This window comes from Microbacterium sp. MMO-56 (assembly GCF_037146215.1).
In the GTDB taxonomy this organism is placed as follows: Bacteria; Actinomycetota; Actinomycetes; order Actinomycetales; family Microbacteriaceae; genus Microbacterium.
The window spans coordinates 1-56,394 of record NZ_JBBCVW010000006.1; the positions used below are offsets into that span (position 1 = coordinate 1).

Consider the following 56,394-nt stretch of genomic DNA (forward strand, 5'->3'; position numbering starts at 1 on the left):
CCTGACCAGCATCGCCCCGACGGGCACGAACCGGAGATCGACGTGGATAAGCCAGAGCCCCGGCTGGCAGAACACGCACGCCCGCCCGCCGAAACAACTCAACGAAAAGCGAAACGCGGCTCAACCGAATCGCGACGGTGGATCAGGGCTCAGCTCGCCGAGCGCGGCGGTGACGTCGCCGCCGGCGAACTGGAACGACCGGCGGTACCCGGCAAGGAACTGGACGTTGCGCAGCAACACTTCATCGGGCTCGGATTGGACGCGGTACTCCCACCCGTGCGGTTCGATCACGCGCCGCGACCAACTCAGCGAGTCACGCACCTTCGGGATGGTGAGCTTCGCGGCGGGCTTCACATCCACCACGCAGACGGTGTGGTCCGCGTGGACGATCAGATAGTCGGGAATGTGGCGACGGCGTGTGCCCTTGTCCTCACCCTCGAGGAGGAACGGCTGAGAGAGAATCCAGTCGACGCGAGGGTCGAAGTCGGCCAGCAACAGGTTCGCGTACTCGAGCCGCGACTCGTGCCCGACATGCGCTTGCATGGTCGCCGACCAGTAGCTGCCCGAGAAGTGCCGCTGCCCCCGGTACCAGCGGAACTCACGCCACGGGACGACGGCGTCGAAGACGCTCAATCGAGCTGACTGCAGCGGAACAACGTCCACCTCGCCACCCGCTTTGCGAACCATCAGCCCGACATCCGCCTGGCGCGCTCCGCCCCGTGTCCCGAGTTGCTCGCGCGCCGTCATGAAGCCAGCGTGAGGGTCGAATCGGTCCGGGAGAATGCACGCTTCCGCCATAGATTCGCGAAATACGATTCAGGATCGCGCTCTTGATTTCACAAGCTAATTCGGTATATGCGAGTCACGAATACCAGTGAATGTGGCATCCACTGTAGTGCACGTCACATAGATAACAGTCACCGTCAGGGATACAAATATAGAGACCACAAAATCAACGCCCGACGGTCCCCACCGAAGCCCTGCGTCGGGCCCGTATGCGACACTCAAGGACATGACCATGTTGGAGCCCATCGCGCCGGAGGAATCCCGGCTCGTCTTCGGCAACAGCTACATGTACAGCGTCATGGTCGAGATCGCCGGTCTTCGCGGCGAGAAGTTCTCATCGAAGACGATCACCGACGCAACGAGGCTCTCCCCTGGCATCGTGCACCCACTGATCCAGAAGCTCCGCCGCGCGAACTTCATCGAGTTCGTCGAGCGCGTGCCCGGAGAGCGGACCATCCTGTACCGCGTCCGCGAGAATCCCTGGTGGAATGCGGCGAGCCAGTACGTCGAAGAGGATCGCGCTACCGAGCGCTCCGCATCCTGACGGCGACGATCGCGCCCGATCTGAGATCGCGACCGTTAGCTGTACTTCCCCGTGACGTTGTGAACGCGGGCTGAGGGGGTCTGGCCGCCGATCCCGGTGTGGGGCCTGCGTTCAACCGGTCGTTGCAACACCGGGTTGTTGAAGCGAGCGTGGCTGCTCCTCGAACACCTCGGCGGGTGTCTTCCAGTCGAGGGCCTTGCGTGGCCGGTTGTTCAGCGCGAGAGCGACCGCTTCGAGGTCTTCCGCGGACCAGCGTGAGAGGTCGGTGCCCTTCGGGAAGTACTGTCGCAGCAACCCGTTGGTGTTCTCGTTCGTCGGCCGTTGCCAGGGCGAGTGGGGATCAGCGAAGAACACCTTCGTGCCCGTCTCGAGCGCGAACTGGACGTGGGCGGAGAGCTCCTTGCCGCGGTCCCACGTGAGCGTCTTCCGGAGCTGTTCGGGGAGCTTGGTCATCGTCGCGATGAGCGCGGCGTTCATCGCGACGGCGCCGTAGCCGCCCAGCGCAGGACCGTTCTTGACCGGTGGGATCTCGCCATAGCCTTCCAGCCGCGGCAGATGCACCAGCAGGGTCGAGCGGCTCTTGCGCTCGACGATCGTGCCGATCGCCGACCGGCCGGTGCCGATGATCAGGTCGCCTTCCCAGTGCCCAGGGACGGCGCGGTCCGCAGCCTCTGCGGGGCGTTCGGAGAACACGACATCGGCGGTGACGTGCCCTTGCGGCCGGTTCTGCGCTCGAGCCCGTGGCCGCCGGAGTGCGCGGCCGGTTCGTAGGCAGGTAACGAGCTCGCGTTTGAGCGCACCACGGCCTTGGATGAACAGCGACTGGTAGATCGCCTCGTGGCTGATGCGCATGGACTCATCATCCGGGAAGTCGATCTCCAACCGATGCGAGATCTGCTCCGGGCTCCACGCGGTCGACCATCGCCGGTCCTGCCGGTGCGGCTTGTTCCGCCCCTTCCATGCCAGCGGCTCCGGGCCAACGACGACGCTGCCATCAGGCCGGCGAACGTTGCCGGCGAGACGGTCCTGGACGTACTCGCGCAGCCTGTCGTTGGTCACCAATCTCGCCGCCTTCGGTCGTTTCGCCGCCTGCTGCGCCTTCCATTGGGCAACCAGCGCCCGATACTCCTGCTTCCCGCTGCGCGTAGCGGCATTGCGGCGCAGCTCGCGGGAGATCGTTCCCGGGTCGCGGCCGATCCGGCGCGCGATCTCACGCACCCCGACATCCTTGGCGCGTAACAGCGCGATCTCCTCGCGCTCTTCGAAGGACAGGTAGCGACCGCTGGGCTCGGCCAATGAGATCGGTGGCATGCCGCCAGCGTGGCGAAACCAACGGGTTCCGACCGGCACGGACACGCCCACCTTCAGCGCCGCCTCGGCCGAGGTGATGCCCGTCGCGATCAGACACCAGAACTGCCGCTGCACCGCCCGCGAGGGCTCAGGTCGTCCAGGCGAACGCATCGGCGGCCGCAACGCTCGATCCGCACGCCACTGCCGACGCGCACCCTCAGGAACCTCGCTCGTCTTCGCGAGCCAATCCTTTGTCGCCACTGCTGAACACCTCCACGATCAAGGTGTTGCGACGACCAGTTGAATTCGCCGGGTCTGTGGTGATTGTAGTGATGCAGCCAGGTCTCGTATGCCGCGGCTCGCTCTGCTTCGCTGGCGTAGGGCTTGGCGTAGGCCCATTCGGCGGCGAGGGTGCGGTTGAAGCGTTCGACCTTCCCGTTGGTCTGCGGCCGATACGGCTTTGTCCACTTGTGCTTCACACCGTCGCCGAGCGCGTCCGCGAACGCGTGTGACCGATAGCACGCGCCGTTGTCTGTCATCACGGCGGTGACCGTGACTCCGAGGCTCGCGAAGAACGCGTTCGCGCGGGTCCAGAACCCTGCCGCGGTCTCCTTACGTTCGTCGTCGAGGATCTCCGAGTACGCGACTCTCGAGTTGTCGTCGACGGCGTGGTGCAGATACCGGTAGCCGCGGGAGCCGGCCGCTCCTGCCCGTGCGGCCTTGTCACGGACGGATCCCGCGGCACGGTCCTGCGCCGATCCGCGGCCGAAGGCGCGCCAGCCGCCGCCATCAGGGATCCGGCCCTGCTTCTTGATGTCGACGTGGATCAGCTGGCCCGGTCTTGCGACCTCGTACCGCTTCGGCGTCGGCTTGCGGACTGGCAGCCCGGTGGCCTGATCGATGTTCACGAGCTTCGGCATCCCATACCTGGCCAGCACCCGGCCGACCGTCGAGCGGGCGAGGCCCAGGTGATACGCGATCCGGTGCGGACCCCACCGGCGGGTGAACCGCAACGACACGATCCTCCGCTCCGTCTTCCGCGGGAGCCGGTTCGGCGAGGTCTGCGGCCTGAAGCTGCGGTCCGTCAACGGCAGCCCAGCCCGATACCGGTCGACCCACCGTTTCGCCGTCGCGGGCGAGCACTGGAACCGTTCCGCTACCCGCCGCAACGACCAGCCCCGATCCACGACGAGGACAGCAAGACGACGACGCCCTTCCGGCGTCAAAGGCGCGTTAGCGTGAGACACGAAGACCTCCGTGGTCAGGATGCGAGTGTGGTAACCCACATCCTGCCCGGAGGTCTTCGCCTACCTCACCCGTTCACAACCTCCCGGGGAAGTACAGTTAGCTCGTCGGAAAGTCGGGTCCGAAGACGACGGCCCATTGGCGCTTAGCCTCCGCGTGGTCCGCACGCTGCTCCGCCGCAATCGCATTCGCCGCGCGTACCCGCGCCGACTCTAGGGCTTGCACGACGTCCTGGTGCGCAGTCCATGACAAGTAGCCGCTCAGGTTGCCGCTCTGCCCTCCCGGATCCGCCACTGCCAACCTCGTCTGTGACCACTCGAAGAAGCGCAGCACCGCGACGCGATGATCAGTCCCGAGCTGCCCGAAGACCGTCGCGGCTACCGTCTCGAGATGGAACGACCGCAGTCGTCGTGAGTGTGCGCGATTCCACGCCTTCAGGAGCCGAATCACGGGCGACAACTGGTAGCCAAGATCACGGTGGCGATCCGCGTACCAGTTGGAAGCGACGAACGGAGCGGTGCTAATCCATGTGCCGTCACCCGCAGGCAGCTTGTAGACCCCGCCGCCGACCTCGAATACGGGAGCGATGTCAACGTGACCACCTCCCTCATAGAACACGCGCACGGCCTGCCCCCGAGTCCCGACCTGTTGAACTGAAAGCCCACTGTAGGCCGCACGGATGCGATAGATGAAGCTCTGCGAGTCCCACTGATACGTGTTCCACGCGTTCTTCACGTTCGAGAACACTGCCAGGACGTCGACATCGTCAAATGGTCGGATGATCGTGCCCTTCGCGGCAGAACCCATCATCTTGCACTCGGAAAACGGAAGATCGGACGAGGATGGGAAGGCTCCACTCAAGCGCTCCTCAACGCCTCGCCTCCTCGCCGGAATCAACGTTCCAGTCTGGTAGGCCGTGGCCGTCAGGCTCTCCTGAAAGCTCGCGAACGCCTGGGCTGTCGTCAGCGTCACACATCCTCCTCGTTTGGCCGCCCCATGGTCAGATCATCAGCGGCGGCATACATCGCCGCTTCGTTCCTCGGCCTCAACAGTCGGTATAGCCAGTTGGGGATCTGCGGCGTGGTCTGGCGGAGCTCGTAGATCCGTTCCTGCCAGACCAGCAGCTCCTGACCATCCACAGGAGCTGCTCCGGTAAGCAGGCGCGACTCGATGGTCGCGGCGAGATCCCGGCGATCTCGGGCAGCCAGGAATGTGCTGCGGATGTACTCAAATGCATCGAGGCACGCTGGCAACACGGGGAGAAGCACTCCCACGAGGAACGTACCCAAGCTGAGTCCCGCCGCCATGCTCACGATCGTCATCAACAACGCCCACCCGAGGCTTGCGCTGGCCCAGACGGCCACGGTGGCACGAAGTAGACGATCGGAGTACGCAGCGTTTGCTCGCTGGGACACGGCGACCGACGTGGCCCCTGACGCGCCGGGACTGATCGGATACCAGTCGAGAAGCTTCTCTCGTCGCGCGATGGCGAGGGTCTGTGCACGATCTCCGGCTATGGCGGCGATGTCCTCGCGGGTTGGCGCTGTCGTTCGGGCAATCGTCACGGGCATGGCGAAGACGTAGCGATCGAAGTCCTCCTGGACCGCAGCTGCCCTCCCCATCTTCAGGGTCTCACCCCACGCGAATGCTGTCCGTCCAAAGAAGAGCCAAGCTCCCGCGACGGCGCCGACGACGACCGCTGCCTGTGGGACGATGATGGCCAGCACGGGCGCTGCGATGCCAATGATCATCACGCCGACCCATCGAGCGGACTGCCATCGCTTCGCGACGCTGTATATGCGACGTTGCGCGATCAGCAAGCGGAGCGCGTCCATGTGATTCTGCCGCTCGCGCATCGTGGCGCTCGTTGGCGGCGTATAGTCGCGGCCCGCGTGCGAAGCCGTCATTGGTTGAATAGAAGTTTGAGATCGTCGATGGACTCGGCGCTCTCGCCGGCGACCCAGTGCGCCTTGGCACGACCCGCGCGCGCTACTGCTGTGTTCAGTTTCGAGAGAGCGTCCGCCGTGTTCGTGTCGGATGAGCACGCGGTGAAACGCGAACCCAGTCCTGTCGGATCGTTCATCGCGGCCAGCCCGACATCCTGGAGATGCTTCAGCGCGCCATGGAGATCCCAGACCGCCGAATACGTGTCCTGCCCATCCATGTACTTCGCGGCCCGCATCTCCAGGTAGCACGAAGAGATTGGAACGTTGCGCTTGTACTTCCAGACCTTCAGCTCGCGCGCCAGCTTCTTGACGGCACCACTGTGCCGACTGTTCACCCCGTTGACGTACGCGTTGTGGTCCTTGGGATGTGTGAGCATCCACCCCCCGGAAGGATGCGCGATCCAGTGGCCGGTCGTTGCCGGGTAGCCCGGCACGACTTCGACGGTTCCATCCGAGAACTTGCATACGACGGCGGGTCGACGCGTACTGATTGTGGTGCTCGGAAATCGCCTCTCCAGACTGCTCTTCACCTTCTCGAGCATGGTCCAGATCGACTCCGGACGGATCCCCTTGAGCGACACCAGGTAGTCCGCATCGCTGTAGATCCAAACGCCGGTCCCATGTCGTAGCGATCCAATCTCAAACATCTCGCGCACGCCAAGGTCGCTGTCGAGCCGCGACTCGATGGACGCGCGATGCCCTCGGGCCGCGTCGAACTGGGTCGAGCTCGGCGTGTACTTCGCGTTGAGGTCAGAGAGCCAACCGATGGGGGTGTCGCCCACCTATCAATCCTTCCGTCCACAGCAAATGGCAGGGATGCCAAGTGCCTGCCAACTACCCGTGGAATATGTCATTTCGGCGTGGAACCTACACCTACCCGAAGTCCCCCGGGGCCATGTCCGTGAACCTCGAGAAGTGCCCCTGGAAGGCAACAGTGACGGTGTCGGTCGGGCCGTTGCGGTGCTTGGCGACGATGAGGTCGGCCTCGCCGGCGCGGGGGCTGTCCTTCTCGTAGGCGGCCTCGCGGTGCAGCAGGATGACCATGTCGGCGTCCTGCTCGATCGAGCCCGACTCGCGCAGGTCGCTGATCGCGGGCTTCTTGTCGGCGCGCTGCTCGGGGCCACGGTTCAGCTGCGAGAGCGCGATGACGGGGACCTGCAGCTCCTTCGCGAGGAGCTTGAGCGCGCGGGAGAACTCCGAGACCTCCTGCTGGCGGCTCTCGACCCGCTTGCCCGAAGTCATCAGCTGCAGGTAGTCGATGACGACCATCTGCAGGCCCACGCGCTGCTTGAGCTTGCGGCACTTGGCTCGGATCTCGACGAGCGTCATGTTGGGCGAATCGTCGATGTAGAGCGGAGCATCGTTGATGCGGCCGCGCGTCGAGGCGATCGTGGTCCAGTCGCGCGAGTCGAGCGAGCCCTTGCGCATCGACTGCAGCGGCACGGCGCCCTCCGCGCTCATGAGGCGCATCGCGATCTCGCTGCGCCCCATCTCGAGCGAGAAGAAGATCGTCGGACGGTTGTGCTTGATCGCGGCGGCCCGGGCGAAGTCGAGCGCGAGCGTCGACTTACCCATGGCCGGTCGCGCGGCGACGACGATCATCTGACCGGGGTGCAGACCGTTCGTGAGCTGGTCGAGGCCCTGGAATCCGGTGGGGATGCCGGTCATCTGCCCGTCGCGGCCACGCGCGGCCTCGATCTCCTCGATCGCGGCGCCGACGGCGACCTCGAGGGCGACGTAGTCCTCGGCCTGTTCGGCACCGGTCACGGAGTAGATCTCCGCCTGCGCGTTGTTCACGAGGTCGAGCGCTTCGCCCTGGCCGTTGTACCCCATCTGCACGATGCGGGTCCCGGCCTCCACGAGGCGACGCAGCAGAGCACGCTCGTGGACGATCGAGGCGTAGTACGCCGAGTTCGCCGCGGTCGGGACGATCGAGGTCAGCGAGTGGAGGTAGTCGGCTCCGCCCGCACGCAGCAGGTCACCGGTCTTGATGAGCTCGTCGGTGACGGCGACCACATCGGTCGGCTCGCCGTGGGAGTAGAGGGTGAGGATCGCCTCGAAGATCAGCTCGTGCTTGGGGACGTAGAAGTCGGTGCCGCGCAGCGACTCGACGACATCGGCCACGGCATCCGCCGAGAGCAGCATGCCGCCCAGCGTGCTCTGCTCGGCGAGGAGGTCGTGCGGCGGAGTGCGCTCGTTGCTGCGGTCCCGGGATCCACCGAGTCGCTCCTCCGAAATGTCCGCAATCGACATGGATGGCCTTCCTCACGCATCGTCCCCGAGCCCGCGCCGCCGAGCCTCAGGCCACGCTAGGCACGGCCTCCGACACCCGCAAACCAGCCTGTGGATAACTGTGTGGAGAATGTGGGCGAAACGCCGACGTGCCTGTGTATAGGAACTGTGGAAAAAGCGCGGACACGCCGCGCGAGCGGATCAAGAAAACGCACTTGATCAGGAACTTCTTCATTCACAACCTGTGGATGGACAATGTGATTGAAGTGTTGGTTGAAGGTTGGGCGAGCGGTGGGCGCCTGGGGAGAAAGCGTGGGATAACACGCGCAGAGCCGGGCGTTTGTCAAGTCCGGAGTCGTCGCGCGCGTGTCGTCGCCCGAGTCGGTATAAGCACGGCCCGACCGGTCGCGCGTTGCCCCGGTCCAGACATCCCCCAGACCCCGGAAACGCCGGATGCCGTGCCCTCCCGCGGGGGGAGAGGCACGGCATCCGGGTGCGACGGGCTTACTTCGCAGCGACCACCTGGAGGGTGATCACGGCGGTCAGGTCGTCACGCAGACGAACGGTCGCCTCGTGCTCACCGATCGCCTTGATCGGCGCGGTGATGTGGATCTTGCGCTTGTCGAGCTGGCCGAGACCGGCAGCGGCGACCGCGTCGGCCACGTCGGCGGTCTTGACGGCGCCGAACAGGCGGCCTTCCTTGCCGGCCTTGACCGACAGCTTGACCTTGGCGGCCTCGAGGGCGTCCTTGAGCGCCACGGCCTCCTCGTGGTCGTGAATCGCGCGGGCGTCACGAGCGGCGCGGATCGACGCCACCTGCTTCTCGCCACCGCGGGTCCACGCCACGGCGAAGCCCTGGGGGATGAGGTAGTTGCGGGCGTACCCGTTCTTGACCTCGATGACGTCGCCGGCGCTTCCGAGCCCGGCAACCTCGTTCGTGAGAATCAGCTTTGCCATGATGGGTGCTCCTTAACGGCCAGCGCCGGCGTAAGGCAGGAGCGCCATTTCGCGCGCATTCTTGATCGCCTTGGCGATCAGACGCTGCTCCTGCACCGAAACACCGGTGATACGACGGGCGCGGATCTTGCCGCGCTCCGAGATGAACTTGCGAAGCGTCGCGACGTCCTTGTAGTCGATGACGCCGACGCGGATCGCCTTCGCGGGAGCGGCGTTCTTCGCGCCCTTCCGCGGCTTACGGCGATCGCCGGTAGCCTTTCCAGCCATTGTTTTCCCTTACGTGTGAACGGATGCCGGAGCATCCGGAATCTCTGTGGTTCCTGAACCCGAGGGGATCAGAACGGCGTGTCGTCGCCGTAGGAGCCCGGAGCGCTCCACGCGTCCGGAGCGGCGGAACCGGGGGTCGCCCACGGCTCCTCCTGCTGCACCTGCGGGCGGGCCTGCTGCCCGCCGCCGAAGCTGCCGCCACCGCCGGAACCCGACGCGGCGCGGGTGACCTGCGCCGTCGCGTACCGGAGCGAGGGGCCGATCTCGTCGACCTCCAGCTCGATCGCGGTGCGGTTGTTGCCCTCGCGGTCCTGGTAGGAGCGCTGCTTGAGGCGGCCGGTCGCGATGACCCGCATGCCCTTGGTCAGCGACCCCGCGACGTGCTCGGCGAACTCGCGCCACACCGACGCGCGGAGGAACAGCGCTTCGCCGTCCTTCCACTCGTTGGCCTGACGGTCGAAGTTGCGCGGCGTCGACGCGATCGTGAAGTTCGCGACGGGCAGGCCGTTCTGCGTGTAGCGCAGCTCGGGGTCTGCCGTGAGGTTTCCCACGACGGTGATGATCGTCTCGCCGGCCATCGTCCGTTACGCCTTCGCTGCCTTGCGGGCGGCCTTGGCCTCGGCGCGCTCCTTCTCGGCGGCGACCTGGGCGATCGCCTCCTCGGCACGGAGGACCTTGGTGCGCATGATCTGCTCGTTCAGCTTCAGCTGACGGTCGAGCTCCTGCGTGGCGGCGCTGGTGGCGGTGAAGTTGACGACGGCGTAGATGCCCTCGTTCTTCTTCTGGATCTCGTATGCCAGGCGGCGCTTGCCCCAGACGTCGACGTTCTCGATAGAGCCACCATCGTTGGTGATGACCTTGAGGAACCCGTCGAGCTTGGGGGCGACCTGACGCTCGTCGATCTCGGGGTCGAGGATGACCATGAGCTCGTACTGGTGTGAGTGCGTCACTAACCCACCTCCTTCGGACTAGAACGGATGCCGGGCATTTCCCGGCATCAGGAGGGTTGATGCACGTGTCCCCGCCCGCACCGCAATCGGCTCGGGCAGAGGGACAACCACAACAGTCTAGCGGAGACGTGGGCCCGCGGCGACCGGGCCTCCACCGCCCGCGCACCCCGCGGGTAGCGTGGTCGCATGACCTCGGCGCCGGCATCCCTCCCCTTCGATGCACGTCCGCTCACGGAGCCCGTCGACCGCGCGGCGGCGCGCGCCTACGTCCGCGAGCTGCGCCGTTCCGGTCGCGCTCCCGCACCGAACGTCGTGGGGATCGTGATCGGCGTCGTGTTCGGCGCCATCGCGCTGTTCATGTTCGTCTCCGTCTTCGTCGGGATCGCCGGAGCGATCGCCGTCGTCGGGCGCGGTCAGGCCGGCCTCTTCGCCGTCGCACCGCTCGTCCTGCTCACCGTGCTGCTCGCGATCGTGGTGTCGATCATCGTGCGGATCGTCCGAGCGGGCAACGCCGCGCGATGGTATCGGCTCGACCGCTTCGCGCAGGCGAACGGCATGCGCTGGTATCCCGAGGTCACCGCGCCGCCGCTGCCCGGCATGATCTTCGGCGTGGGGCACGGTCGCCGCGCCACCGACGTCGTCCGCGGCGAGCAGCCTCGCCTCGTCGAGTTCGGCAACTACACGTACAAGACCGGGTCGGGCAAGAACGAGTCGACGCACCGCTGGGGGTACGTCGCCGTCAAGCTCTCGACCCCGCTCCCCCACATCGTGCTGGATGCCCTCGGCAACAACGGGCTCTTCGGCTCCAATCTGCCCGCCGTCTTCGACCGCGACCAGCGGCTCAGCCTGGAGGGCGACTTCGACCGCTACTTCACGCTGTCGTGCCCCACCGGCTACGAACGAGACGCGCTCTATCTGTTCACGCCCGACATCATGGCGCGCTTCGTCGACAACGCGGCCGCGCTCGACGTCGAGATCATCGACGACTGGCTGTTCCTGTACACCGGGCGCGAGACCTCGACGCTCGACCCCGCCACCTGGGCCTGGCTGTTCGCCGTCGTCCGCGCCCTCCTCGAGAAGCTCGACCAGTGGGAGCGCTGGCGCGACGACCGGCTGGCGACGGCGTCGGGTCCGGCCGTCGGTGCACCCGCGTCGGGGGCGCCGTCCGCATCCGGCGCGCCCTCGGCGGGGCTTCCCTTCGCCGCGCCGACCGCGGTGCTGCAGCCGCCCCCGGGGGTCGCGCCCGCGGGACGGCGTCTGCGCCGCGGCGTGCCGTGGGGGTTCATCGCGATCGCCGGGACGGCGTTCCTGCTCTTCGTGCTCACGCAGACGGGTGTTCTGGCCGGGATCGTCGGCACCCTCCTGCGCTGAGGCGTCTGCGCCGAGGCACAGGGCCCGCGCGAGGAGGGGTGCTCAGTCCTCCATCGGCGGGAGCAGCCGTCCGACGAGCGCCTGCATGGGGCCCATCAGGACCATGATGAACAGCGCGTTGTAGTTGACCGCCGGCACCGCGATCGACACCACGAGCGCCACCGAGAACAGGACGCACATCGAGATGTCGGCGGACAGCCCGCCGTGGAGGGTCTCGCGGGGCACATCGCCGAAGTCGTGGCGACGACGGAGCACGTAGAGGCGCTGGATCATGGCGACCAGCGCGACCAGGATCATGCTCCCGATGTAGATGGCCTTGGCGACGGCATCCTCGTTCGACATCCGCCCCGACAGCGCGGTCGCCACCGGAAGCCACACGATCGTCAGCACCCACGCCATCGAGATCCACAGGAGGGTCGTGTTGACCCGCTCCACCCCCGCGAACAGGCGCTGGTGGTTGAGCCAGAACATGGCGATGAGCGCGAAGCTCAGCAGGAAGCTGGTGATCTGCCACTGGTGGTCCCAGAACCAGTCGATCGCGGTGCCCTCCGCGTCGGCGACGTCGGACACGCTCTCCATCAGGGGGAGGATGAGCAGCGTCATGGCGATCGCGACGACGGCATCGAGGAAGGCCTTGGGCCGCTCTGCGGTGTACAGCACCGGGGGATGCTTCTCCTCGCGACCGCGCGGCATCGTCATGCTCAGATGATAGGGGGCGGCGGAACGGGGGCGGACGTCGGCGCCGTGCGGGACAATGGCGCGATGTACGTGGAGCGGCCGTTGCCGCACGGCTCGGCCGCCTGGCGCTCGCTCGGCGCGGCGGCGACGACCCTCCCCGCCGACGGGTGCCTCGACCTCATCGTGCGCGAGGGCTCGGTGCTCGTCGCGGGTCCGTCGACACGACCGATCCAGACCCTGCCCGACGGTGTCACCGGCTCGTTCGGCCTCCGGATCTCCCCCGGACTCGCCGCGGGCATCGTGCGGGTGGGGCTCGGCGAGCTCTCCGATCTCCTCCTGCCGCTCGACGCCGTGTCGGACCGCTCCCTCGTGAACCGGCTGACCGGGATCCTGCTCCCCTTCGGTGACGGCCCTCGCCCGATGGCCGAGCTCGCGCGGCTCGTCGCCGAGAGCCCCGACCGGGCGTGGGCCGGGCGCATCGTCACGCACGCCCGCGCGCGCCGCTCGCTGGGGGAGGTCGTCGCCGCGGAGGGCACGCCGGAGCGCACGCTGCGGCGTCGCGTCCGCGCCTCCTTCGGCTACGGTTACGGCACGCTGGTCCGGCTCGAACGGGCGCGCAGCGCGCAACGCCTGATCCGCGCGGGCGCCTCCGTCGCGGAGGCGGCCGCCCGCGCGGGATACGCCGACCAGCCGCACCTCACGCGGGAGTTCCGGCGCATCGTCGGCGCCACCCCGGCTCAGTTCGCGGCGAGCGGCGCGTAGAGGTCGATCGAGTTCCCGTCGGGGTCGAGCACGGTCGCGTACCGCTGCCCCCAGAACGCGTCCCAGGGGGCGACGTGGCCGGGGTATCCCGCCGCGACCAGGGTGGCGTACGCGGCGTCCACCTCCGCCGGGTGCTCGTGCGCGAAGGCGAGCGCGATCCGGTGCCCGCCCTCCGCGGGCTCGTATCCGGGGTCGAACGTGCGGATGGTGTCGACGGTGTCCCAGGCGAGGGCGGTGCCGTCGTCCAGGACCGCGTCGACGTGCGGTGCGTCGTCCTGACCATCGTCGATGCGGACACCGAGCGTGCGGTAGAACGCGAGCGAGGCCGCCATGTCGCGGGTGACGATTCCGATGAAGCCGAGAGCGAGTGCCATGCCTCCACGCTAGGAGCGACGGCCGCCGCGCGCGAGAACGGAACGGCCACGTCCGTGCCGTCGATCAGCGGCGTGCCGCCTCCCACGCTTCGCGGCGGAGCCGCTGCTCCTCGGGATCGGGCACCGGCAGCGACGCGATGAGCGTGCGCGTGTACGGATCCTGCGGCTCGCCGAGCACGCGGGCCGTCGGTCCCTCCTCGGCGATGAGGCCCTTGTGGAGCACGACGACGCGGTGCGCGAGCATGTCGACGACGGCGAGGTCGTGCGTGATGAACAGCGTCGCGAAGCCGAACCGCTCCTGCAGCTCGCCGAACAGGTCGAGCACCCGCGCCTGCACGGACACGTCCAGCGCGCTCGTCGGCTCGTCGGCAATCAGCAGCTTGGGATCGAGCGCGAGGGCGCGCGCCAGCGACGCGCGCTGCCGCTGGCCGCCCGACAGCTCATGCGGGAACCGGTCGCCGAACGCCTTGGGCAGCTGCACCGCCTCGAGCAGCTCGTCGACCTTGTCGCGCGCGGATGCCGCGCTGCGCGCCCCGCCGTGGACGATCAGCGGCTCGGCGACGCACTGCGCGATGGTGAGCAGCGGGTTGAAGCTTGTCGCGGGATCCTGGAAGACGAACCCCAGCTCGCGCCGCCGGGCGCGGAAGGCCCGCTCGCGCACCCCGTTCATCTCGGTGCCGAGCACCCGCAGCGACCCGCCGGCGACCGGAGTGAGCCCCGCGATCGCGCGCCCGATCGTCGTCTTGCCCGAGCCCGACTCGCCCACGAGTCCGAGCACCTCGCCGGGGCGGATCGTGAAGTCGATCGCGTGGACGGCGCGGAAGGTCGGACTGCCCAGGCGGCCCGGGTACTCGATCACCAGGCCCCGCGCCTCGACGACGGGTGCGACGGCGGGATCGGCCTGCGGAGGCCGAGGGCGATCGGTGAGCCGGACCCGCGGCACGGCGGCGAGCAGGCGCCGGGTGTACTCGTGCTGCGGGTGGGCGAACATCTCGGCGACCGGCGCCGTCTCGACGATCTCGCCGTCGAGCATGACCGCGACGCGGTCCGCGAGGTCGGCGACGACACCCATGTTGTGCGTGATGAGCACGATCGCCGTGCCCGTCTCGTCGCGCAGTCGCCGCAGCAGGTCGAGGATCTCGGCCTGGACCGTCACGTCGAGCGCCGTCGTCGGCTCGTCGGCGAGGATCACTCCGGGGCCGAGGGCGAGGGCCATCGCGATGACGATGCGCTGCTTCTGGCCCCCGGAGAACTGGTGCGGGTAGTCGTTCACCCGTCGCTCCGGCTCGGGGATGCCGACGCGCCCCAGCATCTCGACGGCGGTCGCCTTGGCCTCGGCGGCGGTGTATCGGCCATGGGCACGCAGCCCCTCGGCCAGCTGCCAGCCGACCGTGAACACGGGGTTGAGCGCCGTCGAGGGCTCCTGGAAGATCATCGCCGCCTTCGGGCCGCGCACCGCGCGCAGCGCGTCGCCGGTGAGCCCGACGACGTCGACGCCGTCGAGCAGCACGGCACCGCGGGTGGTCGCCGTGTCGGGCAGCAGCCCCAGGATCGAGCGGGCGGTGACCGTCTTGCCGCTGCCCGACTCGCCGACGATCGCGAGCACCTCGCCCGGGCGCACGTCGAGCGACACGTCGCGCACGGCGTGCACGTCGCCGCCATCCGTCGAGAACGTGATGTCGAGGTCGCGGATCTCCACCGCGCGGGCGTCGGATGCCATCACTGCACCTCTCCCAGGAACTCCTGCGCCGTGGTCTGCTGCGACGCGACGGCGTCGGCCGGCGTCTGCGCCGCCTTCGACCGGCGCCGGGCGCGCAGACGCGGGTCGGCCAGGTCGTTGAGGCTCTCGCCGATGAGCGTGATGCCGAGGATCGTGAGCACGATCGCGACACCCGGCGGGATCGCGGTCCACCAGATGCCCGCCGCCACGTCGCTGATCGACTTGTTGAGGTCGTAGCCCCATTCCGCGGCGGCGGTGGGCTGGATCCCGAACCCGAGGAAGCCGAGGGCGGCGAGCGTCGCGATCGCCTCGGACGCGTTCAGCGTCACGATGAGGGGCAGCGTCCGGGTCGAGTTCCGCAGCACGTGCCGGAACATGATCCGCGGCGTCGAGGCGCCGATGACCTTCGCCGACTCGACGAACGCCTCGGACTTGACACGCACCACCTCGGCGCGCACGACGCGGAAGTACTGCGGGATGAACACGACCGTGATGGATGCCGCCGCGGCCAGCACGCCGTACCACAGGCCCGACTGGCCGCCCGAGATCGCGATGGCGACGACGATGGCCAACAGCAGCGTCGGGAACGCGTAGATCGCGTCGGCGACGACGACGAGCACGCGGTCGACCCAGCCGCCGAGGTACCCGGAGAGCAGCCCCAGCAGGATGCCGACGAACACCGACAGCACGATGGCGACGATGACGACGTACAGCGCGGTCTGGGCACCCCAGATGACGCGCGACAGCACGTCGAACCCGCCGACGGTGGTGCCGAGGAGGTGCTGCGGGCTCGGCGGCTGCTGCGCGCCGAAGTTGACGCCGTCCGCGCTCGTGAGCTGCGCGTAGCCGTAGGGCGCGAGCCACGGAGCGAAGATCGCCGTCAGCACGAACAGGCCCGTCAGCACGAGGCCGGCGACGAGCATCCCGCGCTGGAGCCCCACGCTCTGGCGCAGCTGGTGGACCACCGGCAGACGGTCGAGGAGGCGGATCTTCGCCATGTCAGAACCTCACTCGGGGGTCGATGAACGCCGCGATGATGTCCACGACGAAGTTCGTGACGGCGACGATGATCGCGATCATCGCGACGATGCCCTGCACGGCGACGAAGTCGCGCGAGGACAGGTACGCCGCGAGCTGGAAGCCCAGCCCCTTCCACTCGAAGGTGGTCTCGGTGAGCACGGCCCCGCCGAGCATGAGCGCGATCTGCAGGCCGATGACGGTGATGATCGGGATGAGCGCGGGCTTGTAGGCGTGCGTGCGCACGAGCCGGCTCTCCCGGACGCCGCGCGAGCGGGCGGCGTCGATGTAGGGCATGTTGTACGTGCCGATGACGTTGGTGCGCACGAGCCGCAGGAAGATGCCCGCCGTGAGCAGCCCCAGGGTGAGCGCCGGGAGGACCGCGTGGGCGAGCACGTCGCCGATGTAGGCGGGGTTCCCGCTCGCGATCGCGTCGATGAGGTAGATCCCGGTTCCGCCGTCGCGCTGCAGTGCGATCTCGGTGCGGACGTTGGCGCGCCCCGAGACCGGCAGCCACCCGAGCCAGACCGAGAAGACGAGCTTCGCGACCAGGCCCGCGAAGAAGACGGGGGTCGCGTAGAAGAGGATCGCGCTGACGCGCAGCACCGCGTCGGGCCAGCGGTCGCGCAGCGCGGCGGCGACCATGCCGAGCGGGAGCCCCACGATGAAGGCGACGATGAGCGCGTAGACGACGAGCTCGAACGTCGCCAGACCGTAGGTGGCGAGCACCTGGACCACGGGCTGCTTGTCGGTGATCGTGGTCCCGAAGTCGAACCGGAGGATCTGGCCGAGGTACTCGAGGTACTGGACGAAGATGTTCCGGTCGTACCCGGCCTCGTGGATCCGCTCGGCGAGCTGGTCGGCCGGCAGACGCCCGCCGAGGGCGGCGGTGATGGGGTCGCCGGTCATCCGGATGAGGAAGAAGACCAGGGTGACCAGGATCAGCACGGTCGGGAAGATCAGCAGGAAGCGGATCAGGATGTACCGCCCGAGGGTGCCTCCGCCACCGCGGCGGCGCGGGACCTCGAGGGCGGGGGGCGGCTCGGCGACCGTGGCGGCGTCGGTGGTCATGGGTGCCTACTCTACGGAGGGAACCCGCGGCCGCCGGGTGATCCGGCGGCCGCGGGTTCGGCGAGGTGTCGTTACTTGGTGATCGGCGCGAAGCGCAGCTTGAACGACGCGTCGAGCGTCACCCCGGTGACGTCCGCACCGGTGACCGAGACCTGCGCGCCCTGCAGCAGCGGCACCGTCGACAGGTCCTTCGCGACGAGCTCCTGGATCTGCTCGATCTCGGAGGTGCGCTTCGCGGCATCCGTCTCCACCGCCTGCTGGAGGATCAGGTCGTTGACCTGCGGGTTGACGTAGTGGTTGCCGAGGAAGTTCTTCTCCAGGAAGAAGGGCGTCAGGTAGTTGTCGGCGTCGGAGTAGTCCGGGAACCAGCCGAGCTGGTAGGCCGGGTACACGTCGGCGGTGCGGTCCTTGGAGTACTGCACCCACTCCGTCGACTGCAGGTCGACCGAGAACAGACCGTCCTTCTCGAGCTGCGACTTCACCAGGGCGTACTCGTCGCCCGACGAGGGACCGTAGTGGTCGGGGCTGTACTGCAGGCTGAGCGCGACCGGGGTGGTGACACCGGCGGCCTCGAGGGTCGCCTTCGCCTTCGCCGCGTCCGGGCCGCCGTCGCCGTCGCCGTAGAGGCCCTTCAGCGCATCGGTCGCGCCGGTGAAGCCCTCGGGCACGTACGAGTAGAGCGGCGTGTAGGTGCCCTTGTAGACCTGGGTCGAGATCGCGTCGCGGTCGACCAGGTCGGCCACCGCCTGACGGACGGCGAGCGCCTTGGCCGGGTCGGCGTCGGCGGTCGTGGCGCCGTACGGCTGCGTGTTGAAGTTGAAGACGATGTAGCGGATCTCACCGCCGGGGCCGTCGACGACCTTGACCTTGTCGTTGCCCTTGAGGTCGTCGACGTCGGTGGCCGACAGGCTCCGGTACGCGACGTCGACATCGCCCTGCTGGACGGCGAGCTTCAGGTTCGAGGACTCGGCGAAGTAGCTGAGGATGACCCCGCTGTTGACCGGCGCCGGCAGCAGCCCCTTGTAGTTCTCGTTGGGCGAGAACTCGACGGACTTGTTGAAGTCCCACGCCGTGATCTTGTACGGACCGCCGAACGCGTCGCCCGAGACGATGTCGTCGTCGGGCGTGACCGCGTCGGCCGAGAAGACCTCCTCGTCGACGATCGCACCGGGGAAGCTCGTCAAGATGTACGGGAAGACCTGGTCGTTCGGCGTCTTCAGCGTGAACACGACGGTGGTGTCGTCGGGGGTCGCGACGCTGTCGAGGTTGTACAGGAGGCTGGAGGCGCCGTTGGGGTCCGCGATCTTGAGGTTGCGGTCGAATGAGAACTTCACGTCCGACGAGGTGAGGTCGTGGCCGTTGGCCCACTTCAGCCCCGCGGGGAGCTTCACGGTGTACTCGGTCGGCGAGGTGAACTCGGCGGACTCGGCCAGGTCGGGGACGACCTCGGTGGAGTTGTAGTCCGTGTTGACGAGGTACGGGAAGACCTGGGTCTGCACGGCGAGCGAGCCGTTGTCGTACGAGCCGGCGGGGTCGAGCGTCGTCACCTTGTCGGTGGTGCCGACGATGATCGACTCGCCGGACGCGGAGCCGGTGCTCTCACCGCTGCCGCCGCCGGCGCAGCCCGCGAGGAGGAGGGAGGCGACGCCGAGCGTCGTCGCGACGCCGAGGAGTCGTGCCCGCGCTGCTGCGCGGGACGTGTGGTGCTGTGCCATGGATGTGACCTCTGCTGTGGATGTCGACGGTCCCGCGGGAACGCGAGACCGATTTCCGCCATCCTTCCCCGAATGACGGGCGGGCACACCGTGATGACGGCATTCGTAACGAGACTGAAACCGAGTGTCATCCGGCGTGGGACGGATCCGACGGACCGTGACGAATGTCATGTCGGCGTCGTGACGCGCGTGTGAGGGCGGCGCGCCGCCGCAGGAGCAGAGTCGGAGGCATGGATGAGAACCAGGAGATCCTCGCGGTCGACGCCGCAGGATTGCAGAAGAGCTTCGGCGCGGTGCGAGCGGTGGACGGCGTGGATCTGCGCGTCCGCCCGGGCGAGATCGTCGCCTTCCTCGGGCCGAACGGTGCCGGCAAGACCACGACCATCGACATGCTGCTGGGGCTCTCCGAGCCCGACGCGGGCGCCGTGCGGGTGTTCGGGGAGAGCCCGCGCGCGGCGATCGCCCACGGACTCGTGTCGGCGGTGCTGCAGACCGGTGGGCTGCTGAAGGACCTCACGGTCCGCGAGACCCTCGCCCTCACCGCCAGCCTCTTCGCCGAGACGCGACCGGTCGACGAGGTCATGCGCCGGGCGGGCATCGAGGAGATCGGCGACCGCCGGGTCGGACTCTGCTCCGGTGGACAGCAGCAGCGCCTGCGCTTCGCGATGGCGCTGCTGAGCGACCCGGGCCTGCTCATCCTCGACGAGCCGACGACGGGCATGGACGTCGAGGGCCGGCGCGCGTTCTGGAGCGCGATCCGCGCCGACGCCGCCCGCGGCCGGACGGTCCTGTTCGCGACCCACTACCTCGACGAGGCGGACGAGTACGCCGACCGGATCGTGCTCATGAGCCGAGGCCGCATCGTCGCGGACGGCACGACGTCGGAGATCAAGAACCTCGTCTCCGGCCGCATCGTGCGGGCGACCCTGCCGCAGGCCGATCCCGCGGCCCTCGCCGCCCTCCCCTCCGTCGACGACGTCGAACTCGCCGGCGAGCGCGTCACGATCCACACCAAGGACTCGGATGCCGTCGCCCGCCACCTCCTGACCGCGACCGCCGCGCGCGACGTCGAGATCACCGCCCAGAACCTCGAGAGCGTGTTCCTCGCCCTCACCTCCGAAGGAGTCTCCGCATGAGCACCACGTCCCCCGCCGCCGCATCCCGGGTGTCGCTCGATCGCCGCGTCCCGCCGCTCGGCGGCTTCACCCTCACCTACCTCGGCATCGAGCTGAAGCGGCGCCTGCGCAACCGGCGCACGATCTTCTTCACCATCGCCTTCCCGATCCTGATGTACGTGCTGATCGGTCTGCCGCTGCGCGACCAGCCCCTCACCGACGTCCCGATCGTCCAGGGCGGCCTGTCGGTCGCCGCCTACATCATGGTCTCGATGGCCATGTACGGCGCGATGATGTCGGCCACCCAGACCGGGGCCGCCGTCGCGGTCGAGCGCGCGCAGGGCTGGAGCCGGCAGCTGCGGCTGACCCCGCTCAACCCCCTCGTCAACATCATCATCAAGATGATCGCGGGCATGGTCCTCGGGCTCCTCGCCGTCGTCGCGACCTACGTCGCGGGCGCCGTGAGCGGAGTACAGCTCACCCCCGTCGAGTGGATCGTGACGGGTCTGGTCGGGTGGGTACTGGCCAGCGCCGTGTTCACGACCCTGGGCCTGTTCGTCGGCTACCTCATGCCGAGCGAGAACGCGGCGCAGGTGACGAGCCTCATCGTCGTCTTCCTGTCGTTCCTGGGCGGGCTGTTCTACCCGCTGAACAGCATGCCTGACTTCATGCAGACCATCGCGACCTTCACCCCCGTGTACGGCATCAGCCAGCTCGCGCGCTCTCCGCTGACGGGAGAGAGCTTCGACATCCTGTGGCTCGTGAATGCGCTCGTGTGGCTCGGGATCTTCATCGCGGGCACCACGTGGGCCTTCCGCCGCGACACGAAGCGCGTGTGACGGGGAGTCCGGCGATGCGGCATCCGACGGCCGGACATCCGGCGGCCAGGCGTCCGGCGGCGGGGAAGGCGCCTCTACAGTGAGGACCGTGCCCCCAGCGACCGACGGCGAGACCGCACCCCGACACGGCGGGCCGGGCTGGATGATCCAGCCCGGCCCCGGCGGTGCGCCGCGGACGGTGCGGGAGGTCCTCACCGCCCGGGGCGCGGTGCGCTGGTACTCGGGGGCGGCCCTCTCGCTGATCTGGCTGTTCACGGCCGTGCCCACCCTGACGACGCAGCACGGACCGTTCGCAGCGGTGATCCCGATCATCCTCCTCGTCGTCTTCGCGGTCGGATTCCTCGTGGGGGCCCCGCTGTCGTGGTCCGCTCCCACCTCCCGCCGTCTCGTGCCGGCGGCCGCCCTGTTCGCGCTGTCGTTCACGCTCTTCCCGTGGCTCGGATGGGAGGTGCGCGGCTTCTGGACCTACGTCGGGGTCCTCGTCGGGATGGCGATGGTCTCGGTGCGCCTCACCTGGCTGCTGCTGTTCGCCCTCGCCGCCGCGGCGCTGTTCTCCGGCGTCGCCCTCGTCGGCTGGGAGGACGAGATCCTGTGGATCCCCGGGATCCTCATCTCGATCTCCGCGATGATGGCGGCCTTCGCCCGCAACATCGCGGCGATCAACGAGCTGCGCGCGACGCAGCACCAGATGGCCGTGCTCGCCGTCGAGCGGGAGCGCAGCCGCGTGGCGCGCGACCTGCACGACATCCTCGGCCACTCGCTCACCGTCATCACCGTGAAGACCGAGCTCGCCGGGCGGCTGGTCGACGTCGATCCCGAGCGCGCGCGCACCGAGATCGGCGAGGTCGAGGCCCTCGCCCGCGGAGCGCTCGTCGACGTGCGGGCGACGGTCGCCGGCTTCCGCGGCGTGAGCGTCACGGGCGAGCTCGCCGGAGCGCGGGCGGCGCTGACGGCGGCGGGCATCGAGGCCGACCTCCCCGGCTCCGTCGAGGCCGTCCCCGCCGAGAGCCGCGAGCTGGCCGGGTGGGTCGTGCGCGAGGGTGTCACGAACGTGCTGCGCCACGCGCAGGCCGCGCGGTGCCGCATCCGCATCGACGAGCGCCGGGTGACGATCGACGACGACGGCATCGGCCCGCGCTCGTCCCCGGACGGCGGCTCGGGACTGGCGGGCCTGCGCGGCCGTGTCGAGGCCGCGGGCGGGCGGATGTCGGTGGGCCGGAGCGATCTCGGCGGGTTCTCCCTGCGGGTGACGCTGTGATCCGCCTGCTGATCGCCGACGACCAGGCGCTCGTCCGCGGCGCGCTCTCGGCCCTCCTCGGTCTCGAAGGCGACATCGAGGTCGTCGCGGAGGTCGGTCGGGGCGACGAGGTGCTGGATGCCGCGCGGCGGACGTCCCCCGACGTCGCCCTCCTCGACATCGAGATGCCGGGCATGGACGGGATCACGGCGGCCTCAGCCCTGCATGCGGCGCTCCCCGGCTGCCGCTCGCTGATCGTGACGACGTTCGGGCGGCCGGGCTACCTCACGCGCGCGATGCGCGCGGGGGCATCCGGCTTCGTCGTGAAGGACACACCCGCCGCGCAGCTGGCCGACGCCGTGCGCCGGGTCGCCCAGGGCCTGCGCGTCGTCGATCCGGCACTGGCGGCGGACTCCCTCGCCCAGGGCGAGTCGCCGCTGACCGAGCGCGAGACCGACGTGCTCGCCGTCGCGCGGTCGGGCGGCTCGATCGCCGACATCGCCGGGGCCCTGCACCTGAGCGAGGGCACGGTCCGCAACCACCTGTCGAGCGCGATCGGCAAGACCGGCGCCCGCAACCGCGCCGACGCCGTCCGCGTCGCCGACGAGAACGGCTGGCTCTAGCCCCGCAGCGAGCGGATCATCGCCGCGAGCAGGCGCAGGGCCTCGGCGCGGTCGGGCGCCCCCAGCCCGTCGAGCATGCGCTCTTCGACCCCTCGCACGGCGACGCTCGCCTCGGCGAGGGCGGCGCGCCCCTGCTCCGTGAGCGAGACCGGCAGCACCTTTCCGGTGACGGGCGCGTCGGGGCGCGTGATCGCGCCCTCGTGCTCGAGCTTCTGCAGCAGCACGTTCATCGTCTGGCGGGTGACGAACGTCCCGCGCGCGAGATCCGAGTTCGACAGCCCCGGCCGCTGCGCCAGGAGCTCGAGGCACGCGTAGTGGGTGACGCTCATCCCGAGCGGCCGAAGGACATCCTCCATGGCGGCCCGCAGAGCGCTGGCGGCCTCCTTGAGGCGGTAGCCGACGGACGCCGGCAGGTCCACGCCGCGCTGGTCTTGACTCATGTCAGTATCCTGACATAGTCTCATCGTGTCAGATAACTGACACAGAGAGGATCACCCATGCCCGTCACCGGCCCCGACTTCATCTCCCTCCAGGTGCGCGACCTCGCGGCATCCCAGGCCTTCTACGAACACTTCCTCGGTCTGGTGCGTTCGCCCGCCGGCCCGCCGCACGCCGTCGTCTTCGACACGACGCCGATCGCCTTCGCCGTGCGGGACGTCGTGGACGGCGTCGACCTCGACGCCGTGCCGCAGCCGGGTCTCGGCGCCGCCATCTGGCTGCACGCGACGGACGTCCAGGGGATCCACGACGCCCTCGTCGCGGCCCGCCACACGATCACGTCGGACCCCGTCGACGGCCCGTTCGGGCGGACCTTCACGTTCGCCGACCCGGACGGATACCTCATCACGCTCCACGACCGCGCCTGACGCCCGCACCCCCGACCCCCACGCGGGACGCGAGGCGAGGGCGAGGGGCGAGGCGAGGGGACGCGGGGCGTCAGGCCAGGCCGAAGGCCTCGAGTTCGGCGGCGTCCAGCATCCGGGAGCGGATGAGGAACCGCTTGCCCGTCGGGCCCTCGACGCTGAACCCGGCCCCCCGACCGGGCACGGCGTCGATCGTGAGGTGCGTGTACTTCCAGTACTCGAACTGGGATGCCGACATGTACACCTCGATCGGGTCGTCGAGGCCCGCGTCGATCGTGCCGAGGAGCACGTCGGACGGCCCGGTGATGAACATCCCGATCGGGTAGCACATGGGGGCGCTCCCGTCGCAGCATCCGCCCGACTGGTGGAACATGAGCTTGCCGTGCTGCGCCGTCAGCTGGCGCAGCAGGGCCGCCGCGACATCCGTCACGGCGACCCGGCTGGTCGTGGTGGTCATGGCTCGTCGGCTCAGAAGAAGCCCATCGCGCCTTCGGCGTACGACACGAGCAGGTTCTTCGTCTGCTGGTAGTGGTCGAGCATCTTCAGGTGGTTCTCGCGGCCGATGCCCGACTGCTTGTATCCGCCGAACGCCGCGTGCGCGGGGTACTGGTGGTACGTGTTCGTCCAGACGCGTCCGGCCTCGATCGCGCGACCGGCGCGGTACATCGTGTCGGCCGACCGGCTCCAGACGCCGGCACCCAGGCCGTAGAGCGTGTCGTTGGCGGTGTGGATCGCGCCGTCGAAGTCGTCGAAGCTCGTCACCGAGACGACGGGCCCGAAGATCTCCTCCTGGAAGATGCGCATGCTGTTCTGGCCCTCGAACACCGTCGGCGCCACGTAGTAGCCGCCCGACAGGTCGCCGCCGAGGTCGACCCGCTCGCCGCCGGCGAGGAGCTTGGCCCCCTCCGCCTTGCCGATCTCGATGTAGCTGAGGATCTTCTCGAGCTGGTCGTTGGACGCCTGGGCGCCGATCATCGTCGCGGGGTCGAGCGGGTTGCCCTGCACGATCTTGCCGACGCGCTCCAGCCCGTCACCGAGGAACTGGTCGTAGATCGAGCGCTGGATGAGCGCGCGCGACGGGCACGTGCAGACCTCGCCCTGGTTGAGCGCGAAGAACGTGAAGCCCTCGAGCGCCTTGTCGTAGTAGGCGTCCTTCTGCCGGGCGACGTCCTCGAAGAAGATGTTCGCACTCTTGCCCCCGAGCTCGAGGGTCACCGGGATCAGGTTCTGCGAGGCGTACTGCATGATGAGCCGGCCGGTCGTCGTCTCACCGGTGAAGGCCACCTTGCGGATGCCCTTGTGCTGGGCGAGCGGGGCGCCCGCCTCGATGCCGAAGCCGTTGACGATGTTGACGACACCGGCCGGCAGCAGGTCGCCGATGATGTCGAAGAGGAACAGGATCGACGCCGGCGTCTGCTCGGCGGGCTTCAGGACGACGCAGTTGCCGGCGGCGAGCGCCGGGGCGAGCTTCCAGGTGGCCATCAGCAGCGGGAAGTTCCACGGGATGATCTGGCCGACGACGCCCAGCGGCTCGTGGAAGTGGTACGCGACCGTGTCCTCGTCGATCTGGCTGAGCGATCCCTCCTGAGCGCGCAGCACCCCGGCGAAGTAGCGGAAGTGGTCGATAGCGAGCGGGATGTCGGCGGCGAGCGTCTCACGGACCGGCTTGCCGTTCTCCCACGTCTCGGCGACCGCGATGCGCTCGAGGTTCTCCTCGATGCGGTCGGCGATCTTGTTGAGGATGTTGGCGCGATCGGCGGGAGTCGTCTTCTTCCACGACTGGAATGCCTTCCACGCGACATCCACCGCGCGGTCGATGTCCTCGACGGTGCCGCGGCCGACCTCGGTGAACGGCTTGCCGGTGACGGGCGTGATGTTCTCGAAGTACTGACCCTTGATCGGCTCGACGAACTCGCCGCCGATGTAGTGCCCGTACCGCGGCCGGTAGTCGGCGATGGAGCCGTGGGAGCCGGGTGCGGCGTAGACGCTCGAGACGCCCTCTTCGACGATGGTCATGATGTCTCCTTCGACAGTCCATGAGTGGCGGCAGCAGCGCCGCTTTTCGGATGTCGCCGAAGCTACGCCCCGCAACGTTGCATCTCGTTGCGAGGCGGATCCGCTAGGCCGAGAGCGCCGCGAGCCAGCGACGCGAGGCGTCGCGCAGCGCATCCGCGTCCGCCGGGTCGATGAGGCCCACGAGGCGGTGCTCGTTGGCCAGGTGCGCCGTGACCGCCTCGTCGATCAGCCGTCGGCCCTCCGGGGTGAGACCGATGATGCGCCGGCGACGGTCGGTATCCGCGCCCGTCCGCACGACGAGACCGCGCTCGACGAGCCTGTCCACGCGCTTGGTGAGCCCGCCCGAGGTGACCATGGTGTGGTCGGCGAGCTCACCGGCGGGCAGCTCGAACGGGTCGCCCGCACGCCGCAGGGCCGCCAGCAGGTCGAACTCCGCCTCGCTGAGCCCGAAGCGTGCGTACACGGCGGTGATCTCCTCGGTGAGCGCGCCCGCGAGCCGGTGCAGTCGACCGATGACGCCCTGCGGGCTCGGATCGAGGTCGGGGCGCTCGCGTCGCCACTGCTCCTGGATGACGTCGACACGATCCTTCATGCGGGAGACATTACCTTCCAAGGAAGCTATATTGCCTTCCGTGGAAGATAAATCCTGGCGGTGGATCCTCATCACCGCGATCGCACCGATCGCGTGGGGCAGCACCTACTTCGTGACCCGCCACCTGCTGCCGGCGGACGCTCCGCTGTGGGGTGCCGTGATCCGGTGTCTTCCCGCCGGCGTGATCGTCCTGCTCGTCGCCCGCCGACTGCCCCGGGGCTCGTGGTGGTGGCGGTCGACGCTGCTCGGCGCCCTCACCGTGGGGGGACTCAACGTGCTGGTCTACGTCGCGGCGCAGCGCCTCGCCACGAGCCTCGCCGCAACGATCATGTCGACGTCGGCGGCGGCCTTCCTGCTGCTGAGCTGGGTCGTCCTGCGCCAGCGGCCGACCCTCCGCGCGGTCGGTGCGGCGGGTCTCGGCATCGTCGGCGTGATCATCATGCTCCAGCCCGGAGGAGCGGGCGTCGCACCCGATCCCTGGGGGATCGCGGCGTCCGTCGTCGCGATGCTCGCCTCCTCGCTCGGCTTCGTGCTGACCCGGCGCTGGGGGTCCGACATCCCGCCCCTGACCATGACCTCGTGGCAGCTGGTCGCCGGTTCCCTCGTCGTCGTGCCGTTCGCCGTCGCGGTCGAGGGGGCGCCGCCGGCGCTCGACCTTCCCGCCGTGGCGGGATTCGCGTACGTGATCCTGATCGCGACCGCCGTGGCGTACGCCGCCTGGTTCAGCGGTCTGGCGCGCCTGCCGGGCGCGGTGGTCGGCATCCTTGGGCTCCTGAACCCGGTCACCGGCGTGCTTCTCGGGGTGCTCCTCGGCGGCGAACGGCTCGGCCCCGCGCAGATCGTCGGTCTCGCCCTCGTGCTGGGGGGCGTCGTCGCGGGGGCCCTGACGCCGGCCCGCGCCCCCGGAACGCCCCGCGCCGATCCCGCGACCTGAGCCCGATCGCGACCCGAGCCGACCGGACCCGACCGAAGCGCGCGGGTGCGCGGGTGCGCGGGTGCGCGCTACATCGTCGCGTCGACGGCGGCGAGGAGGGAGGCGAACCGCGGATGCGCCGCGAGGTCGTCGAGCAGCACGACCTTCCCGTCCGCGCCCGCGAGAGGGATCTGCCAGTTGGGGTACTCCGTCGAGGTGCCGGGCTGGTTCTGCGTGCGCCGCTCGCCGACCGCGTCGACGAGTGCGACGCCGAGCAGCTGAGCGGGGGAGGCGGCGATGAGGACGTTGAGCGCCTCGATGACCTCCTGCTCGGTGGGGGCGTCGCCGATCAGGCCCCGGTCGCGCAGGAGTCGCAGCATGCCGGCGCGCTCCGCGTCCGCCTCGGCCAGCTCCTCCTCGACCGGCCGGGTGAGCAGGCCCAGACGAGCCCGGAGGGCGACGTGCTCGTCGGCGAGGTACCCCGCCGTGGGCGGGAGGTCGTGGGTGTTGACGGTCGCGAGAAGCGATTCCCGATAGCTCTCCGGCGGGCGGAATCCGTCGCCCTCCCGCTCGAACCACAGCACGCTCGTGCCGAGGATGCCGCGCGCCGACAGGTAGTCCCGCACCCACGGCTCGACGTTTCCGAGATCCTCCCCGATCAGCACGGCACCGGCGCGCGAGGCCTCGAGCATCAGGACGCCGATCATCGCCTCGTGGTCGTAGCGCACGTAGGTGCCGGCCCCCGGGCCGAGCCCCGCGGGGATCCACCACAGCCGGAACAGTCCGATCACATGGTCGATCCGCAGCGCGCCCGCGTGCCGCAGCAGCGTGCGGATCATGTCCCGCAGCGGCGCGTACCCCGACCGGGCGAGCGCCTCGGGCAGCCAGGGCGGCTGGTTCCACGTCTGACCCTGCTGGTTGTACATGTCCGGCGGAGCACCCACGGCGATGCCGCGCGCGTACATGTCGCGCAGCGACCAGGCATCCGATCCCTTCGCGTGCACACCGACCGCCAGGTCGTGCATCACGCCGATCGCCATGCCGGATGCCTTCGCCGCCTCCTGCGCGCGCTCCACCTGCTGGTCGGCGATCCACTGCAGCCATACGTGGAACGCGACCCGTCCCGAGAGCTCCTCGCGCAGCCGCGCGACGAGCGGGGACGCGATGTCCCCTGCCTCGTCGGGACGGTCCCCGCCGGCATAGTGCTCCTCCAGCGCGCACCAGAGCGCGAAGTCCTGCAGCGGTCCGCCCTCGCGTGCGGCGAACGCGTCGAGCGCGGCGCGGCGCGCGGGCGAGAGCGGCACGACGAAGATGGCGTCGAGCGCCGCACGCTTCGCGGCCCACACCGCGTCACGGTCGATGCGTCCGGGGTCGGTGTCCATCGCGGCGACGGGCGCCCGGGCGGCCTCGACGAGGGCGCGCTCCGTGGGGGTGAGGTAGGCCACCTCGCGGATGTCCTCGGGGCGCACGTACAGCGGTGCGAGGAAGCGGCGTGTCGCGGGGAGGTAGGGCGACGGCTCGATCGGGCAGGTCACCTCGGCCGCGTGGATCGGATTGACGAGCAGGAAGTCCGCTCCCCGCTCGCCGGCGACGGCGGCGAGGTCGCCGAGGTCGCCGAAGTCGCCCATGCCCCAGGAGGCATGCGATCGCACCGAGTAGAGCTGCGCCATCAGTCCCCACCCGCGGCGGCGGCCGGGCCGAGCCGGCGGCGGAGCCATCCGCTCGGGGGTCACCACGAACACGGCGGACGCCGTGCGCACCGGGTCGCCGCCGCCGAAGGGCGTCTCCTCGGCGTGCACCGTGTGCCAGCCGAGCGGGAGGTCGGCGGGGACGGGAACCTCCAGACGCCACCGCCGGACTCCGTCGACGTCCCGCGACGGCGGGGCCTGGGCGGGGATCGGGAGGTCGCGCCATGTGCCGTCCTCGAGGGCGAGCGACAGGCGCACGTCGTGGGCGTCGGCGACGTGGACCGTCAGCGTCCGCGCGCCGGGACGCGACACGAGCGAGGGCGGCAGCAGGGCGCGCCACCGATCGTCCTCCGTCCGCTCCAGCGCGACGGCGGCATCCGAGGTCGCGTCGACCCGCATCGCGGCGAGCACGGCCCGGAGGGTGGATGCGGGCACGCGCACCCGGTCGCCGAAGAACGACCAGTACTCCGTCACGATGCCGTGAGCCTCCGCGAGCCGGGTCAGCTCGGCGCTCGGCACCTCGGCGGCGGCGTCGGTCTCAGCGGTCATGGCATCCCTCCGTCCGCGCCGGGTCGGCGTCTGCGCCCATCCTGACACGGCCCGCCGTGCGCTCACGCCCCGAGCTTCTCCATCCGTGCGACCAGGCCCGCGCGCCGCGGCGAGCGGGCCGGCAGCATCTCGAGGGCGAGCCGGAGGACCTCGACGTCCTCCGCTCCGTCGGCGGTGTCGGTGTAGGCGAGCAGCACCTCGACGGACGCCTCGCTCATGAGGGCCTCACGCAGCGCGAGGCGCACCGAGTCGCGGTACTCCTCGACGCCCGGCGCGTTCGATTCGGGCAGCACCGGACCGCGGTAGGCCGCGAGGGCGACGCGGTGCGCTCCGCGGTCGAGGAGGGACACGACCTGCTGCGCGTCGGTGTGGAGCTGCGCGGGCAGGCGGTACGGGCGCGACGCCGGCACGAGGTGCGGGGCGATCCGCTCCAGGGTCTTGCGCAGCCTGACCATCTCGGGGCGGAGCGTGCCGTCGCCGGCGTCCGGGCCGTAGACGAGCTCGGTCAGGCGCTCGGCCGACAGGCCCTGCCGATGAACCGCCAGCATCAGCAGGATCTCGGCGTGGCGGGCGGACAGCTCCGACGTGGTCTCCCGGCCCGAGCCGGTCACCTCGAGGAGCGCGCGGTCGCGCCCGAGCACCCGCAGCGTCGCCGTCTCCGGCGCCCGCACGGCGTCGCGCGCGGCGGGCCGACGCACGGGGATCGGCGCCGTCGCGGCGCCGCGGGCCCGCAGCCGGGCCACGAGGAGCTCGCCCTCCACCGCACGGGCCGTCGCGTCGACGAGGAGCTGCGCCTGGGGCGTCGCGGCCTCGGCGCCGCCCGTGACGTCGATGACGCCCAGCAGCCGGCGAGTTTCGGGGTCGTGCACGGGTGCGGCGGTGCACGACCACGGCTGGACCAGCCGGTTGAAGTGCTCCGCGCCGTGGATCTGCACCGATCGGCCGAGCGCGAGCGCCGTGCCGGGCGCCGAGGTGCCCACCACCTCCTCGGACCAGTTCGCGCCGGCGACGAAGCCCATCCCGCCCGTGAGGGTGCGCACGCGATGATCCCCCTCGACCCAGAGCAGGCGACCGGCGGCATCGCCCACGGCGACGACGACCCCGGCGTCCGCGTCGGGCTGCAGGAGCCCGCGGATCATGTCCATCGCCCCGGCGAGCGGGTGCGCGCGGCGGTAGGCCTCGAGCTCGTCGTCGACCAGGTCCAGGGGCGGCAGCGCGTCGGCCCCCACGAGGTTCGCCAGCGATCGGCGCCAGGACTCCCGCACGACGCTGCGGATCTGGGCGAGCCGCGGATCGACCGGGTTGCCCCCCACCAGCTCGTCGTGGGCGCGCTCGATCAGCAGCCGGGAGGTCTCGGGTGAGACGTCACGGCGAGACGACCAGGACGACGGCACCGGCGACTCCGATCAGCAGAGCGGTGCCGACAGTCTAGGTCGCCGCGCGTTCCGATAGCAGGCCCGATCGGTGTGAATCCGCCCCGGACCTGCGCCAGGGCCCGGTTCAGCCTGCTTTCGCCCCACCCGGGGCAGCACGCCGGGGCTCGGGCCGGGGCCCGGCCCGGGGCCGGGGCCGGGGATCTACCGGGTGGCCCACCACTGGCGGAGGCGGGCCTCGGCTTCCTCCGGGCCGAGGACGCCCTCGTCGAGCCGCAGCTCCAGCAGGAAGCGGTACGCCTCGCCGACCTCGCGGCCGGGCCCGATGCCCAGCACCTCCTGGATGCGGTTGCCGTCGAGCTCGGGACGGATCGCATCGAGCTCCTCCTGGGCGGCGAGCGCGGCGATGCGGGCCTCGATGTCGTCGTATGCGGCGGCGAGGCGCTGCGCCTTGCGGCGGTTGCGGGTCGTGACGTCGGCACGGGTGAGGATGTGCAGGCGCTCGAGCTCGTCGCCGGCGTCGCGCACGTAGCGGCGCACCGCCGAGTCGGTCCAGGCCCCCTCCGCGTAGCCGAAGAAGCGCAGGTGCTGCTCGACGAGCTGCGTCACGGAGGCGATCGTGTCGGAGTCGAACCGCAGCGCCTGCAGCCGCTTGCGCGCGAGCCGCGCCCCGGTCAGGTCGTGGTGGTGGAAGCTCACCCCGCCGCCGGGCTCGAGCTTGCGCGTCGCGGGCTTGCCGATGTCGTGCAGCAGCGCCGCGAGGCGCAGGGTCACGTCCGGCGCCGCACCCGGATGCCGCGCGTGCTCGAGCTCGATCGTCTGGCGCAGCACCGTCAGCGAGTGCTCGTAGACGTCCTTGTGATGGTGGTGCTCGTCGATCTCGAGCCGGAGGGCGGGGATCTCGGGGAGGATCTCTCCCATCAGTCCCGTGTCCACGAGGATCCGGATGCCGCGGACGGGATCGTCCGACGCGAGGAGCTTCACGAGCTCTCCCTGGATGCGTTCCGGGCTCACGATCCCGATGCTCCCGCGCAGACGCGCCATCGCCTCGAGGGTGTCCGGGCTCACCTCGAAACCGAGCTGCCCCGCGAAGCGCGCGGCGCGCAGCATCCGCAGCGGATCGTCGCCGAAGCTCACCTCCGGGTCGCTCGGGGTGCGCAGCAGGCCTGCGAGGAGGTCCTCGACGCCGCCGCTCGGGTCGACGAGGGCGGGGACGGGGAGCCGCAGCGCCATCGCGCCCACCGTGAAGTCCCGCCGCGCGAGATCGTCGTCGAGGCTGTCGCCGAACGAGACGGTGGGCTTGCGGGTGACGCCGTCGTAGCTGTCGGCGCGGTACGTGGTGATCTCGACCTGCTCGGCGCGGCCGCCGGGTCCGGAGATCTTGGCACCGATCGTCCCGAACGCCCGACCGATGTCCCACGTGGCGGAGGCGAGCGGCTTCACGATCCGCAGGATGTCGTCGGGGCGGGCGTTCGTGGTGAAGTCGAGGTCGTTCACGGCGCGCCCGAGGAGCGCGTCGCGCACGGGACCGCCGACGATCGCGAGCTCGAACCCGGCGTCGGCGAAGGCCGCGCCGAGCTTCGCCGTGATGGGCGAGGTCGCGAGCGCACCCAGCCGGTCGAGCCCCTCGGCCATGTTGAGCATGGGTTCCAGCCTACCGGCGCTTCGCTCGCGCCCCCCGGTCAGGCGAGGCGCAGGAAGCCCGTCATCACCAGCTCGCGCACGCGCGGGAGGAGGTCGGCCCGCAGCGCCACGGGGTCCACCTCGAGGAGCTGGGCGATCGCATCGGAGAGCGAGCCGATCGAGAGGTCGCCGTCCGACGCGCCCACCAGGGCGGCGAGCGCGGGGTCGACCTCGATCGTGCGCGCCAGCCCCCCACCCTGCCGCAGCTCGATCACGCTCGGGGACTCGGCTCCCGGCAGGTGGTGCCGCGCCTCGGTGACGTCCCCGGCGACGAGCGCGGTCGCGGCGGAGAGAGCCGCGTCGTCGAGCTCTGCGAGGACGTCCGCCGCAGCGAGGCCGTCGGCGAGATGAGCGCCGAGCCCGCCGTCGGCGACGCCCTGGGCGAGCGGTCCCGTCACGCGTTCGAACCGGCGCACGGTGGGCGTCCCGGTGGCGGCACGGCGCAGGACGAGATAGCCGAACCCGACCCCGGTCACCCCGCGCTCGGCGAAGTCGGCGAGCCAGGCCTCCACGAGCCTCCCGTACCCCGGCGTCCCCGGCGCGGTCCCGCCGTCGCGCACCCACAGCTCGGCGTAGGCCAGGGGGTCGAGGCGTTCGCGTTCGATCACCCAGGCGTCCAGCGGCACCGGCGAGGCGTCGACCCAGCCGCGCACGCGCTCGAGTCCCTCCGCGCCCGGACGGTCCTCCCAGTTCCCGAGCAGCTGCGCCGTCCCGCCCGGCGACAGGACGGCACCCACGCCCGTCACGAACGCGGCGACGAGGTCGTCGCCGGCGAAGCCGGCGTCGCGGTACTCGTAAGCGGGGACGCCCGCCGCGCGCGGGGTGATGACGAAGGGCGGGTTGGAGACGACACGGTCGAAGGTCTCGCCGCGGACGGGCTCGAACAGGCTGCCCCGGCGCGTCTCGATCCCGTCCACGCCGCACAGGAGCGCGTTCAGCCGCGTGAAGGCGAGGGCGCGCTCGGACACGTCGGTCGCGACGACGCGCTCGGCGAATCGGCGGGCGCGCAGCGCCTGGATGCCGCATCCGGTGCCGAGGTCGAGCACGCGCTCCGCCGGCGTCGGCAGCTGCAGACCCGCCAGGGTGAGCGACGCGCCGCCCACGCCGAGCACGTGCCCGGTCGGCAGCGGGCCGCCCAGAGCCGCCTCGTCGAGATCGCTCGCGATCCACCACTGCTCCACGCCGTCGACGTCCACGACGTCCTGCGGCCGCAGGAGCGCGGCGGGGACCACATGGTCGCCGTCGACCTCGGCGAGGCCCAGCGCGACCAGTCCCGTCGATCCCGTGCGCGGCAGGGCGGCGTCGACGGATGCCCGGGACGTCCGCACCCCGAGGAACAGCAGGCGCGCGAGCGTCGCGATCGTCTCGGTCGGCCCGTCCGGGCGAGACGCCGACAGCGCCGACAGCGCCGGACCGTGCAGACCGTGCCCGACGGCCTCGTCGGCGATCGGTCCCCACGCGCGTCGCACCGCGTCCGCGGTGTAGCCGGCCGCGTGCAGATCGGCGCGCAGATCCGCGCACACCGCCGGGTCGGGCTGGGGGTCCGTGCTCATGGGTCGTCTCCTCCGCTCGCGCCGGTGCGCGGCACCGGCATCCGTCGTCGTGGGTTCTCACGTGCGCACGGCCCGTCTCGGAGAGCGCACAGGGGTATGACCCTAGAATCGCACCTGATCGTGCGGCCCGACCGCACTCGAGTCGACACCCGTCATGACCTCCCATTCCTTCGCTCCCGCGCGCCGGCACCGGATGCGCCGCCTCGCCGCCGCCGCGGCGGTGCTGGCGAGCGCACTGACGGTCGTGCTCGCCGGCACCGCGGCCCTCGCACCGCCGGCAGCAGCAGCAGGTTCCACCGCCGCAGCCGCCCCGATCGCGACGACCGACACCTCGCCGGTGACGTTCGCCGTGGCACCCGCGTCGGCCGGCGTCGTGGCGGCCGATCAGCCGCTCCTCGTGAGCGCCTCGGCGCAGAATCCGACGGATGCGACGGCGGCCGGGGGCCCGGTCCGCGTCGCCGTCTCGGACCGCCCGCTCTCCACGCGCGCCGACGTCGCGGCCTGGCTGACGACCGCACCCTCCGACGGTGCGCGGACCGAGCGCGTGGTCGGCGGCGGCGATCTCGGCTCCGTCGCGCCGCAAGGCAGCGCGACCACGACGATCAGTGTGGATGCCGGCGCTCTCGCGGGGCTCGCACCCGGGGTCTATCCGCTGCGCGCCGAGTACGACTCCGCCCAGGGGACCCTGTCGGCGACGAGCGTGATCGTGGTCCCCGGGGACACCGCGCAGGGAGCGCTCGGCGTCGTCGTGCCGATCACCGCGCCTCCGATCACGTCGGGCCTGCTGACGTCGGCGGAGCTCACGACCCTCACCGACACCGGCGGCGCTCTGCGCCAGCTCCTCGATGCCGTCACGGGGTCCACCGCGATCCTGGCCGTGGATCCGGCCGTCGTCGCCGCGATCCGCGTGCTCGGCACCACCGCCCCCGCGCCGGCGCTCCGCTGGCTCGACGACCTGGTCGCGCTGCCCAATCCCCGCTTCGCGCTTCAGTTCGGCGACGCCGACGTCGCCGTCCAGGTCGCAGCCGGCCAGACGAGTGCGCTGAGCGTCCCCTCGCTCGACTCCTTCCTGGCCTCGTCCGGTTTCGCGCGCGCCACCCCCGCACCGACCGGCACCGACGCGCCCGCATCGCCGACCCCCGCGGCAGGCACTCCGACCGCGGGCGAGACCGGCGCGGCCACCGCCGACCCCACGCCCGCTCCCGGCGGCGCCCCGGCACTGCCCACCCTGGCGCAGCTCACCGACATCGGCGCCACGACAACCACCGTGTACTGGCCGGCCCCGTCCGAGGTGGGCGGCGAGACCGTGGCCGCCCTGGCCGCATCCGGAGACGGCCAGGGATCCGCGCCGATCACGCTGGTGGACTCGACCGCGTATGCGACCGACGCGGCGGCCTCGCCGGCGTGGGCGAGCGTGGACGGCGCACCGGTCCTGGTCGCCGATGCGGCGACCTCCGCCGCCCTCACCGCCGCCGCCACGAGCGTCGTCCCGGTCACCCGAGCGTCCTCGCTCGCCGAGGCGTCCGCCTACGCCCATCTCGCCGCCGCGGCGGCACCCGGCGCGCCGCTGCTCGTCGCGCTCGACCGGACGATCGCGTCCACGCCGGACGGCGTCCGCGCCGCCGTGTCCGTCGCGACGCGCCTGGCCGGGCGCACCGCCGTGGATCTCGCGTCCCTCACCGCCGCGGCACCCGTGACGACGACGCTGCGCGCGGCCACGGTCTCGCCCGAGCGTCTCGGCGACTTCGGAGCGCTGATGGACGATGAGGCGGCCCTCACCGGCTTCTCGTCGATCCTCGCCGACCCCGCCGTGCTCACCGCACCCGAGCGCGCCGCGGTCATGCAGCTCCTGTCGGTGGGCTGGCTCGCCTCCCCCGACCGCGCGGCCGATGCGATCAGCACCCACCGCGCGCAGACGCGCGACACCCTCGGCGCCGTCGCGATCGTGCCGCCGACGGACATCACCCTCGCCGCCTCCACCGCCCCCCTGACCTTCACGGTCCGCAACGACCTGCGCTGGCCGGTGCGCGTGCAGCTGGCCGCCACCGTGGGCGATCCCCGCATGATCGTCCAGAACCTCACCGACGTCGAGGTCGGCGCATCGCAGATCACCCGCGTCCAGGTCCCCGTCGAGGCGCGGGTCGCCAGCGGCGAGTCCTCGCTGCGGCTGCAGCTGCGCAGCCCGAGCGGCGTCGCGGTCGGCGAGCCCGTCGCGGTGCACGTCGCCGTGCGCGCCGAGTGGGAATCGGTGGGCCTGGGCATCCTGTCGGCCCTCGTGGCGGGGATGATCGTCATCGGCGCCGTGCGCACGGTGCGCAAGTACCGCCCCGGGCGCGCGCCGCGTGCGGGAGCCGACGATCCGTCCGCGAGCCCCGAACCGCTCGACCGGAAGGATGCGGATGGCTAGTCTCGGTCGCGCCAGCGCCATCATCGGTGCCGGGACGCTCTTCTCCCGCGTGACGGGCCTCGTCCGCTCGCTCGTGCTCGTCGCTGTCATCGGCTCCTACGGCAGCCGGGCCGCGGACGCGTTCAGCATCGCGGCGACGCTGCCCACCAACGTGTACGAGCTGCTCGCGGCAGGCGTGATCACGGGCATCCTGGTGCCGCAGATCGTCAAGGCCGCGGCGCACACCGACGGCGGCTCGCGCTATGTGTCCAAGCTGCTGACCCTCGGCGCGGTCGTGCTGATCGCCGCGACCGCGCTCACGATGGCGCTCGCGCCCCTCCTCATCTGGCTCTACGCCCCGTCCTGGGGTCCGCAGCAGCACGCCCTCGCGCTCACCTTCGCGTACTGGGTCCTGCCCCAGCTGCTCTTCTACGGGATGTTCGCGCTCCTGGGCGAAGTGCTCAACGCCCGTAAGGTCTTCGGCCCGTACAGCTGGGCGCCGACGGTGAACAACCTTGTCTCCATCGCGGGCTTCGGCGTCTTCCTCGCCGTGTTCGGCGGACCGTACACGTCCGTCGGCGAGTGGGATGGCGGCATGATCGCGCTCCTGGGCGGGACGGCCACCCTCGGCATCGCGATGCAGACGATCGTCCTGCTCTTCTTCTGGCGGCGGACGAAGCTGCACATCAGGCCGGACTTCCGCTGGCGCGGCATCGGACTGCGCCATATCGGCACGCTCGCCTGGTGGACCTTCCTCGCGGTGGTGGTCGGCCAGCTGGCGGGGATCGTGCAGTCGCAGGTCGTCACGAAGGCGTCCGGCGAGGCGAGTGTCACCGTCATGGTCTACGCGTGGCTGATCTTCATGCTCCCGCACTCGATCGTGGCGATGTCGATCTCGACCACGTACTTCACGCGGCTGTCGGAGGAGGTCGCCGCGGGCCGGCTGGACCGCGTCGCCCCGAACCTCGACGAGTCGATCCGGGCGATCGCGGTCTTCGGGTTCGGTTTCACGGCGGCGATCGCCGCGGCATCCGTCCCGGTGTCGCGCGTGTTCACGACCACGACCGACGGTGCGGTGGCGATGGCGTGGGTCCTCGTCGCCTACCTGCTCTCGCTCGTGCCGTTCGGCGTGCTGGTCATCGTGCGACGGGCGTTCTTCGCGTTCCAGGACACCCGAACTCCCTTCCTGTTCTCGTTCGTCCAGGCCGGGCTGGCCGCGCTCGGCGCCGGGCTGGCCTTCGTCGCCGTCATGACGGGGCTGCTGCCCCTCGGCTTCCTCGCGGCCGCCGTCGCCCTCACCCAGTCGCTCTCGACGTTCATCCAGCTCCCCGTCGCCCTGCGCCTGCTGCGGCGGCACACCGACACGACTGCCCTGCGTGCCACCTGGCGTGCACTGGGGCGCTTCGCCGCCGCCGCACTGCCCGCCGCAGCCGCCGGGTGGGGCGTCTTCCTCCTGCTCGGCGGTGAGAGCGGCTGGACGGCGAGCGACCGTCTCCTCGGCGCGGTGGGCGCGTCGATCGTGGGCGGTGCCGCCCTCCTCGTCTACATCGGCGTGCTCGCACTGCTGCGCGCGCCCGAACTGGCGATGGCCGTCCGCACGATCCGGCGGATCGGCGGGCGCTGACCCCGACGGCGGAATGCGCCGCGGCTAGCATGGGTTCTACGTCCTGAGGCCCGGTCCGGGCCGGGCGGAGAGGAAGAGCGCGTGCGACAGGTCATCATCATCGGATCGGGCCCGGCGGGCTTCACCGCCGCCATCTACGCGGCGCGCGCGAACCTTTCGCCGCTGCTGATCGCCAGTTCCGTCGAGGCCGGCGGAGAGCTGATGAACACCACCGAGGTGGAGAACTTCCCCGGGTTCCCCGAGGGCATCATGGGCCCCGACCTCATGGCCAAGATGCAGGAGCAGGCCGAGAAGTTCGGCACCGAGGTGCTCTACGACGACGTGACCGCACTCGATCTGGAGGGTCGCGTGAAGACCGTCACACTCGGCAGCGGGGCCGTCCACCAGGCCGATGCCGTGGTGTTCGCGACCGGTTCGGCTCCGCGCAAGATCGGCATCGACGGCGAGCAGCGGCTCTCCGGACACGGCGTGTCGTACTGCGCCACGTGCGACGGATTCTTCTTCCGCCAGCAGGAGATCGCCGTCGTCGGCGGCGGCGACTCCGCGATGGAGGAGGCCACCTTCCTCACCAAGTTCGCCTCCAAGGTCTACGTCATCCACCGCCGCGAGGAGCTGCGCGCCTCGAAGATCATGCAGGAGCGCGCCTTCGCGAACGAGAAGATCGAGTTCGTCTGGAACAGCGAGGTCGCCGACGTGCTCGGCGACGACGCCGTGACCGGTCTGCTGCTGCGCGACACCGTCGACGGCACGACGCGCGAACTGCCCGTCACGGGCGTGTTCGTCGCGATCGGCAACGACCCGCGCACCCACCTCGTGCACGGGATGCTCGACCTGACCGAGCACGGCACGGTGTGGGTCGACGGCCGCTCATCGCGCACGTCGCTGCCGGGCGTGTTCGCGGCGGGCGACGTGATCGACCCGACGTACCGTCAGGCGGTCACGGCGGCGGGCAGCGGCACGACGGCGGCTCTGGACGTCGAGCACTACCTCGCGGCCCTCGGCGATGCGGGCGCTCCCGCCGCGGATGCATCCGAGATCGACGGACTTCCCGACGCCGCGGCGGGCGCGGATGTCGCGGGCGTCGGCGCGGCCTGAGGAACAAATCCGCGCACCCCGCTGTTCATTGACTGCAACGCTTCTGTAAGGAGAAGAACATGACCGCCAAGGCCACGAACGAGAGCACCTGGCAGCAGGACGTCATCGACGCCGAAGGTCCCGTGCTGGTGGACTTCTGGGCCGCCTGGTGCGGCCCGTGCCGCATGGTCGGCCCCATCCTCGACGAGATCCAGTCCGAGCACAGCGACAAGCTGACGGTGTTGAAGCTCAACGTCGACGAGAACCCCAACCTCGCGATGCAGTACCAGATCACCTCGATCCCCGCGATGAAGGTGTTCCACAAGGGCGAGGTCGAGAAGACGATCATCGGAGCGAAGCCGAAGTTCGCCCTCGAGCAGGATCTCGCCGCGTACATCGGCTGATCCCGGGATCATTCCCTCGAACCCCGTCGGACCCCCCGGCGGGGTTCGTCGTATCCGGCGTGCCGGTGTGCCGCGTCGTCGGGTGAGGTCAGGATGCGTCGACGCGCACCGTGGCATCCCACCGCCGATGCGGCTCGCTGCCCAGAAGTCGCCACACCGCCCGGGTGAGGTCCGGATGATCGAGGGCGATCTGTCGCAGGACGCGGTAGTTGCGCGCGGCGGTCGGTCGATTCCCCCCGTCGGCCGCGATGTTCTCGGCGCGGAGCGTGAGCACCACGAGCTCATCGACGGTCGGCAGATCCTCCATGAAGTCCCAGGGGTCCTCGCCGTCGCGGACGCGCTCCTCGATCAGCACCGCCCGTTCGTCGGCCGCCTCCGCACGCAGCAGCTCGAGACTGGCGCGGCGCGGAAGGGAGTACGGGGCGGTCACCGTTCCAGCCTACGTCCCCGCTCGGACGTCGGTCCCGCGCGGCCCGCTCAGTTCGTGCCGTACTCGGTCTCGCCGAGCTCACCGAGGATCCGATTAAGGTCCTGAATGGTGGCGAAATCAATGTTGATCTGGCCTTTTCTCGCTGTGAGCGAGATTCTGACCTTCGTGTTCAGCCGATCGCCGAGCCGCTCGGCGACGTCGTCGAGGTGCGCTCTGCGCGCTCCGGCCTTCGCGATCGGCAGGCGGGCGCCGGGGCCCCGACCGGCCGTCGCGGCGGCCTCCGCCGCTCGCACGGACAAGTCCTCGTTGACGATCTTGTCCGCGAGGCGCTGCATCGCCTCCACATCGTCCAGCGAGAGGATCGCGCGTGCATGCCCGGCACTGAGAACACCGGCGGCGACGCGCTGCTGGACCGGCATCGGGAGCTTCAGCAACCGGATCGTGTTGCTGATCTGCGGGCGCGAACGTCCGATGCGCGCGGCCAACTGCTCCTGCGTGATCCCGAAGTCCTCCAGGAGCTGCTGGTACGCCGATGCCTCTTCCAGGGGGTTGAGCTGCGAGCGGTGCAGGTTCTCCAGGAGGGCGTCGCGGAGCAGGTCCTCGTCCGCCGTGTCGCGGACGATCGCGGGGATCGACTCCAGGCCCGCCTCGCGAGCGGCGCGAGTGCGGCGCTCGCCCATGATGAGCTCGTACGCGCCGTCCTCGTTGGTGCGCACGACCACCGGCTGCAGCACACCGAACTCGCGGACGCTGTGGACCAGCTCGGCGAGGTCGTCGGGATCGAAGGCGGTGCGGGGCTGCCGGGGGTTCGGGACGATCTCGTTCGGGTCGATGTACACCAGGCGAGCGCCGGGGATCGCGACGAGCTCGACCTCGTCATCGGTCACGCTCGTGTCCGGCTGTGCCGGCGCGCCCGCGTCCCCCGACTCGCCACCTGCGCCGGCCGGCGAGGCGTCGGCCGACGGGACAGGATGCGCGTCGCCTTCGTCCACGGGGGACTCGGTGCGGTCATCGACGTCGATCGCCGGCGTGCGCGCTCCCGGGAAGAACACATCGACCGGGCGGGCCTGAGAGCTCTCGGACGTCGGAATCAGTGCTCCGATCCCCCGACCGAGTCCGGTTCGCTTCGCCATCAGCTGTCTCCCTTGTTCGACGGGTGCCTGCGCACCAACTCCACCGCAGCCTCGCGGTATGACACGGCTCCGACGGACTGCCCGTCGTACGCGATCACGGTCTGCCCGAAGCTCGGCGCCTCGGAGACACGCACGGATCGCGGGATGACGGTGCGCAGCACCTCGTCCGGGAAGTGGTTCCGCACCTCCTCGGCGACCTGCTGCGCGAGCCTCGTCCGCCCGTCGTACATCGTGAGGAGGATCGTCGAGAGGTGCAGCGCGGGGTTCAGATGCTTCTGGATCATCCGGATGCTGCCCAGCAGCTGACTCAGACCCTCGAGCGCGTAATACTCGCACTGGATCGGGATCATCAGCTCGCTCGCGGCGGTGAAGGCGTTGATCGTCAGAAGCCCCAGGGACGGCGGGCAGTCGATGATGACGAAGTCGAGCCGCTCGTCACTGCTCTCCAGGTACTCGTCGAGCGCGGTGCGAAGACGATGCTCCCGCGCGACCTGCGACACCAGCTCGATCTCGGCGCCCGCGAGGTGGATCGTCGATGGAGCGCACAGAAGGTTCGGCGACTCCGGGCTCGTCTGGATGATGTCCTTCAGGGGGAACTCGTCGATGAGCACGTCGTAGACACTGGGGATGTCGGCGGTGTGCGGGACACCGAGTGCGGTCGACGCGTTCCCCTGCGGGTCGAGGTCGATCACCAGGACGCGTGCACCGAGGGACGCGAGGGCAGCGGCCATGTTGACCGTCGTGGTGGTCTTGCCGACGCCACCCTTCTGGTTCGAGACCGTGAGGACGCGGGTCGTGCCGTCGAAATCGACCGTGACACCCTCGAGCGCCTTGCGGCGCGACGTCAGATCGGCCAGCTCGCGGGCGATCGGGCTGTCGTCGAGGGAGAAGGGTGCGGGAGTGGTCGCGTTCTCCGATTCCGGCACCGTCAACTCCTGTCTTTCCGGGACTGTTCCACTGTAGTCGAGGCGTCGGGCACCCCGGCCCGCGCTGCGTGTTTCACGTGAAACGCGAGGTGCGCGGCACGCCGTGCCAGCGCGACCCAGGCCTAATGAGTGTGTTTCACGTGAAACGGGACACTGCCTTCCGCACAACTCCGAGCCGACGAAGCTCCGGTGGTCCGGTGAAGCGAGCGGAACAGCGATGTTCCACGTGAAACATTCCGCGGTGCGGGCGCGGTCGCTCGTGCCCGCGGCCGCAGTGTCGTCCCGTAGTCATCCATGGTCGACCGCACGGGACCGACGCGTGTTTCACGTGAAACAGTCAACGCGATTGGCGCGTCGCGGCGCTGGTCACGCGATCAGGACGCTTTCGTTGCGCGGATGACGCGCGTGGGTTCGGCGATGACTCCTTCACCGACGACCTCGACGCGGGTGTCCCTCAGCCGGTACTTGCGGATGGCCTTCTCCGCGGCATCGATCTCGTTCGCCGCGTTCGCACCCTTCATCAGGATGAGCTCGCCGCCCGGACGCAGCAAAGGTGCGGTGAGGGGGATCAGGGTCTTGAGTGCGCTCACCGCACGAGCGGTGACAGCGTCGAGCACCGGGCCGCGCGTCCACTCTTCTCCACGCGCACGCAGCACCTCGACGTTGTCCAGCTCCAGGGCGTCCACCTGCTCCTGCAGCCAGGTCACTCGGCGCTCCATCGGCTCGACCAGGATCCACTGGATGTCCGGTCGGGCGATGGCGAGCACGATCCCGGGAAGCCCGGCTCCGGATCCGATGTCCGCCACGGTACCGCCCGTGGGGAACAGCGGCGCGGGCACCGCCGAGTTGAGGATGTGACGCGACCACAGTCGCGGAGGCTCGAGGGGACCGATGAGGCCCCGCTCTTCGCCATGGATGCCGAGCGCCTCCGTGAACCGGCGCGCGCGGTCGATGGACGGCCCGAACACGACCTGAGCCTCTGCCGGCTCACTCTCGATGGTGATCATGTTTCACGTGAAACGGTCGTGCGCGCGGAGCGTCAGCCGCGACGGATCACCGTGTGGCGGTCTGCGCCCTCACCGTAGGATTCGGACACCAGCCCGCGGTCGGCGACGATGTCGTGGATGAGCTTGCGCTCGTAGCTCGACATCGCCGGCAGGGAGGCCTGAGAGGCGCCCTCGTCCAGGCGCGCGATCGCACGGTCCACCAGCTTCTCCAGCTGACGGTGGCGCGCATCCCTCGATCCGCCGACGTCGAGGATCAAGCGCGAGAACCGTCCCGTCTGCGTCTGCACGGCGATGCGCGTGAGCTCCTGCAGCGCCTGCACGGTGTCGGGGTCGGACAGCAGGCGCAGGGCGTCGGCGTCGTCGTTCTCCACCGACACGTAGGCACGCCCGCCGCGCACATCGAGCGCGAGATCGCCGTCGATGTCCGCGATGTCGAGCAGGCCCTCGATGTAGTCGGCGGCGATGTCGCCCTCCTGCTCCAACTGCTCGACCGATGTCGAGTCGTGCTCCGCGGTGGGATTCTGGGTCGTGTTGCTCATGCTCTCGTCCGCTCCGTGACTCACGTGTCGCTCTGGGGCTTGTTCTTCTGCGACTGCTTCTTGGCGCGCTGCTTGCTCACCGGCTGCTGGCGCTTGGGCGCCTCCGACTTCGCCTTCTGCGCCTCCTCGTAGAGACGCTGCTGCTCGGCCTGGTACTTCTCCAGCGGCACGATCTTGCCGTGCGCGTCGATCGCCTTGCCGCGGCGCGCCAGTCTCTCCTCGCGGGCCTTCGCCGCCTCGGAGCCGGGAGTCGGGAGGTTCCGGATCACGAGGAACTGCTGGACCATCGTCCAGATGTTGGAGGTGAACCAGTACAGGACGACGCCGAGCGGGAAGAACACTCCGGAGAAGATGAAGGCCAGCGGCAGGATGTACAGCATGATCTTCTGCATCTGGTACGCCTGGCCGGTCTTGGCCTCGGGCGACAGGTTGCGCGAGATGATCTGAAGCTGCGTGATGAACTGCGAGGCGATCATGAGGATGACGAGGACGACGAGGATCGCCACCGTCGCCTCCCAGCCGTCCGGCTTCTGCCCGATCGCCTCGGTGAGGCTCGTGTGCAGGGGAGCGACGCCGAACAGCTTCGCCTCGTAGAACTGCCAGGTCAGCTCTTTGCTGAGCAGGCCGACGCCGCCGAAGCCCCACTCGGCGTGCTTCTTCACGTCCGAGAGCGTGTAGAACATGCCGAGGAGGATCGGCATCTGCACGAGAAGCGGCAGACAGCTCGAGACGGGTGTCGTCCCGTGCTTCTTGTACAGCGCCATCGTCTCGCGGCTCATCGCCTCACGGGACAGCTGATCCTTCTTGCCGCGATACTTCTCCTGAACTTTTCGCAGTTCAGGAGCAATTTCCATCATCTTCCGCTGGCTCTTGATCTGCCGCACGAAGAGCGGGATCAGCGCCGAGCGGACCACGACGACCAGACCGATGATGGAGAGCACCCACGTGAGGCCGGCATCCGCCGGCAACCCGATCGAGGTGAAGATCCAGTGCCAGAACACGAGGATCGCCTCGACGATCCACTTGAACGGCCACATGATGGTGCTGAAGAAGTCGAGCGTCGCCGACGGGGCCGGCGTGGTCGGGGTGGGAACCACCGGACTCGGCGTCGCGGCAGCGGCGTAGAGAAGATCCAGCACGGATCAGTCCTTTCTCGGCGATGCGCCCGCGGGCGCTCCGTCTGTGGATGGCACGACGAACCCGTGCCGGGTGAGCGCGTGGCGGAAGTGCGCGTGCGGCGGGACGTCGTCGATCCCGCCCTGCGCCCACGGATGGCAGCGGGCCAGCCGTGCGGCGGTGAGCGCGCTGCCCTTGACCAGCCCGTGCTGCTGCACGGCCCCCACCGCGTACGCGGAACACGAGGGGTAGTACTTGCAGACGTCGCCGTAGACGTGCGAGATCGTGGCGCGGTACGCGTGCAGCACAGCGAGCCCCGCGTTGCGCGGGAGGAGGGGGAGGGATGGGACGATGCCGGCCGCGTGCAGCGTCCCCTCGCCCAGCGAGTACGACGGCAGCGTCGTGACGCTCATCTCGTGGCCCGTCGGGCCAGGCCGCGCACGACATCGCGCCGCAGCGCGGCGAAGTCGGCGACTGCGGCGGAGGGGAGAGCGCGGATCACGACGTCGGCGCCCGCGGGCACCTGTGGGAGCACCTCCGCGCACACCGCCTTGAGGCGGCGGCGGACGGTGTTGCGGGTCACGGCGGTTCCCACCTGCTTGCTCACGATGAATCCGAACCGCGGCGGGCGGTCTTCGGAGGTGGCGGCGACGTAGGTCACCGTGTGCGGGCCGGCACAGCGGGAACCCCCGCGGACGACGGCACGGTACTCCGCCCCGCGGGTGATGCGATTCCCCCGCGCCAGCACTGCGAGCGGATCAGGCCGAGAGCTCGGTGCGACCCTTGGCGCGGCGCGCCGACAGGATCGAGCGACCGGCACGCGTACGCATGCGGGCGCGGAAGCCGTGCTTCTTGGCGCGGCGGCGGTTGTTGGGCTGGAACGTGCGCTTGCTCATGAGGATCACTCCGGATCGGCGGTCACCCGAACGCTCTAGACCGGGGACACAGGTACAGGGGACTGCCCGTGTGGGCATAAGTCAACCGACTAAGGATACGTCGAGACGGCCCAGACCTCAAACCGGCGGCACGGGAGGGTGGGCAACCGAGACATTATCCACCGGCTGTGGATGAGGCCTGGTGAAGACACGCGGGCCGGAACTACAGTGGATTTTGCTCTCGACGGGGTCGCTGGATACCGTGGCTCGGGTAGTTATCCACAGGTCTGGGGATCGCCGTCGAATCCCCGCCTTCCCGTTCGCTCGACCCTGGGGAGCCCATGTCACCGCACGATGTTCCGGATGTCCCGGTCTGGACCGCCGTGTTGGAGCACCTCGACGGCGACGAGCGCGTCACGCCGCAGATGCAGGGCTTCCTGAACCTCGCCGTCGCCCAGGGTGTGATGAGCGGCACGCTGTATCTCGACGTGCCGAACGACCTCACCGCGGCGCAGCTGAACAAGCGCCTGCGCGCTCCGATCATGGAGGCGCTGGCACACGTGGAGGCGGAGCCGGCGGCCAGCACGTTCCGCGTCGTGGTCAACCCCGAGCTCGCCGACGCGCACCTGACGGCGCCGATCCCGGTGCAGTCCGGCGCGATCGGTGCACCGCTGCCCACGTCGGGCGTCCCGCGCCCGGTCGACGCCGAGCCGGAACCCGTGCTGAGCGCCGCGCGCACGGACACCCGCAGCGACACCCGGCTGAATCCGAAGTACAGCTTCGACAACTTCGTGATCGGACAGTCCAACCGGTTCGCTCACGCCGCCGCGGTCGCCGTCGCCGAAGCCCCCGCCAAGGCCTACAACCCGTTGTTCATCTACGGCGACTCCGGGCTCGGCAAGACCCACCTCCTCCACGCGATCGGCGACTACGCGCTGAGCCTCTACAGCGGGATCCGCGTGCGCTACGTCTCGAGTGAGGAGTTCACGAACGACTTCATCAACTCGATCGCGAACAACCGCGGCTCTGCCTTCCAGGCGCGGTACCGGGACGTGGACATCCTGCTCATCGACGACATCCAGTTCCTGCAGGGGAAGGCCGAGACGCAGGAGGCCTTCTTCCACACCTTCAACACCCTCCACGATCACGACAAGCAGGTCGTGATCACGAGCGACGTCCCTCCCCGGCATCTGACGGGGTTCGAGGACCGGATGCGCAGCAGGTTCGAATGGGGCCTCATCACCGACGTCCAGGCGCCCGACCTCGAGACCCGCATCGCGATCCTGCGGAAGAAGGCGCAGTCCGAACGCCTCCTCGTCCCCGACGAGGTCCTGGAGTACATCGCGACGAAGGTCTCGAGCAACATCCGGGAACTGGAGGGCGCCCTGATCCGCGTCTCCGCCTTCGCGAGCCTGAACCGGTCCACGCTCGACATCTCGCTCGCGCAGACGGTGCTCCGCGACATCGTCGACACCGACGACGCCAACGTGATCCTGCCGACCGACATCATCGCCGCCACCGCACAGTACTTCCGACTCACCGTCGACGATCTCTACGGATCGAGCCGGTCGCAGTCGGTCGCCACCGCGCGTCAGATCGCGATGTACCTGTGCCGCGAGCGGACGAATCTCTCGCTGCCCAAGATCGGGCAGCTGTTCGGGAACCGCGACCACACGACGGTGATGTACGCGTGCAAGAAGATCGCGCAGCTCATGAAGGAGCGGCGCTCGATCTACAACCAGGTGTCGGAGATCACGACGCAGCTCGGCCGCACCGCACGCTGACGCGCGGTCGTCCCGGCGACCCCGTGTGAACGACGAGCGACGCGCCGGTGAACTTGACATGCGGGCTGCTCCTGTCCCATCATGCGCGTTCTGCACAGTGTGGACAGCCTGTGGATAACTTCACGTCCGCACCGAAGGATTGTGAAGAAATCCGCCGACGCTGTGGATGACCGCCGAGAGCGGTCGTCGCCTCGGATCCCACGCGAACAGAGGAATCCGCAGCGCGCCCACAACTTACACGCGTGTGGTTCCCGCTCGTCGAGCGGGATCGGCCGACTTATCCACACTTTCCACAGGCGTTAACACCATGACAGAGATCCATTCAAGGAAAGCCCGTTCGATCACCTCTGCGCGGCAGGTGCCCCTCGCACCGGGCGAGGAGACCATCCCCGGAGAGGTGGCACCGAATGTCGGGGAGGAGGGCACTAGCATGGGAGGGCCCTACTCGACGTCAAGGGAGCGCCAGTGAAGTTTCACGTGAATCGCGATGTGTTCAGCGAGGCCGTGTCGTTCGTCGTCAAGCTCCTGCCGCAGCGCAACCCGCAGCCCATCCTGGCCGGCGTGCTGATCGAGGCATCCGAGGACGGACTGTCACTCGCGGCGTTCGATTACGAGGCGTCGGCTCGCACGACCATCGAAGCGACCGTCGACGACCCCGGGACGATCCTCGTCCACGGGCGTCTGCTCTCCGAGATCGCGAGCCGCCTGCCGAACGCCCCGATCCAGATCGAGGTCGGCGAGGACGACGGCATCGTGCTCACGTGCGGCTCAGCGCGCTTCACCCTCGCGTCCATGCCCGTGCAGGAATACCCCGCGATCCCCGAGGTGAGCGGTGAGTCCGGACTCGTGCCCGCCGAGGATTTCGCCACCGCGATCTCCCAGGTCGCTTTCGCCGCATCGCGCGATGACGTGACCCCGGTGCTCACCGGCGTCCAGCTGGAGGTCGCGGGAACGCAGCTCAGCCTCGTGGCGACCGACCGCTACCGCGTGGCGCTGCGCGACGTGGCGTGGGATTCCGGCACGGTCGCGAGCGACGAGTCGACCACCGCGCTCGTTCCCGCGCGCACGCTCACCGAGGTCGGCAAGACCTTCGCGCACACCGGCGACATCCAGGTCTCCTTCTCAGGCTCGGGCGATCGCGAGATCATCGCCTTCACCTCCGGCAACAAGACCGTCACGTCCTTGCTCATCAAGGGCAACTTCCCGCCGGTGCGACGCCTGTTCCCCGAGCAGACCGACCACTACGCGGTCGTCAACACGGCCGAGCTCGCCGAGGCCGTGCGCCGCGTCGCCCTCGTCCTCGACCGGTCGGCTCCGCTGCGGTTCACCTTCACGGAAGACGGCGTCTCGATGGACGCCTCCGGAACAGAGCAGGCCCGCGCGACGGAGTCGGTGGATGCGACTCTCGCCGGCGACGACGTGACCCTGGGACTCAACCCGCAGTATCTGCTCGAAGCGCTCCAGGCGGTCAAGAGCGAGTTCGCGCGGATCACCTTCACCTCGAGCGACAACGCGAACAAGCTGAGCCCCGTGCTCATCACGCCGCAGACCTCGGGCACGCCCGAGAGCTTCAAGTACCTCCTGCAGCCGAACCTCCTCCTGCGCTGACCCGCACCCGCCGAGTGTCCACGACGCGCGGCGGAACCCGGGCCTCACCCCGCGTGTGGTGGACACTCGGGGGAAGGCGGCGATGACGCAGAGGGCGCGGAGGGTGGCGTGGGAGACGGGGGCCGTAGGCTGAATCGGTGATCGTGGAGCAGCTGAGTCTCGTGGACTTCCGCAACTATGCGGTCGCCGACGTGTCGCTCGCCTCCGGTCCCAACGTCGTGGTCGGCCGGAACGGGCAGGGCAAGACGAATCTCGCCGAGGCCATCGGCTACTTCGCCACCCTCGGGTCGCATCGCGTCTCGCAGGATGCCCCGATGGTGCGCGACGGCGCCGACGCGGCGATCGTCCGGATGCGCCTCGCCTACGGCGAACGGCGAGTCCTCCTCGAAGCGCAGCTGAACCGCACCGGCAGCAACAAGGCGCGGGTGAACGGCGCCCCCGTGAAGACGGCCGAGCTTCCGCGCTACGCCCAGGTCGTCCTGTTCGCGCCCGAAGACCTGCAGATCGTCCGCAGCGACCCGTCCGCGCGGCGCCGGTTCGCCGATCAGCTCCTCATCCAGCGGGCGCCACGGCTGGCCGGTGTCCTCGGCGACTACGACCGGGTGCTCAAGCAGCGCACGGCCCTGTTGAAATCCGCGCGTGCGCGCGGCATCCGCGGCGACGCCCTCTCGACGCTCGACGTGTGGGACGACAAGCTCGTGCAGCTCGGCACCGAGGTCATCCGCGCCCGCAGCGCCCTCGCCGCCGATCTCGCCGGTCCGGTCGCCGACGCGTACACCGCCATCGCGGGGGCGGATCATCGACCCGAGCTCGACTGGGTGCTCTCGATCGACGGCGTCGACCCCGACGAGGACGGCGCGGCGGGCGCTCCGGTCGGATCGCCGGATGCGTCGACGGGCACCGCCGACCTCCCGCAGCGGTTCCGTCAGGCACTCGCCGCGCGTCGCACCGCCGAGCTCGAGCGCGGCGTCACTCTCGTCGGTCCCCACCGCGACGATCTCCTGCTGCGCGTGCGCGGTCTCCCGGTCAAGGGATACGCCTCGCACGGCGAGTCGTGGTCGGTCGCGCTCGCGCTGCGCCTCGCCTCCGCGCAGCTGCTGCGGGCGCAGTCCCAGCTGGGCGATCCCGTGCTCATCCTCGACGACGTGTTCGCCGAGCTCGACGCGGATCGCCGCGCACGTCTCGCCTCCCTCGTCGAGGGATTCGAGCAGGTCGTCGTCACCGCCGCGGTGGAAGAGGACGTCCCCCGCGCACTGCGCGCGCGGACCGTGCGCGTCGTCGCCGGCGAGATCGTGGGGACGGAGACGGCGCCCGAGGAGACCGGAGGGGGTGCGTCCGATGCCGGATGAGATCCCCGAGACCGTCGCGACGTACCTGAGACTGCGCGGACTGGAGCCCTCGCCGCGCGCGGCCCGGCGGCGGAGGCGACGCGCAGCCGAGGACGACGACAAGATGCCCTTCGCGCCCGGACGCGACCCGAAGGGCCTCGGCGACGTCATGGCCGACCTCACCCGTCAGTCCGGGTGGGACTCGCAGCTGGCCCGCGAGGACCTCGTGCTGCAGTGGGAGGAGGTCACCGGCGAGGAGACCGCCCGGCACGCCCATCCGGTCGCGCTCGCGGACGGGCTGCTCACCGTGCAGTGCGACTCCACGGCCTGGGCGAAGAACCTCCAGCTCATGCGGGCGGAGATCGTCACGCAGCTCATGCGGCGCTTCCCGGACGCGGGTGTCCAGAACGTCCGTTTCGTCGGACCGGACGTCCCCTCGTGGAAATGGGGCCCCAGAGCCGTTCCAGGGCGGGGTCCTCGCGATACCTACGGCTGAACCACGTCCATCGGCATCCGGAGGGATTTCAGCGCGCCACAGGGCCGTTCAGCGGGCGGAAGGGTCGTCGGACACGATAGAATCGATCGACCCTGAAACACGACCCGGGAGCGCTCGAAACCTATGACGTCCGATACCCCCGACAGCGTTCCCGAAGACATCCCCGCGACGCACCCCCAGCCCGCGAAGAAGGTGGAGAACGACTACGGGGCCGATGCCATCCAGGTGCTCGAAGGCCTCGAGGCGGTGCGCAAGCGCCCCGGCATGTACATCGGTTCCACGGGTGAGCGCGGCCTGCACCATCTCGTCTACGAGATCGTCGACAACTCGGTGGACGAGGCCCTCGCCGGCTACTGCGACACGATCACCGTCACGATCCTCGAGGACGGTGCGATCCGCGTGGTCGACAACGGCCGCGGCATCCCCGTCGACATGCACAAGACGGAGGGGAAGTCGACGGTCGAGGTCGTCCTGACCGTCCTCCACGCCGGCGGCAAGTTCGGCGGCGGCGGATACGCCGTGTCCGGCGGTCTGCACGGTGTCGGCTCCTCGGTCGTCAACGCCCTGTCGACCCGCCTCGACGTCGAGGTGCGGCGCCAAGGCCACGTCTGGCGGCAGGAGTTCCGCGACGGCGGCGCGCCCCAGGCTCCCCTCAGCCAGGACGAGGCGACGGACGAGACGGGCACCACGATCACGTTCTGGCCGGATGCCACGATCTTCGAGACCGTCGAGTTCGACTACGACACGCTGCGCACCCGCTTCCAGCAGACGGCGTTCCTCAACAAGGGGCTGCGGATCACGCTCAGCGACCTGCGCCCGGCATCCGCCTACGTCGTCGACGGCGAGGACGGACAGTCCGTCGAGACCCAGCCGCACGACGACTTCCACTACGAGCGGGGACTGGTCGACTACGTCGAGTACCTCAACCGGGTACGCAAGGCGGAGGTCGTCAACGACGAGATCATCGAGGTCGAGTCGGAGGACACCGAGCGGCACATCTCGCTCGAGCTCGCGATGCAGTGGACGACGAGCTACACCGAGAACGTCTTCACCTTCGCGAACACGATCAACACGCACGAGGGCGGCACGCACGAGGAGGGGTTCCGGGCGGCGCTGACGACGCTCGTCAACAAGTACGCCCGCGCGAACAACCTCCTGAAGGAGAAGGACGACAACCTCACGGGTGAGGACATCCGCGAGGGGCTCACCGCGGTCATCTCGGTGAAGCTGTCGGAGCCGCAGTTCGAGGGGCAGACCAAGACGAAGCTCGGCAACACCGAGGCGAAGGCGTTCGTCCAGAAGATCGTCGGCGACCAGCTCACCGACTGGCTCGACCGCAACCCCGGGCAGGCCAAGCGCATCATCACGAAGGCGATCGACGCGGCGACCGCGCGCCTGGCGGCACGCAAGGCGCGCGAGACGGCGCGTCGCAAGAGCGTCTTCGAGTCCTTCTCGATGCCCGAGAAGCTCAAGGACTGCACCAGCAAGGACCCGTCGATCTCGGAGATCTTCCTCGTCGAGGGCGACTCCGCCGGCGGCTCGGCCGTGTCGGGGCGCGACCCCGAGCGTCAGGCGATCCTGTCGCTGCGCGGGAAGATCCTGAACGTCGAGAAGGCGAGACTCGACCGAGCGCTCGGCAACGCCGAGATCCAGGCGATGATCTCCGCGTTCGGCACCGGCATCGGCGAGGACTTCGACGTCGCCAAGGCGCGGTATCACAAGATCGTGCTGATGGCGGATGCTGACGTCGACGGTCAGCACATCACGACGCTGCTGCTCACGCTCCTCTTCAGGTACATGAGAGGCCTCATCGAGGCGGGCTACGTCTATCTCGCGATGCCCCCGCTCTACCGCCTGAAGTGGTCGAACTCGCCGCACGAGTACGTCTACAGCGATCGCGAGCGCGACGCCCTGCTCGAGGCCGGCGCGTCGGCGGGCAAGCGCATCCCGAAGGAGAACGGCGTCCAGCGCTACAAGGGTCTCGGCGAGATGAACGCCAAGGAGCTGTGGGAGACGACGATGGACCCCGACACGCGCACCCTCCGCCAGGTGACGATCGACGACGCGGCCGCCGCCGACGAGATCTTCTCGGTGCTGATGGGCGAGGACGTCGAGTCCCGCCGTGGGTTCATCCAGCGCAACGCGAAAGACGTCCGCTTCCTGGACATCTGACCCCCGCTTCCTCCGCCTGCGACGGCGGAGCCCGGACGATGAGACGAAAGCACGCAGATGACTGACGAAGAACGCCCCGACCCGACCGCGCACTACAACCACGGGAACATCGACCAGGTCGACCTCCAGGTCGAGATGCAGCGCAGCTACCTCGACTACGCGATGAGCGTCATCGTCGGGCGTGCGCTGCCCGACGTGCGCGACGGGCTCAAGCCCGTGCACCGCCGTGTCATCTACGGCATGTACGACGGGGGGTACCGCCCCGACAAGGGCTTCAACAAGTGCGCGCGCATCGTCGGCGACGTCATGGGGCAGTTCCACCCGCACGGCGACAGCGCGATCTACGACGCGCTCGTCCGCCTCGTCCAGCCGTGGTCGCTGCGCTATCCCCTCGCCGAGGGCCAGGGCAACTTCGGCACGCCCGGCAACATGGGCGCCGCCGCCTCGCGGTACACCGAGACGAAGATGTCGCCGCTGGCCATGGAGATGGTCCGCGACATCGAGGAAGACACCGTCGACTTCGAGCCGAACTACGACGGCAAGACGCAGGAGCCCACGGTCCTGCCGGCGCGGTTCCCGAACCTCCTGGTCAACGGCTCGGTCGGCATCGCCGTCGGCATGGCGACCAACATCCCGCCGCACAACATGCGCGAGGTCGCCGAGGGTGCGCTGTGGGCCCTCGAGCACCCCGACGCGTCGCGCGAGGAGCTGCTCGAGGCTCTCATGGCGCGCGTGCACGGCCCGGACTTCCCGACCGGGGCCCAGATCCTCGGCACGAAGGGCATCCGCGAGGCGCAGCGCACCGGCCGCGGCTCGATCACGATGCGCGCCGTCGTCAACGTCGAGGAGATCCACGGTCGCACGTGTCTCGTCGTGACGGAGCTCCCCTACCAGGTCAACCCCGACAACGTCGCCGCGAAGATCCGCGACCTGGCCCGCGACGGCAAGCTGAACGGCATCGCCGACATCCGCGACGAGACGAGCGATCGCACCGGCCAGCGTCTCGTGATCGTGCTCAAGCGCGACGCGGTCGCCAAGGTCGTGCTGAACAACCTGTACAAGCACACGCAGCTGCAGGACAACTTCGGGGCGAACATGCTCGCGATCGTCGACGGCGTGCCGCGCACGCTCGCCCTCGACGGCTTCATCTCGTACTGGATCGAGCACCAGGTCGAGGTCATCGTCCGTCGGACGCGCTACCGCCTGCGCGAGGCGGAGAAGCGCATGCACATCCTGCGCGGGTACCTCAAGGCCCTCGATGCGCTGGACGAGGTCATCGCGCTGATCCGCGCCTCGGCGACCGTCGAGGATGCCCGCGAGGGACTGAAGGCCCTCCTCGACATCGACGACATACAGGCAGAGGCGATCCTGCAGATGCAGCTGCGCCGCCTCGCCGCGATGGAGCGCCAGAAGCTCATCGACGAGGCCGCCGAGCTCGAGCTGAAGATCGCGGACCTCAATGACATCCTCGCCACGCCCGCGCGCCAGCGCACGATCATCGGCAGCGAGCTCACCGAGATCGTCGACAAGTTCGGCGACGAGCGGCGCACGCACATCCTGCAGGGCTTCGACGGCGACATGTCGATGGAGGACCTGATCCCCGAGGAGGAGATGGTCCTGACCGTCACCCGCGACGGGTACATCAAGCGCACGCGCAGCGACAACTACCGCTCCCAGCACCGCGGTGGGAAGGGCGTCAAGGGCGCGCAGCTGCGCGCCGACGACGTCGTCGAGCACTTCTTCGTGACGACCACCCACCACTGGCTCCTGTTCTTCACGACGAAGGGCCGCGTCTACCGGTGCAAGGCGTACGAGGTGCCGGAGGCCGGACGGGATGCCAAGGGGCAGCACGTCGCGAACCTCCTGGCGCTCCAGCCGGGCGAGGAGATCGCACAGATCCTCGACATCCGCGACTACCGGGTCGCCACGCACCTCGTGCTGGCCACGCGCGACGGCAAGGTCAAGAAGACCTTCCTCAGTGAATACGACACCAACCGACAGGGCGGCATCATCGCCATCCGTCTGCGCGGTCAGGACGAGGAGGACGGCGACGAGCTCGTCAGCGCGCTTCTGGTCGACGACACCGACGACGTCCTGCTGATCTCGCGCCAGGGGATGTCGCTGCGCTTCACGGCGACCGACGACTCGCTGCGTCCGATGGGACGTGCCACCGAGGGCGTCAAGGGGATGAGCTTCCGCGAGGGCGATTCGCTCCTCTCGGCATCCGTCGCGCAGGACGACGCGTACGTCTTCGTCGTCACCGAGGGAGGATACGCGAAGCGCACCCGCGTCGGTGAGTATCGCCTGCAGGGCCGCGGTGGACTGGGCATCAAGGTGGCCAAACTGAGCGAGGATCGGGGGGATCTCGCGGGGGGTCTGATCGTCTCCGAGGACGACGAGGTCTTGGTGGTTCTTGCCAGCGGCAAGGTGGTACGCTCTGCCGTGGCCGAGGTCCCCGCCAAGGGACGCGACACGATGGGTGTCGTGTTCGCCCGCCCCGACGACGACGATCGCATCCTCGCGATCGCCCGTAACGGGGAGCGGACGCTGGGACAGGCTCCGGAATCCGAGGAGCCCGCCACACCCGCCGCCGCCGACGTCCCCGCGTCGTCGAGCCCCGAAGAGAGTGACACGGACGCATGAGCACGGTAGCCGACAAGCTGGCGAAGAAGTCATCCAGCAAGACCAGCGCGAAGCAGGTGCGCCTGCGTCTGGTGTACGTGGACTTCTGGTCCGCCACCAAGCTGTCGTTCCTCGCGGCGGTGGCGCTGGCGATCGTCACGGTCGTGGCGACGTTCCTCGTCTTCCTCGTCCTGCAGACCACCGGCATGATCGGACGCCTCGACGAGCTGTTCAAGGCCTTCGATGACAGCTTCACGCTGAGCGACCACGTCGGCCTTCCGCAGGTCATGGCGTTCGCGGCGATCGTCGCGATCCTGAACCTGATCGTCGTCACCGTGCTCGGTGCGGTGGTCGCGGGCATCTACAACCTGATGGTCAAGGTCACCGGCGGATTGCTCGTCGGGTTCACGTCGAACTGACCCGATTTTCGGTTTGCCCGCTCGTCGGGTAAAGTCTTGGAGGTTGACGGCGGCAGCGCCGGTCTCCAGACGGGGCTATAGCTCAGGCGGTTAGAGCGCTTCACTGATAATGAAGAGGTCCCAGGTTCAAGTCCTGGTAGCCCCACACGATCCCCTTCCGGGGCCTTAGCTCAGTTGGTAGAGCGCCTGCTTTGCAAGCAGGATGTCAGGAGTTCGAATCTCCTAGGCTCCACATTCCGGCCCCTTCAGGGGGCGCAGCGGGCGACAGGGATTCCCGGCGGCGACGACGTCGGCCGGGATGTCGCGGGTCACGACGGATCCGGCGCCGATGATGCTGTTGTCTCCGATGGCGACTCCCGGTGTGATGGTCACCGATCCCCCGAGCCACACGTTGTTCCCGATGGTGACCGGTTCGGGGAGCTCCCACCCGTCCAGGCGCCGCTCGATGTCCTCGGCGTGGTTCGGCGTGTAGATCCCGCACC

Annotated in this window: 54 protein-coding genes, 2 tRNA genes and 1 pseudogene (1 of these 57 only partly in view); 22 read left to right on the plus strand and 35 right to left on the minus strand. The window is 69.6% G+C overall.

Features of this window, described 5'->3' with window-relative positions:
• Positions 1-120 precede the first annotated feature (120 nt).
• A complete protein-coding gene (locus tag WFI00_RS07000) occupies positions 121-747 on the minus strand; it encodes a TnsA-like heteromeric transposase endonuclease subunit (protein ID WP_336642279.1) in 627 nt (208 codons plus the stop codon).
• A gap of 265 nt (positions 748-1,012) precedes the next feature.
• Here WFI00_RS07000 and WFI00_RS07005 point away from each other — a divergent pair, with 265 nt between their 5' ends.
• On the plus strand, positions 1,013-1,330 hold the full coding sequence (locus WFI00_RS07005; RefSeq protein ID WP_045246937.1) for a hypothetical protein: 318 nt from the start codon (positions 1,013-1,015) through the stop codon (positions 1,328-1,330).
• A gap of 111 nt (positions 1,331-1,441) precedes the next feature.
• Here WFI00_RS07005 and WFI00_RS07010 read toward each other — a convergent pair whose 3' ends face one another.
• The 10 genes and pseudogenes from WFI00_RS07010 to rpsF form a co-directional block, all read right to left on the minus strand.
• Complete coding sequence (locus tag WFI00_RS07010) at positions 1,442-2,791, minus strand: IS30 family transposase (RefSeq protein ID WP_442928311.1); 1,350 nt, start codon at positions 2,789-2,791, stop codon at positions 1,442-1,444.
• Between the two features lie 140 nt (positions 2,792-2,931).
• Positions 2,932-3,867: pseudogene (locus WFI00_RS07015) on the minus strand (IS481 family transposase); the annotation flags it as partial.
• 97 nt (positions 3,868-3,964) lie between these two features.
• Positions 3,965-4,837 carry an SMODS domain-containing nucleotidyltransferase gene (locus tag WFI00_RS07020; protein ID WP_054678985.1) on the minus strand — a complete coding sequence of 291 codons (873 nt, stop codon included), beginning with the start codon at positions 4,835-4,837 and terminating at the stop codon, positions 3,965-3,967.
• Entirely contained in the window at positions 4,834-5,772 is a 939-nt protein-coding gene (locus tag WFI00_RS07025; protein ID WP_156366342.1) for an S-4TM family putative pore-forming effector, read from the minus strand. The genes WFI00_RS07020 and WFI00_RS07025 overlap by 4 nt, the downstream gene beginning before the upstream one ends.
• Complete coding sequence (locus WFI00_RS07030; RefSeq protein WP_336633538.1) at positions 5,769-6,593, minus strand: SMODS domain-containing nucleotidyltransferase; 825 nt, start codon at positions 6,591-6,593, stop codon at positions 5,769-5,771. Before WFI00_RS07030 ends, WFI00_RS07025 begins: the two co-directional genes overlap by 4 nt.
• A gap of 91 nt (positions 6,594-6,684) precedes the next feature.
• A complete protein-coding gene (gene dnaB / locus WFI00_RS07035; RefSeq protein WP_336632085.1) occupies positions 6,685-8,064 on the minus strand; it encodes a replicative DNA helicase in 1,380 nt (459 codons plus the stop codon).
• A gap of 483 nt (positions 8,065-8,547) precedes the next feature.
• Positions 8,548-9,000: a 50S ribosomal protein L9 gene (rplI, locus tag WFI00_RS07040; protein ID WP_336632084.1), complete on the minus strand. Its 453-nt coding sequence runs from the start codon at positions 8,998-9,000 to the stop codon at positions 8,548-8,550.
• A 12-nt stretch (positions 9,001-9,012) separates the two neighbouring features.
• Positions 9,013-9,267: a 30S ribosomal protein S18 gene (gene rpsR / locus WFI00_RS07045; protein ID WP_005054609.1), complete on the minus strand. Its 255-nt coding sequence runs from the start codon at positions 9,265-9,267 to the stop codon at positions 9,013-9,015.
• Positions 9,268-9,335: 68 nt separating this feature from the next.
• Positions 9,336-9,845 (minus strand): single-stranded DNA-binding protein, encoded by a 510-nt coding sequence (locus tag WFI00_RS07050; protein WP_336632083.1) that lies wholly within the window; start codon positions 9,843-9,845, stop codon positions 9,336-9,338.
• Between the two features lie 6 nt (positions 9,846-9,851).
• Positions 9,852-10,190, minus strand: a complete 339-nt coding sequence (gene rpsF / locus WFI00_RS07055) for a 30S ribosomal protein S6 (RefSeq protein WP_336632091.1) — start codon at positions 10,188-10,190, stop codon at positions 9,852-9,854.
• 213 nt (positions 10,191-10,403) lie between these two features.
• On the opposite strand from rpsF, the gene WFI00_RS07060 reads away from it, so the two are divergent.
• Positions 10,404-11,588 (plus strand): hypothetical protein, encoded by a 1,185-nt coding sequence (locus tag WFI00_RS07060; protein WP_336632082.1) that lies wholly within the window; start codon positions 10,404-10,406, stop codon positions 11,586-11,588.
• Between the two features lie 42 nt (positions 11,589-11,630).
• Here WFI00_RS07060 and WFI00_RS07065 read toward each other — a convergent pair whose 3' ends face one another.
• A complete protein-coding gene (locus WFI00_RS07065; protein ID WP_336632081.1) occupies positions 11,631-12,287 on the minus strand; it encodes a TMEM175 family protein in 657 nt (218 codons plus the stop codon).
• Positions 12,288-12,350: 63 nt separating this feature from the next.
• On the opposite strand from WFI00_RS07065, the gene WFI00_RS07070 reads away from it, so the two are divergent.
• A complete protein-coding gene (locus tag WFI00_RS07070; RefSeq protein ID WP_336632080.1) occupies positions 12,351-13,028 on the plus strand; it encodes a helix-turn-helix domain-containing protein in 678 nt (225 codons plus the stop codon).
• Here WFI00_RS07070 and WFI00_RS07075 read toward each other — a convergent pair.
• The 5 genes from WFI00_RS07075 to WFI00_RS07095 all read right to left on the minus strand — a co-directional run bounded on the left by WFI00_RS07075 (position 13,004) and on the right by WFI00_RS07095 (position 18,925).
• Complete coding sequence (locus tag WFI00_RS07075) at positions 13,004-13,402, minus strand: VOC family protein (RefSeq protein WP_336632079.1); 399 nt, start codon at positions 13,400-13,402, stop codon at positions 13,004-13,006. The two genes, WFI00_RS07070 and WFI00_RS07075, sit on opposite strands and share 25 nt — an antisense overlap.
• Positions 13,403-13,466: 64 nt before the next feature.
• Positions 13,467-15,122, minus strand: a complete 1,656-nt coding sequence (locus WFI00_RS07080) for an ABC transporter ATP-binding protein (RefSeq protein WP_336632078.1) — start codon at positions 15,120-15,122, stop codon at positions 13,467-13,469.
• A complete protein-coding gene (locus WFI00_RS07085) occupies positions 15,122-16,120 on the minus strand; it encodes an ABC transporter permease (RefSeq protein WP_336632077.1) in 999 nt (332 codons plus the stop codon). Before WFI00_RS07085 ends, WFI00_RS07080 begins: the two co-directional genes overlap by 1 nt.
• Before the next feature lies 1 nt (position 16,121).
• Positions 16,122-17,210, minus strand: coding sequence for an ABC transporter permease (locus WFI00_RS07090; RefSeq protein ID WP_336632076.1), 1,089 nt, complete (start codon positions 17,208-17,210; stop codon positions 16,122-16,124).
• A gap of 71 nt (positions 17,211-17,281) precedes the next feature.
• On the minus strand, positions 17,282-18,925 hold the full coding sequence (locus WFI00_RS07095) for an ABC transporter substrate-binding protein (protein WP_336632075.1): 1,644 nt from the start codon (positions 18,923-18,925) through the stop codon (positions 17,282-17,284).
• A 230-nt stretch (positions 18,926-19,155) separates the two neighbouring features.
• Between WFI00_RS07095 and WFI00_RS07100 the strand changes: the two genes are divergently transcribed.
• From WFI00_RS07100 to WFI00_RS07115, 4 genes are all read left to right on the plus strand, one after another.
• Positions 19,156-20,061, plus strand: coding sequence for an ABC transporter ATP-binding protein (locus WFI00_RS07100; protein ID WP_336632074.1), 906 nt, complete (start codon positions 19,156-19,158; stop codon positions 20,059-20,061).
• The gene (locus WFI00_RS07105; protein WP_336632073.1) at positions 20,058-20,879 is read left to right on the plus strand and encodes an ABC transporter permease; all 822 of its coding nucleotides are present in this window, start codon (positions 20,058-20,060) and stop codon (positions 20,877-20,879) included. Before WFI00_RS07100 ends, WFI00_RS07105 begins: the two co-directional genes overlap by 4 nt.
• A gap of 88 nt (positions 20,880-20,967) precedes the next feature.
• Positions 20,968-22,137 carry a sensor histidine kinase gene (locus WFI00_RS07110; RefSeq protein ID WP_336632072.1) on the plus strand — a complete coding sequence of 390 codons (1,170 nt, stop codon included), beginning with the start codon at positions 20,968-20,970 and terminating at the stop codon, positions 22,135-22,137.
• Complete coding sequence (locus WFI00_RS07115) at positions 22,134-22,739, plus strand: response regulator transcription factor (RefSeq protein ID WP_336632071.1); 606 nt, start codon at positions 22,134-22,136, stop codon at positions 22,737-22,739. Before WFI00_RS07110 ends, WFI00_RS07115 begins: the two co-directional genes overlap by 4 nt.
• Here the strand turns inward: WFI00_RS07115 and WFI00_RS07120 are convergent.
• Complete coding sequence (locus tag WFI00_RS07120; RefSeq protein ID WP_336632070.1) at positions 22,736-23,179, minus strand: MarR family winged helix-turn-helix transcriptional regulator; 444 nt, start codon at positions 23,177-23,179, stop codon at positions 22,736-22,738. The two genes, WFI00_RS07115 and WFI00_RS07120, sit on opposite strands and share 4 nt — an antisense overlap.
• Positions 23,180-23,236: 57 nt before the next feature.
• On the opposite strand from WFI00_RS07120, the gene WFI00_RS07125 reads away from it, so the two are divergent.
• A complete protein-coding gene (locus WFI00_RS07125) occupies positions 23,237-23,605 on the plus strand; it encodes a VOC family protein (protein ID WP_336632069.1) in 369 nt (122 codons plus the stop codon).
• 70 nt (positions 23,606-23,675) lie between these two features.
• Here the strand turns inward: WFI00_RS07125 and WFI00_RS07130 are convergent, their stop codons facing one another.
• The 3 genes from WFI00_RS07130 to WFI00_RS07140 form a co-directional block, all read right to left on the minus strand.
• Entirely contained in the window at positions 23,676-24,059 is a 384-nt protein-coding gene (locus WFI00_RS07130; RefSeq protein ID WP_336632068.1) for a DUF779 domain-containing protein, read from the minus strand.
• An 11-nt stretch (positions 24,060-24,070) separates the two neighbouring features.
• Entirely contained in the window at positions 24,071-25,618 is a 1,548-nt protein-coding gene (gene exaC, locus WFI00_RS07135; RefSeq protein ID WP_336632067.1) for an acetaldehyde dehydrogenase ExaC, read from the minus strand.
• 103 nt (positions 25,619-25,721) lie between these two features.
• Positions 25,722-26,210 (minus strand): MarR family winged helix-turn-helix transcriptional regulator, encoded by a 489-nt coding sequence (locus WFI00_RS07140; RefSeq protein ID WP_336632066.1) that lies wholly within the window; start codon positions 26,208-26,210, stop codon positions 25,722-25,724.
• 40 nt (positions 26,211-26,250) lie between these two features.
• Here WFI00_RS07140 and WFI00_RS07145 point away from each other — a divergent pair, with 40 nt between their 5' ends.
• The gene (locus WFI00_RS07145) at positions 26,251-27,144 is read left to right on the plus strand and encodes a DMT family transporter (RefSeq protein WP_336632065.1); all 894 of its coding nucleotides are present in this window, start codon (positions 26,251-26,253) and stop codon (positions 27,142-27,144) included.
• A 68-nt stretch (positions 27,145-27,212) separates the two neighbouring features.
• Here WFI00_RS07145 and malQ read toward each other — a convergent pair whose 3' ends face one another.
• The 4 genes from malQ to WFI00_RS07165 all read right to left on the minus strand — a co-directional run bounded on the left by malQ (position 27,213) and on the right by WFI00_RS07165 (position 33,969).
• Complete coding sequence (gene malQ, locus WFI00_RS07150) at positions 27,213-29,360, minus strand: 4-alpha-glucanotransferase (protein ID WP_336632064.1); 2,148 nt, start codon at positions 29,358-29,360, stop codon at positions 27,213-27,215.
• A 62-nt stretch (positions 29,361-29,422) separates the two neighbouring features.
• A complete protein-coding gene (locus WFI00_RS07155; protein WP_336632063.1) occupies positions 29,423-30,754 on the minus strand; it encodes a GAF domain-containing protein in 1,332 nt (443 codons plus the stop codon).
• A 183-nt stretch (positions 30,755-30,937) separates the two neighbouring features.
• Positions 30,938-32,377: a CCA tRNA nucleotidyltransferase gene (locus WFI00_RS07160; RefSeq protein ID WP_336632062.1), complete on the minus strand. Its 1,440-nt coding sequence runs from the start codon at positions 32,375-32,377 to the stop codon at positions 30,938-30,940.
• A 38-nt stretch (positions 32,378-32,415) separates the two neighbouring features.
• On the minus strand, positions 32,416-33,969 hold the full coding sequence (locus WFI00_RS07165; protein ID WP_336632061.1) for a DUF7059 domain-containing protein: 1,554 nt from the start codon (positions 33,967-33,969) through the stop codon (positions 32,416-32,418).
• Between the two features lie 154 nt (positions 33,970-34,123).
• Between WFI00_RS07165 and WFI00_RS07170 the strand changes: the two genes are divergently transcribed.
• The 4 genes from WFI00_RS07170 (at position 34,124) to trxA (ending at position 39,457) form a co-directional block, all read left to right on the plus strand.
• Positions 34,124-36,376, plus strand: a complete 2,253-nt coding sequence (locus WFI00_RS07170; RefSeq protein WP_336632060.1) for a DUF6049 family protein — start codon at positions 34,124-34,126, stop codon at positions 36,374-36,376.
• Positions 36,369-37,979, plus strand: coding sequence for a murein biosynthesis integral membrane protein MurJ (gene murJ, locus WFI00_RS07175; protein WP_336632059.1), 1,611 nt, complete (start codon positions 36,369-36,371; stop codon positions 37,977-37,979). The genes WFI00_RS07170 and murJ overlap by 8 nt, the downstream gene beginning before the upstream one ends.
• Positions 37,980-38,060: 81 nt before the next feature.
• Complete coding sequence (trxB, locus tag WFI00_RS07180) at positions 38,061-39,074, plus strand: thioredoxin-disulfide reductase (protein WP_336632058.1); 1,014 nt, start codon at positions 38,061-38,063, stop codon at positions 39,072-39,074.
• A 59-nt stretch (positions 39,075-39,133) separates the two neighbouring features.
• A complete protein-coding gene (gene trxA / locus WFI00_RS07185) occupies positions 39,134-39,457 on the plus strand; it encodes a thioredoxin (RefSeq protein WP_336632057.1) in 324 nt (107 codons plus the stop codon).
• Between the two features lie 88 nt (positions 39,458-39,545).
• Here trxA and WFI00_RS07190 read toward each other — a convergent pair whose 3' ends face one another.
• The 9 genes from WFI00_RS07190 to rpmH form a co-directional block, all read right to left on the minus strand.
• Complete coding sequence (locus tag WFI00_RS07190) at positions 39,546-39,887, minus strand: tryptophan synthase subunit alpha (RefSeq protein ID WP_336632056.1); 342 nt, start codon at positions 39,885-39,887, stop codon at positions 39,546-39,548.
• Positions 39,888-39,934: 47 nt separating this feature from the next.
• The gene (locus WFI00_RS07195; RefSeq protein WP_336632055.1) at positions 39,935-41,020 is read right to left on the minus strand and encodes a ParB/RepB/Spo0J family partition protein; all 1,086 of its coding nucleotides are present in this window, start codon (positions 41,018-41,020) and stop codon (positions 39,935-39,937) included.
• Positions 41,020-41,946, minus strand: coding sequence for a ParA family protein (locus WFI00_RS07200; RefSeq protein WP_336632054.1), 927 nt, complete (start codon positions 41,944-41,946; stop codon positions 41,020-41,022). Before WFI00_RS07200 ends, WFI00_RS07195 begins: the two co-directional genes overlap by 1 nt.
• A 374-nt stretch (positions 41,947-42,320) precedes the next feature.
• Entirely contained in the window at positions 42,321-42,953 is a 633-nt protein-coding gene (gene rsmG / locus WFI00_RS07205; RefSeq protein WP_336632053.1) for a 16S rRNA (guanine(527)-N(7))-methyltransferase RsmG, read from the minus strand.
• 32 nt (positions 42,954-42,985) lie between these two features.
• Complete coding sequence (locus WFI00_RS07210) at positions 42,986-43,492, minus strand: Jag family protein (RefSeq protein WP_336632052.1); 507 nt, start codon at positions 43,490-43,492, stop codon at positions 42,986-42,988.
• Positions 43,493-43,512: 20 nt separating this feature from the next.
• Positions 43,513-44,631 carry a membrane protein insertase YidC gene (gene yidC, locus WFI00_RS07215; RefSeq protein ID WP_442928309.1) on the minus strand — a complete coding sequence of 373 codons (1,119 nt, stop codon included), beginning with the start codon at positions 44,629-44,631 and terminating at the stop codon, positions 43,513-43,515.
• A 3-nt stretch (positions 44,632-44,634) separates the two neighbouring features.
• On the minus strand, positions 44,635-45,021 hold the full coding sequence (gene yidD / locus WFI00_RS07220) for a membrane protein insertion efficiency factor YidD (protein WP_336632051.1): 387 nt from the start codon (positions 45,019-45,021) through the stop codon (positions 44,635-44,637).
• Entirely contained in the window at positions 45,018-45,428 is a 411-nt protein-coding gene (gene rnpA / locus WFI00_RS07225; RefSeq protein ID WP_336642280.1) for a ribonuclease P protein component, read from the minus strand. Before rnpA ends, yidD begins: the two co-directional genes overlap by 4 nt.
• The gene (rpmH, locus tag WFI00_RS07230; protein WP_005054680.1) at positions 45,367-45,504 is read right to left on the minus strand and encodes a 50S ribosomal protein L34; all 138 of its coding nucleotides are present in this window, start codon (positions 45,502-45,504) and stop codon (positions 45,367-45,369) included. Before rpmH ends, rnpA begins: the two co-directional genes overlap by 62 nt.
• Before the next feature lie 320 nt (positions 45,505-45,824).
• Between rpmH and dnaA the strand changes: the two genes are divergently transcribed.
• The 9 genes from dnaA to WFI00_RS07275 all read left to right on the plus strand — a co-directional run bounded on the left by dnaA (position 45,825) and on the right by WFI00_RS07275 (position 56,144).
• The gene (dnaA, locus tag WFI00_RS07235; protein ID WP_336632049.1) at positions 45,825-47,267 is read left to right on the plus strand and encodes a chromosomal replication initiator protein DnaA; all 1,443 of its coding nucleotides are present in this window, start codon (positions 45,825-45,827) and stop codon (positions 47,265-47,267) included.
• A 465-nt stretch (positions 47,268-47,732) separates the two neighbouring features.
• Positions 47,733-48,875 carry a DNA polymerase III subunit beta gene (dnaN, locus tag WFI00_RS07240; protein ID WP_336632048.1) on the plus strand — a complete coding sequence of 381 codons (1,143 nt, stop codon included), beginning with the start codon at positions 47,733-47,735 and terminating at the stop codon, positions 48,873-48,875.
• A 137-nt stretch (positions 48,876-49,012) separates the two neighbouring features.
• Positions 49,013-50,224 carry a DNA replication/repair protein RecF gene (recF, locus tag WFI00_RS07245; RefSeq protein WP_336632047.1) on the plus strand — a complete coding sequence of 404 codons (1,212 nt, stop codon included), beginning with the start codon at positions 49,013-49,015 and terminating at the stop codon, positions 50,222-50,224.
• Entirely contained in the window at positions 50,214-50,699 is a 486-nt protein-coding gene (locus tag WFI00_RS07250) for a DUF721 domain-containing protein (protein WP_336632046.1), read from the plus strand. Before recF ends, WFI00_RS07250 begins: the two co-directional genes overlap by 11 nt.
• Before the next feature lie 123 nt (positions 50,700-50,822).
• Positions 50,823-52,871 (plus strand): DNA topoisomerase (ATP-hydrolyzing) subunit B, encoded by a 2,049-nt coding sequence (gene gyrB, locus WFI00_RS07255; protein WP_336632045.1) that lies wholly within the window; start codon positions 50,823-50,825, stop codon positions 52,869-52,871.
• 57 nt (positions 52,872-52,928) lie between these two features.
• Positions 52,929-55,514: a DNA gyrase subunit A gene (gyrA, locus tag WFI00_RS07260; protein WP_336632044.1), complete on the plus strand. Its 2,586-nt coding sequence runs from the start codon at positions 52,929-52,931 to the stop codon at positions 55,512-55,514.
• Positions 55,511-55,912, plus strand: coding sequence for a DUF3566 domain-containing protein (locus WFI00_RS07265; RefSeq protein ID WP_336632043.1), 402 nt, complete (start codon positions 55,511-55,513; stop codon positions 55,910-55,912). The genes gyrA and WFI00_RS07265 overlap by 4 nt, the downstream gene beginning before the upstream one ends.
• Positions 55,913-55,983: 71 nt before the next feature.
• Positions 55,984-56,057: transfer RNA gene (locus WFI00_RS07270), tRNA-Ile, on the plus strand.
• A 14-nt stretch (positions 56,058-56,071) separates the two neighbouring features.
• Positions 56,072-56,144, plus strand: a tRNA-Ala gene (locus WFI00_RS07275).
• On the opposite strand, the gene WFI00_RS07280 is transcribed toward WFI00_RS07275, so the two are convergent.
• Positions 56,135-56,394: the 3' end of a sugar O-acetyltransferase gene (locus WFI00_RS07280; protein WP_336632042.1), read on the minus strand. It continues 373 nt past the right edge of the window; the window shows 260 of its 633 coding nt (coding positions 374-633); its start codon lies off the right edge, out of view — the gene reads right to left on this strand; its stop codon occupies positions 56,135-56,137. The two genes, WFI00_RS07275 and WFI00_RS07280, sit on opposite strands and share 10 nt — an antisense overlap.

Bases quoted from the DNA above. Each gene is read 5' to 3' on its own strand.
- WFI00_RS07000 (WP_336642279.1), bottom strand. From the start codon at position 747: ATGACGGCGCGCGAGCAACTCGGGACACGGGGCGGAGCGCGCCAGGCG.
- WFI00_RS07005 (WP_045246937.1), top strand. From the start codon at position 1,013: ATGACCATGTTGGAGCCCATCGCGCCGGAGGAATCCCGGCTCGTCTTC.
- WFI00_RS07010 (WP_442928311.1), bottom strand. From the start codon at position 2,791: ATGCGTTCGCCTGGACGACCTGAGCCCTCGCGGGCGGTGCAGCGGCAG.
- WFI00_RS07025 (WP_156366342.1), bottom strand. From the start codon at position 5,772: ATGACGGCTTCGCACGCGGGCCGCGACTATACGCCGCCAACGAGCGCC.
- dnaB (WP_336632085.1), bottom strand. From the start codon at position 8,064: ATGTCGATTGCGGACATTTCGGAGGAGCGACTCGGTGGATCCCGGGAC.
- rplI (WP_336632084.1), bottom strand. From the start codon at position 9,000: ATGGCAAAGCTGATTCTCACGAACGAGGTTGCCGGGCTCGGAAGCGCC.
- rpsR (WP_005054609.1), bottom strand. From the start codon at position 9,267: ATGGCTGGAAAGGCTACCGGCGATCGCCGTAAGCCGCGGAAGGGCGCG.
- WFI00_RS07050 (WP_336632083.1), bottom strand. From the start codon at position 9,845: ATGGCCGGCGAGACGATCATCACCGTCGTGGGAAACCTCACGGCAGAC.
- rpsF (WP_336632091.1), bottom strand. From the start codon at position 10,190: ATGGTCATCCTCGACCCCGAGATCGACGAGCGTCAGGTCGCCCCCAAG.
- WFI00_RS07060 (WP_336632082.1), top strand. From the start codon at position 10,404: ATGACCTCGGCGCCGGCATCCCTCCCCTTCGATGCACGTCCGCTCACG.
- WFI00_RS07065 (WP_336632081.1), bottom strand. From the start codon at position 12,287: ATGACGATGCCGCGCGGTCGCGAGGAGAAGCATCCCCCGGTGCTGTAC.
- WFI00_RS07070 (WP_336632080.1), top strand. From the start codon at position 12,351: ATGTACGTGGAGCGGCCGTTGCCGCACGGCTCGGCCGCCTGGCGCTCG.
- WFI00_RS07075 (WP_336632079.1), bottom strand. From the start codon at position 13,402: ATGGCACTCGCTCTCGGCTTCATCGGAATCGTCACCCGCGACATGGCG.
- WFI00_RS07080 (WP_336632078.1), bottom strand. From the start codon at position 15,122: ATGGCATCCGACGCCCGCGCGGTGGAGATCCGCGACCTCGACATCACG.
- WFI00_RS07085 (WP_336632077.1), bottom strand. From the start codon at position 16,120: ATGGCGAAGATCCGCCTCCTCGACCGTCTGCCGGTGGTCCACCAGCTG.
- WFI00_RS07090 (WP_336632076.1), bottom strand. From the start codon at position 17,210: ATGACCACCGACGCCGCCACGGTCGCCGAGCCGCCCCCCGCCCTCGAG.
- WFI00_RS07095 (WP_336632075.1), bottom strand. From the start codon at position 18,925: ATGGCACAGCACCACACGTCCCGCGCAGCAGCGCGGGCACGACTCCTC.
- WFI00_RS07100 (WP_336632074.1), top strand. From the start codon at position 19,156: ATGGATGAGAACCAGGAGATCCTCGCGGTCGACGCCGCAGGATTGCAG.
- WFI00_RS07105 (WP_336632073.1), top strand. From the start codon at position 20,058: ATGAGCACCACGTCCCCCGCCGCCGCATCCCGGGTGTCGCTCGATCGC.
- WFI00_RS07120 (WP_336632070.1), bottom strand. From the start codon at position 23,179: ATGAGTCAAGACCAGCGCGGCGTGGACCTGCCGGCGTCCGTCGGCTAC.
- WFI00_RS07125 (WP_336632069.1), top strand. From the start codon at position 23,237: ATGCCCGTCACCGGCCCCGACTTCATCTCCCTCCAGGTGCGCGACCTC.
- WFI00_RS07130 (WP_336632068.1), bottom strand. From the start codon at position 24,059: ATGACCACCACGACCAGCCGGGTCGCCGTGACGGATGTCGCGGCGGCC.
- exaC (WP_336632067.1), bottom strand. From the start codon at position 25,618: ATGACCATCGTCGAAGAGGGCGTCTCGAGCGTCTACGCCGCACCCGGC.
- WFI00_RS07140 (WP_336632066.1), bottom strand. From the start codon at position 26,210: ATGAAGGATCGTGTCGACGTCATCCAGGAGCAGTGGCGACGCGAGCGC.
- malQ (WP_336632064.1), bottom strand. From the start codon at position 29,360: ATGACCGCTGAGACCGACGCCGCCGCCGAGGTGCCGAGCGCCGAGCTG.
- WFI00_RS07160 (WP_336632062.1), bottom strand. From the start codon at position 32,377: ATGCTCAACATGGCCGAGGGGCTCGACCGGCTGGGTGCGCTCGCGACC.
- WFI00_RS07165 (WP_336632061.1), bottom strand. From the start codon at position 33,969: ATGAGCACGGACCCCCAGCCCGACCCGGCGGTGTGCGCGGATCTGCGC.
- WFI00_RS07170 (WP_336632060.1), top strand. From the start codon at position 34,124: ATGACCTCCCATTCCTTCGCTCCCGCGCGCCGGCACCGGATGCGCCGC.
- murJ (WP_336632059.1), top strand. From the start codon at position 36,369: ATGGCTAGTCTCGGTCGCGCCAGCGCCATCATCGGTGCCGGGACGCTC.
- trxA (WP_336632057.1), top strand. From the start codon at position 39,134: ATGACCGCCAAGGCCACGAACGAGAGCACCTGGCAGCAGGACGTCATC.
- WFI00_RS07195 (WP_336632055.1), bottom strand. From the start codon at position 41,020: ATGGCGAAGCGAACCGGACTCGGTCGGGGGATCGGAGCACTGATTCCG.
- rsmG (WP_336632053.1), bottom strand. From the start codon at position 42,953: ATGATCACCATCGAGAGTGAGCCGGCAGAGGCTCAGGTCGTGTTCGGG.
- WFI00_RS07210 (WP_336632052.1), bottom strand. From the start codon at position 43,492: ATGAGCAACACGACCCAGAATCCCACCGCGGAGCACGACTCGACATCG.
- yidD (WP_336632051.1), bottom strand. From the start codon at position 45,021: ATGAGCGTCACGACGCTGCCGTCGTACTCGCTGGGCGAGGGGACGCTG.
- rpmH (WP_005054680.1), bottom strand. From the start codon at position 45,504: ATGAGCAAGCGCACGTTCCAGCCCAACAACCGCCGCCGCGCCAAGAAG.
- dnaA (WP_336632049.1), top strand. From the start codon at position 45,825: ATGTCACCGCACGATGTTCCGGATGTCCCGGTCTGGACCGCCGTGTTG.
- WFI00_RS07250 (WP_336632046.1), top strand. From the start codon at position 50,214: ATGCCGGATGAGATCCCCGAGACCGTCGCGACGTACCTGAGACTGCGC.
- gyrB (WP_336632045.1), top strand. From the start codon at position 50,823: ATGACGTCCGATACCCCCGACAGCGTTCCCGAAGACATCCCCGCGACG.
- gyrA (WP_336632044.1), top strand. From the start codon at position 52,929: ATGACTGACGAAGAACGCCCCGACCCGACCGCGCACTACAACCACGGG.
- WFI00_RS07265 (WP_336632043.1), top strand. From the start codon at position 55,511: ATGAGCACGGTAGCCGACAAGCTGGCGAAGAAGTCATCCAGCAAGACC.